56 protein-coding genes, 2 pseudogenes and 1 riboswitch (1 of these 59 running past the window's edge) are annotated in these 53,222 nt (G+C 70.0%); of the genes and pseudogenes, 17 read left to right on the top strand and 41 right to left on the bottom strand.

Annotation, left to right across the window (positions count from 1 at the left end; translation table 11 throughout):
* The 5 genes and pseudogenes from E3D03_RS07190 to E3D03_RS07210 form a co-directional block, all read right to left on the bottom strand.
* Nucleotides 1-385 (bottom strand): annotated as a pseudogene (locus E3D03_RS07190) (electron transfer flavoprotein subunit alpha/FixB family protein); the annotation flags it as partial.
* Nucleotides 385-1,143: an electron transfer flavoprotein subunit beta/FixA family protein gene (locus E3D03_RS07195; protein ID WP_263566398.1), complete on the bottom strand. Its 759-nt coding sequence runs from the start codon at nt 1,141-1,143 to the stop codon at nt 385-387. The gene E3D03_RS07195 and the pseudogene E3D03_RS07190, both read right to left, overlap by 1 nt.
* Nucleotides 1,144-1,263: 120 nt before the next feature.
* A complete protein-coding gene (locus tag E3D03_RS07200) occupies nt 1,264-1,836 on the bottom strand; it encodes a cob(I)yrinic acid a,c-diamide adenosyltransferase (protein WP_062561409.1) in 573 nt (190 codons plus the stop codon).
* A gap of 13 nt (nt 1,837-1,849) precedes the next feature.
* The gene (locus E3D03_RS07205) at nt 1,850-2,050 is read right to left on the bottom strand and encodes a twin transmembrane helix small protein (protein ID WP_263566399.1); all 201 of its coding nucleotides are present in this window, start codon (nt 2,048-2,050) and stop codon (nt 1,850-1,852) included.
* A 25-nt stretch (nt 2,051-2,075) separates the two neighbouring features.
* Nucleotides 2,076-2,891 carry an SDR family NAD(P)-dependent oxidoreductase gene (locus E3D03_RS07210; protein ID WP_263566400.1) on the bottom strand — a complete coding sequence of 272 codons (816 nt, stop codon included), beginning with the start codon at nt 2,889-2,891 and terminating at the stop codon, nt 2,076-2,078.
* Nucleotides 2,892-2,993: 102 nt separating this feature from the next.
* Here E3D03_RS07210 and parC point away from each other — a divergent pair, with 102 nt between their 5' ends.
* Complete coding sequence (gene parC, locus E3D03_RS07215; protein ID WP_263566401.1) at nt 2,994-5,222, top strand: DNA topoisomerase IV subunit A; 2,229 nt, start codon at nt 2,994-2,996, stop codon at nt 5,220-5,222.
* A 24-nt stretch (nt 5,223-5,246) separates the two neighbouring features.
* Here the strand turns inward: parC and E3D03_RS07220 are convergent, their stop codons facing one another.
* The 8 genes from E3D03_RS07220 to cbiE all read right to left on the bottom strand — a co-directional run bounded on the left by E3D03_RS07220 (nt 5,247) and on the right by cbiE (nt 11,167).
* Nucleotides 5,247-5,396, bottom strand: a complete 150-nt coding sequence (locus E3D03_RS07220; RefSeq protein ID WP_156429097.1) for a hypothetical protein — start codon at nt 5,394-5,396, stop codon at nt 5,247-5,249.
* A gap of 63 nt (nt 5,397-5,459) precedes the next feature.
* Entirely contained in the window at nt 5,460-6,047 is a 588-nt protein-coding gene (locus E3D03_RS07225; RefSeq protein ID WP_062561406.1) for a cytochrome b/b6 domain-containing protein, read from the bottom strand.
* A complete protein-coding gene (locus E3D03_RS07230) occupies nt 6,047-6,502 on the bottom strand; it encodes a c-type cytochrome (protein WP_263566402.1) in 456 nt (151 codons plus the stop codon). The genes E3D03_RS07225 and E3D03_RS07230 overlap by 1 nt, the downstream gene beginning before the upstream one ends.
* Nucleotides 6,503-6,851: 349 nt before the next feature.
* A complete protein-coding gene (gene cobF / locus E3D03_RS07235) occupies nt 6,852-7,604 on the bottom strand; it encodes a precorrin-6A synthase (deacetylating) (RefSeq protein WP_263566403.1) in 753 nt (250 codons plus the stop codon).
* The gene (locus tag E3D03_RS07240) at nt 7,601-8,890 is read right to left on the bottom strand and encodes a cobyrinate a,c-diamide synthase (protein ID WP_263566404.1); all 1,290 of its coding nucleotides are present in this window, start codon (nt 8,888-8,890) and stop codon (nt 7,601-7,603) included. Before E3D03_RS07240 ends, cobF begins: the two co-directional genes overlap by 4 nt.
* Complete coding sequence (cobM, locus tag E3D03_RS07245) at nt 8,887-9,660, bottom strand: precorrin-4 C(11)-methyltransferase (protein WP_263566405.1); 774 nt, start codon at nt 9,658-9,660, stop codon at nt 8,887-8,889. Before cobM ends, E3D03_RS07240 begins: the two co-directional genes overlap by 4 nt.
* Nucleotides 9,657-10,007, bottom strand: a complete 351-nt coding sequence (locus E3D03_RS07250; RefSeq protein WP_263566406.1) for a cobalamin biosynthesis protein — start codon at nt 10,005-10,007, stop codon at nt 9,657-9,659. Before E3D03_RS07250 ends, cobM begins: the two co-directional genes overlap by 4 nt.
* The gene (gene cbiE / locus E3D03_RS07255; protein ID WP_263566407.1) at nt 10,004-11,167 is read right to left on the bottom strand and encodes a precorrin-6y C5,15-methyltransferase (decarboxylating) subunit CbiE; all 1,164 of its coding nucleotides are present in this window, start codon (nt 11,165-11,167) and stop codon (nt 10,004-10,006) included. Before cbiE ends, E3D03_RS07250 begins: the two co-directional genes overlap by 4 nt.
* Here cbiE and E3D03_RS07260 point away from each other — a divergent pair.
* Complete coding sequence (locus tag E3D03_RS07260; protein ID WP_263566408.1) at nt 11,166-11,903, top strand: cobalt-precorrin-6A reductase; 738 nt, start codon at nt 11,166-11,168, stop codon at nt 11,901-11,903. The two genes, cbiE and E3D03_RS07260, sit on opposite strands and share 2 nt — an antisense overlap.
* On the opposite strand, the gene cobJ is transcribed toward E3D03_RS07260, so the two are convergent.
* The 7 genes and pseudogenes from cobJ to E3D03_RS07295 form a co-directional block, all read right to left on the bottom strand.
* Entirely contained in the window at nt 11,879-12,607 is a 729-nt protein-coding gene (cobJ, locus tag E3D03_RS07265) for a precorrin-3B C(17)-methyltransferase (RefSeq protein WP_263566409.1), read from the bottom strand. The genes E3D03_RS07260 and cobJ overlap by 25 nt on opposite strands.
* A complete protein-coding gene (locus tag E3D03_RS07270; protein ID WP_411969802.1) occupies nt 12,604-13,353 on the bottom strand; it encodes a precorrin-2 C(20)-methyltransferase in 750 nt (249 codons plus the stop codon). The genes cobJ and E3D03_RS07270 overlap by 4 nt, the downstream gene beginning before the upstream one ends.
* A 2-nt stretch (nt 13,354-13,355) precedes the next feature.
* Nucleotides 13,356-13,982 (bottom strand): precorrin-8X methylmutase, encoded by a 627-nt coding sequence (locus tag E3D03_RS07275; protein ID WP_263566494.1) that lies wholly within the window; start codon nt 13,980-13,982, stop codon nt 13,356-13,358.
* A 918-nt stretch (nt 13,983-14,900) separates the two neighbouring features.
* A pseudogene (locus E3D03_RS21315) lies at nt 14,901-15,128 on the bottom strand (precorrin-3B synthase); the annotation flags it as partial.
* Nucleotides 15,125-18,265 (bottom strand): cobaltochelatase subunit CobN, encoded by a 3,141-nt coding sequence (cobN, locus tag E3D03_RS07285; protein WP_263566411.1) that lies wholly within the window; start codon nt 18,263-18,265, stop codon nt 15,125-15,127. The gene cobN and the pseudogene E3D03_RS21315, both read right to left, overlap by 4 nt.
* Nucleotides 18,266-19,300 carry a cobalamin biosynthesis protein CobW gene (gene cobW, locus E3D03_RS07290; protein ID WP_263566412.1) on the bottom strand — a complete coding sequence of 345 codons (1,035 nt, stop codon included), beginning with the start codon at nt 19,298-19,300 and terminating at the stop codon, nt 18,266-18,268.
* Entirely contained in the window at nt 19,297-19,671 is a 375-nt protein-coding gene (locus tag E3D03_RS07295) for a DUF1636 domain-containing protein (protein WP_263566413.1), read from the bottom strand. Before E3D03_RS07295 ends, cobW begins: the two co-directional genes overlap by 4 nt.
* A gap of 77 nt (nt 19,672-19,748) precedes the next feature.
* A riboswitch (cobalamin riboswitch) is annotated at nt 19,749-19,952 on the bottom strand.
* A gap of 37 nt (nt 19,953-19,989) precedes the next feature.
* Here E3D03_RS07295 and cobO point away from each other — a divergent pair.
* Nucleotides 19,990-20,601 (top strand): cob(I)yrinic acid a,c-diamide adenosyltransferase, encoded by a 612-nt coding sequence (gene cobO, locus E3D03_RS07300; RefSeq protein WP_263566414.1) that lies wholly within the window; start codon nt 19,990-19,992, stop codon nt 20,599-20,601.
* Between the two features lie 60 nt (nt 20,602-20,661).
* The gene (locus E3D03_RS07305; RefSeq protein ID WP_263566415.1) at nt 20,662-22,173 is read left to right on the top strand and encodes a YdgA family protein; all 1,512 of its coding nucleotides are present in this window, start codon (nt 20,662-20,664) and stop codon (nt 22,171-22,173) included.
* Nucleotides 22,174-22,218: 45 nt separating this feature from the next.
* Here the strand turns inward: E3D03_RS07305 and bluB are convergent, their stop codons facing one another.
* The 3 genes from bluB to leuD are packed head-to-tail and all read right to left on the bottom strand — an operon-like array spanning nt 22,219 to nt 24,475.
* Nucleotides 22,219-22,845 carry a 5,6-dimethylbenzimidazole synthase gene (bluB, locus tag E3D03_RS07310; protein WP_263566416.1) on the bottom strand — a complete coding sequence of 209 codons (627 nt, stop codon included), beginning with the start codon at nt 22,843-22,845 and terminating at the stop codon, nt 22,219-22,221.
* A complete protein-coding gene (locus E3D03_RS07315) occupies nt 22,842-23,852 on the bottom strand; it encodes an endonuclease/exonuclease/phosphatase family protein (RefSeq protein WP_263566417.1) in 1,011 nt (336 codons plus the stop codon). The genes bluB and E3D03_RS07315 overlap by 4 nt, the downstream gene beginning before the upstream one ends.
* 17 nt (nt 23,853-23,869) lie before the next feature.
* Nucleotides 23,870-24,475 (bottom strand): 3-isopropylmalate dehydratase small subunit, encoded by a 606-nt coding sequence (gene leuD / locus E3D03_RS07320; RefSeq protein WP_062561389.1) that lies wholly within the window; start codon nt 24,473-24,475, stop codon nt 23,870-23,872.
* 92 nt (nt 24,476-24,567) lie between these two features.
* Between leuD and E3D03_RS07325 the strand changes: the two genes are divergently transcribed.
* Nucleotides 24,568-25,149 (top strand): hypothetical protein, encoded by a 582-nt coding sequence (locus E3D03_RS07325; RefSeq protein WP_263566418.1) that lies wholly within the window; start codon nt 24,568-24,570, stop codon nt 25,147-25,149.
* 17 nt (nt 25,150-25,166) lie between these two features.
* On the opposite strand, the gene leuC is transcribed toward E3D03_RS07325, so the two are convergent.
* A complete protein-coding gene (leuC, locus tag E3D03_RS07330; protein ID WP_263566419.1) occupies nt 25,167-26,603 on the bottom strand; it encodes a 3-isopropylmalate dehydratase large subunit in 1,437 nt (478 codons plus the stop codon).
* 290 nt (nt 26,604-26,893) lie between these two features.
* Between leuC and E3D03_RS07335 the strand changes: the two genes are divergently transcribed.
* The 4 genes from E3D03_RS07335 to E3D03_RS07350 all read left to right on the top strand — a co-directional run bounded on the left by E3D03_RS07335 (nt 26,894) and on the right by E3D03_RS07350 (nt 29,733).
* Entirely contained in the window at nt 26,894-27,127 is a 234-nt protein-coding gene (locus E3D03_RS07335) for a hypothetical protein (protein ID WP_263566420.1), read from the top strand.
* 102 nt (nt 27,128-27,229) lie between these two features.
* The gene (gene rsfS, locus E3D03_RS07340; protein WP_017998745.1) at nt 27,230-27,661 is read left to right on the top strand and encodes a ribosome silencing factor; all 432 of its coding nucleotides are present in this window, start codon (nt 27,230-27,232) and stop codon (nt 27,659-27,661) included.
* A gap of 3 nt (nt 27,662-27,664) precedes the next feature.
* On the top strand, nt 27,665-28,132 hold the full coding sequence (gene rlmH / locus E3D03_RS07345; RefSeq protein WP_263566421.1) for a 23S rRNA (pseudouridine(1915)-N(3))-methyltransferase RlmH: 468 nt from the start codon (nt 27,665-27,667) through the stop codon (nt 28,130-28,132).
* A gap of 1,079 nt (nt 28,133-29,211) precedes the next feature.
* Complete coding sequence (locus E3D03_RS07350; protein WP_263566422.1) at nt 29,212-29,733, top strand: hypothetical protein; 522 nt, start codon at nt 29,212-29,214, stop codon at nt 29,731-29,733.
* A gap of 6 nt (nt 29,734-29,739) precedes the next feature.
* Here the strand turns inward: E3D03_RS07350 and E3D03_RS07355 are convergent, their stop codons facing one another.
* Nucleotides 29,740-30,567, bottom strand: a complete 828-nt coding sequence (locus E3D03_RS07355; RefSeq protein WP_411969803.1) for a TIGR00730 family Rossman fold protein — start codon at nt 30,565-30,567, stop codon at nt 29,740-29,742.
* A gap of 95 nt (nt 30,568-30,662) precedes the next feature.
* On the opposite strand from E3D03_RS07355, the gene dapD reads away from it, so the two are divergent.
* Both dapD and E3D03_RS07365 read left to right on the top strand, forming a co-directional pair.
* Nucleotides 30,663-31,487 (top strand): 2,3,4,5-tetrahydropyridine-2,6-dicarboxylate N-succinyltransferase, encoded by an 825-nt coding sequence (gene dapD / locus E3D03_RS07360; RefSeq protein WP_263566423.1) that lies wholly within the window; start codon nt 30,663-30,665, stop codon nt 31,485-31,487.
* 106 nt (nt 31,488-31,593) lie between these two features.
* Complete coding sequence (locus E3D03_RS07365; RefSeq protein ID WP_062561382.1) at nt 31,594-31,845, top strand: GlsB/YeaQ/YmgE family stress response membrane protein; 252 nt, start codon at nt 31,594-31,596, stop codon at nt 31,843-31,845.
* Between the two features lie 36 nt (nt 31,846-31,881).
* Here E3D03_RS07365 and E3D03_RS07370 read toward each other — a convergent pair whose 3' ends face one another.
* Nucleotides 31,882-32,352, bottom strand: a complete 471-nt coding sequence (locus E3D03_RS07370; protein WP_263566424.1) for a YbaK/EbsC family protein — start codon at nt 32,350-32,352, stop codon at nt 31,882-31,884.
* A gap of 55 nt (nt 32,353-32,407) precedes the next feature.
* Here E3D03_RS07370 and E3D03_RS07375 point away from each other — a divergent pair, with 55 nt between their 5' ends.
* Together E3D03_RS07375 and E3D03_RS07380 are read left to right on the top strand one after the other, a co-directional pair.
* Nucleotides 32,408-32,722, top strand: a complete 315-nt coding sequence (locus E3D03_RS07375; protein ID WP_172823737.1) for a hypothetical protein — start codon at nt 32,408-32,410, stop codon at nt 32,720-32,722.
* Between the two features lie 66 nt (nt 32,723-32,788).
* Nucleotides 32,789-34,039, top strand: a complete 1,251-nt coding sequence (locus tag E3D03_RS07380; protein ID WP_263566425.1) for a lytic murein transglycosylase — start codon at nt 32,789-32,791, stop codon at nt 34,037-34,039.
* Between the two features lie 82 nt (nt 34,040-34,121).
* Here E3D03_RS07380 and E3D03_RS07385 read toward each other — a convergent pair whose 3' ends face one another.
* The 9 genes from E3D03_RS07385 to E3D03_RS07425 all read right to left on the bottom strand — a co-directional run bounded on the left by E3D03_RS07385 (nt 34,122) and on the right by E3D03_RS07425 (nt 42,306).
* The gene (locus tag E3D03_RS07385; protein ID WP_263566426.1) at nt 34,122-34,610 is read right to left on the bottom strand and encodes an RNA pyrophosphohydrolase; all 489 of its coding nucleotides are present in this window, start codon (nt 34,608-34,610) and stop codon (nt 34,122-34,124) included.
* Entirely contained in the window at nt 34,607-36,025 is a 1,419-nt protein-coding gene (locus tag E3D03_RS07390; protein ID WP_263566427.1) for a S41 family peptidase, read from the bottom strand. The genes E3D03_RS07385 and E3D03_RS07390 overlap by 4 nt, the downstream gene beginning before the upstream one ends.
* Complete coding sequence (locus E3D03_RS07395; RefSeq protein WP_263566428.1) at nt 36,022-37,260, bottom strand: murein hydrolase activator EnvC family protein; 1,239 nt, start codon at nt 37,258-37,260, stop codon at nt 36,022-36,024. Before E3D03_RS07395 ends, E3D03_RS07390 begins: the two co-directional genes overlap by 4 nt.
* Nucleotides 37,257-38,780 carry a 2,3-bisphosphoglycerate-independent phosphoglycerate mutase gene (gene gpmI, locus E3D03_RS07400; RefSeq protein ID WP_062561376.1) on the bottom strand — a complete coding sequence of 508 codons (1,524 nt, stop codon included), beginning with the start codon at nt 38,778-38,780 and terminating at the stop codon, nt 37,257-37,259. Before gpmI ends, E3D03_RS07395 begins: the two co-directional genes overlap by 4 nt.
* Nucleotides 38,781-38,886: 106 nt before the next feature.
* The gene (locus tag E3D03_RS07405; protein WP_062561375.1) at nt 38,887-39,426 is read right to left on the bottom strand and encodes a helix-turn-helix transcriptional regulator; all 540 of its coding nucleotides are present in this window, start codon (nt 39,424-39,426) and stop codon (nt 38,887-38,889) included.
* A 5-nt stretch (nt 39,427-39,431) separates the two neighbouring features.
* Nucleotides 39,432-40,070 carry a cytochrome b/b6 domain-containing protein gene (locus E3D03_RS07410; protein ID WP_263566496.1) on the bottom strand — a complete coding sequence of 213 codons (639 nt, stop codon included), beginning with the start codon at nt 40,068-40,070 and terminating at the stop codon, nt 39,432-39,434.
* 2 nt (nt 40,071-40,072) lie between these two features.
* Nucleotides 40,073-40,336, bottom strand: coding sequence for a PepSY domain-containing protein (locus E3D03_RS07415; RefSeq protein WP_062561373.1), 264 nt, complete (start codon nt 40,334-40,336; stop codon nt 40,073-40,075).
* A 141-nt stretch (nt 40,337-40,477) separates the two neighbouring features.
* Entirely contained in the window at nt 40,478-41,671 is a 1,194-nt protein-coding gene (gene rlmN / locus E3D03_RS07420) for a 23S rRNA (adenine(2503)-C(2))-methyltransferase RlmN (protein WP_263566429.1), read from the bottom strand.
* A gap of 107 nt (nt 41,672-41,778) precedes the next feature.
* Nucleotides 41,779-42,306 carry an invasion associated locus B family protein gene (locus tag E3D03_RS07425; RefSeq protein ID WP_263566430.1) on the bottom strand — a complete coding sequence of 176 codons (528 nt, stop codon included), beginning with the start codon at nt 42,304-42,306 and terminating at the stop codon, nt 41,779-41,781.
* A gap of 153 nt (nt 42,307-42,459) precedes the next feature.
* On the opposite strand from E3D03_RS07425, the gene E3D03_RS07430 reads away from it, so the two are divergent.
* On the top strand, nt 42,460-43,446 hold the full coding sequence (locus tag E3D03_RS07430) for an asparaginase (RefSeq protein ID WP_263566431.1): 987 nt from the start codon (nt 42,460-42,462) through the stop codon (nt 43,444-43,446).
* A 149-nt stretch (nt 43,447-43,595) separates the two neighbouring features.
* Entirely contained in the window at nt 43,596-44,405 is an 810-nt protein-coding gene (locus tag E3D03_RS07435) for a calcium-binding protein (RefSeq protein WP_263566432.1), read from the top strand.
* A 41-nt stretch (nt 44,406-44,446) separates the two neighbouring features.
* On the opposite strand, the gene E3D03_RS07440 is transcribed toward E3D03_RS07435, so the two are convergent.
* The 4 genes from E3D03_RS07440 to fsa form a co-directional block, all read right to left on the bottom strand.
* Nucleotides 44,447-45,202 carry a TSUP family transporter gene (locus E3D03_RS07440; protein WP_062561368.1) on the bottom strand — a complete coding sequence of 252 codons (756 nt, stop codon included), beginning with the start codon at nt 45,200-45,202 and terminating at the stop codon, nt 44,447-44,449.
* Nucleotides 45,203-45,360: 158 nt separating this feature from the next.
* Nucleotides 45,361-46,299 carry a tyrosine recombinase XerC gene (locus tag E3D03_RS07445; RefSeq protein WP_263566433.1) on the bottom strand — a complete coding sequence of 313 codons (939 nt, stop codon included), beginning with the start codon at nt 46,297-46,299 and terminating at the stop codon, nt 45,361-45,363.
* On the bottom strand, nt 46,296-47,000 hold the full coding sequence (locus E3D03_RS07450) for a DUF484 family protein (protein ID WP_263566434.1): 705 nt from the start codon (nt 46,998-47,000) through the stop codon (nt 46,296-46,298). Before E3D03_RS07450 ends, E3D03_RS07445 begins: the two co-directional genes overlap by 4 nt.
* Nucleotides 47,000-47,653 (bottom strand): fructose-6-phosphate aldolase, encoded by a 654-nt coding sequence (gene fsa / locus E3D03_RS07455; RefSeq protein WP_263566435.1) that lies wholly within the window; start codon nt 47,651-47,653, stop codon nt 47,000-47,002. Before fsa ends, E3D03_RS07450 begins: the two co-directional genes overlap by 1 nt.
* Before the next feature lie 247 nt (nt 47,654-47,900).
* Here fsa and E3D03_RS07460 point away from each other — a divergent pair, with 247 nt between their 5' ends.
* Nucleotides 47,901-50,099: a primosomal protein N' gene (locus E3D03_RS07460; protein ID WP_263566436.1), complete on the top strand. Its 2,199-nt coding sequence runs from the start codon at nt 47,901-47,903 to the stop codon at nt 50,097-50,099.
* Here E3D03_RS07460 and E3D03_RS07465 read toward each other — a convergent pair.
* Both E3D03_RS07465 and E3D03_RS07470 read right to left on the bottom strand, forming a co-directional pair.
* Nucleotides 50,096-51,118: an AbrB family transcriptional regulator gene (locus E3D03_RS07465; RefSeq protein ID WP_263566437.1), complete on the bottom strand. Its 1,023-nt coding sequence runs from the start codon at nt 51,116-51,118 to the stop codon at nt 50,096-50,098. The genes E3D03_RS07460 and E3D03_RS07465 overlap by 4 nt on opposite strands.
* An 11-nt stretch (nt 51,119-51,129) precedes the next feature.
* Complete coding sequence (locus tag E3D03_RS07470) at nt 51,130-51,870, bottom strand: N-formylglutamate amidohydrolase (protein WP_263566438.1); 741 nt, start codon at nt 51,868-51,870, stop codon at nt 51,130-51,132.
* A 117-nt stretch (nt 51,871-51,987) separates the two neighbouring features.
* Here E3D03_RS07470 and pyk point away from each other — a divergent pair, with 117 nt between their 5' ends.
* Nucleotides 51,988-53,222 carry the 5' portion of a pyruvate kinase gene (gene pyk / locus E3D03_RS07475; protein WP_263566439.1) on the top strand. It continues 211 nt past the right edge of the window, so only the first 1,235 of its 1,446 coding nucleotides appear in the window; its start codon is at nt 51,988-51,990; the stop codon falls past the right edge of the window.

Raw genomic sequence — 53,222 nt, forward strand, 5'->3', positions numbered from 1 at the left:
CATAGATCGGGCGCTCGAAGGTCTCGGCGTCGATGACCGCCGAGACATCCGACAGCACCATCACGTCCAAGAGCGCCGCGACGCGCGGCAGGATGTTCTTGGCATCGGTCGTCGCCGGGGCGGCAATGTGGCTGTAGTCGCCGGCGAGGCCGACGATCAGCGCCGCGGTCGGCTCGGCCAGGCGGTGGCCGTAGAGCGCATTCTCCGCCACCAGCACCTTCGACACGCCGGCGATCGTCGCGGCCTCGGCCGCGGCGGCTTGCGCCTGCGCGCCCGCCACCAGCACGGTCACATCGCCCAGAGCCTTGACCGCATGCACCGCCTTGGCGGTCGCGTCGCGGTTCAGCGCGCCATCGGTGACTTCACCCAACAGAAGAACGGCCATCAGATCACCCCCGCTTCTTTCAGTTTCGACACCAGCTCGTCGACCGAGCCGACCCGGATGCCGGCCTTGCGGCCCTCGGGCTCGCGCACCGAGACCACTTCCAGGCGCGGCGCGACGTCGACGCCGTAGTCGCCCGGGGTCTTTTCATCGAGCGGCTTCTTCTTGGCCTTCATGATGTTCGGCAGGCTGGCATAGCGCGGCTCATTGAGCCGCAGGTCGGCGGTGACCACCGCCGGCAGCGCCACCTCGATGGTCTGCAACCCGCCGTCGACCTCGCGCGTGACCTTGGCCTTGCCGCCCTCGAGCTCCAGCTTCGAGGCAAAGGCCGCCTGGCCCCAGCCCAGGATCGCCGCCAGCATCTGCCCGGTGGCGTTCATGTCGTTGTCGATCGCCTGCTTGCCGGCGATGATCAGCTCGGTGCCCTCGGCTTTCGCGACCGCGGCAAGGATCTTCGCCACCGCCAGGGGCTCGATGTCGGTCTGCACGTCCTCGGCGGCGACGACCAGGATCGCCCGGTCGGCGCCCATGGCGAGCGCGGTGCGCAGCGTCTCCTGGGCCTGCTTGACGCCGATGGAAACGGCGATGACCTCGGAGGCCTGGCCCTTCTCCTTCAGCCGGATCGCCTCCTCGACCGCGATCTCGTCGAACGGGTTCATCGACATCTTCACATTCGCAAGATCGACACCCGTGCCGTCAGCCTTCACTCGGGCCTTCACGTTGTAGTCGATCACGCGCTTCACTGGCACGAGAACCTTCATCAGCCTCTTCCCCTTGGTTGCGTCACCTGTTCGGGGGTTTTGTTAGCGGGCCGAGAACAGCATTGACAGGGGAAAAACGACCAGGACGTGTCGTTACATTTTCATTCCCCGACGTTGCCGCTAACGGCTGGCTCCTGGAACCCACAGGATATCCTGCGCGCCGTTTTCATTGGCGACGCGCCCCGCCACGAACAGCCAGTCCGACAGGCGGTTGAGATATTTCACGGCGGCCGGATTGGCGCCCTCGGCGGCCGAAAGCGTCACGGCGGCGCGTTCCGCACGGCGCGCCACGGTGCGCGACAGGTGCAGATGTGCCGAAAGCGCGCTGCCGCCGGGCAGGATGAAGCTGCGCAGCGGCGACAGATCGGCGTTCATCGCGTCGATTTCCGCTTCCAGCCGCGTGACCTGGGCGTCGATGATGCGCAGCACCGGATAGGGCGCCTCGGCGTCTTCCTCCATGCGCGGGCGCGACAGGTCGGCGCCAAGGTCGAACAGGTCGTTCTGGATCACCGCGATGCGTTCGGCCAGCGCGCCCGTCGCGTGCAGCCGCGCCAGGCCCAGCGTGGCGTTCAGCTCGTCCACGGTGCCATAGGCCTCGACCCGCAGCGAATCCTTGGGCACGCGCTCGCCGTTCGAGAGCGCGGTCTCGCCCTTGTCGCCGGTGCGGGTATAGATCTTGTTCAGGACGACCATCACTTGCTCCCCATCACTTGCTGCGGGCCCAGAGGTACAGCAGGAAGACGGCGATGGCGACGGCCTGGGCGATGATGCGCCAGCGCATCATGCGGTTGCCGTGCTTGCGGTTGAACTCGCCGCCCTTGGCGAAGCCGCCGATGCCGGTGGCGAGGATCACCACCACCGCGAGGCAGCAGATCATCAGCAGGTAGAACAGCGGATCGTTTCGCATCGCGGGCCCCTTTTCGGCGCTGACACTAGCTGCGCCGCGCGAACCAGTCCAGTGCGCGCGTCGAAAGCAGCCGCCGGCCGATGCCCGAGACATGCGTGGGCGTGGTGACGTAATAGCGCGGGCGCGGGTTCGCCGATTCCAGCGCCAGCGCGATCCTTTCGCTGACGGCGCGGGGCGGCAGCTCGAAACGATCCTTCTTCGCCGCCGGTTCATAGAGCCGTTTCAGCAGGCTGGCTTCGTATTGGGCGCGGCGCGGGCTGTCGCGCCAGTCGATCCACCGCTCGAAGTGCGGGATCGAGTTCAGGCGGATCTTCGTGCCGATGGGGCCGGGCTCGATCAGCACGATCTTGACCGGCGTGTCGGCCATCTCGACGCGCAGCACGTCGGTCAGCCCTTCCAGCGCGAATTTCGTCGCCACATAGGCGCCGCGCCAGGGGATGCCGACCAGCCCCAGCACGGAGGAGATATTCACCACCCGCCCGCCCTGCGTGCGGAAATGCGGGAGCAGCCGCGTGGTCAGGTCGTGGGTGCCGAACAGATTCGCCTCGAAGATCGCGCGCAGGGCGCCGCGCGGCAGGTCCTCGGCGGCGCCGGGAATGGCGAAGGCGGCATTGTTGACCAGCGCCGTCACGCCCTGCGCCGCTGCCGCCTCGGCGCAGCGGGCCACGCTGTCCTCATCGGCCAGTTCCAGGTGCAGGGGCTGGAAGCCCTCGGCACGGCGGGCCTCGAGATCCGCCTCGCGGCGGCAGGTCGGGATCACCCGCCAGCCACGGTCGCGCAGGTGATGCGCCGCGTCGAGGCCGATGCCCGAGGAGCAGCCGGTGATCAGGACGGTCTTCATCGCGCCTCCGGTTTTTGCGGCTGTTCTGGGGCATGGCGGGGCTTCGCGCAAGCCGCGCATTTCCGGCTGGACCGGCGCGGGCGGCGGGCCTATTTGTCGGCCATGTCAGACGATCCGAACACCTCCGATCCGGTTCAGCCCGATCAGACCAGCTCCGAGCCGCTGTCGCGCGCCATCGGCGAGCGCTACCTGACCTATGCGCTGTCGACGATCATGAACCGGGCGCTGCCCGATGCCCGCGACGGGCTGAAGCCGGTGCATCGCCGCATCCTGTTCGCCATGCGCGAGCTGCGGCTGTCGCCCAGCGGCGCGTTCCGCAAATCGGCCAAGATCAGCGGCGACGTGATGGGCAACTATCACCCCCACGGCGACGCGGCGATCTATGACGCCATGGCGCGGCTCGCCCAGCCCTTCGCCATGCGCTATCCACTGGTGGACGGGCAGGGCAACTTCGGCAATATCGACGGCGACAACCCCGCCGCCAGCCGCTATACCGAGGCCCGCCTGACCGCCGCCGCCGAGGCGCTGATGGAGGGCCTGGCCGAGAATGCGGTCGATTTCCGCCCGAACTACGACGGCACGCTGGAAGAGCCCATCGTGCTGCCGGCGGCCTTTCCGAACCTCTTGTGCAACGGCGCCAGCGGCATCGCGGTGGGCATGGCGACCAACGTGCCGCCGCACAACCTGCACGAGGTCATCGACGCCTGCCTGCATCTGATCAAGGCGCCGGATGCGCGCGACGAGACGCTGGTTTCCATCATTCCCGGCCCGGATTTCCCGACCGGCGGCGTGCTGGTCGAATCGCGCGAGGTGATCGCCGAGGCCTACCGCACCGGCCGCGGCAGCCTGCGCCTGCGCGCGCGCTGGTCGGTCGAGGACCTGGGCCGCGGCAACTGGCAGGTGGTCGTGACCGAGATCCCCTATCAGGTGCAGAAATCCAAGCTGATCGAGCGGCTCGCCGAGGTGATCCAGCTGAAGAAGGTGCCGATCCTGGCCGATGTCCGCGACGAATCGGCCGAGGACATCCGCATCGTGCTGGAGCCGCGCACCCGCGCCGTGGACCCCGAGCAGCTGATGGCGGCGTTGTTCCGGGTCAGCGACCTGGAAGTGCGCTTCGGCCTGAACATGAACGTGCTGATCGACGGCCGCGTGCCCAAGGTCTGCTCGCTGAAAGAGGTGCTGCGCGCCTTCCTCGACCACCGGCGCGAGGTGCTCTTGCGCCGCTCGAACCACCGGCTCGACAAGATCGCGGCGCGGCTCGAGGTGCTGGAGGGCTATATGATCGCCTTCCTGAACCTCGACCGGGTGATCGAGATCATCCGCCACGAGGACGAGCCCAAGGCGGTGATGATGGCCGAGTTCCGGCTGTCCGAGGTGCAGGTCGAGGCGATCCTGAACATGCGCCTGCGCGCGCTGCGCCGGCTCGAGGAAATGGAGCTGCGCACCGAGCACGAGACCCTGACCGCCGAGCGGGCCGAGCTGATGGCGATGCTGGCGGATGAATCGGCGCAATGGGGCCGCATCGCTGGCGAATTGCGCGAGACGCGGACGAAATTCGGCAAATCCGCCCCCGGCGGCCAGCGCCGCACCGAGATCGGCGAGGCCGGCGAGGTGGCCGAGATCGACATGGATTCGATGATCGAGCGCGAGCCGGTCACGGTGATCCTGTCCAAGATGGGCTGGATCCGCGCCATGAAGGGCCACCAGCCGCTGGATGCCGAGGTCAAGTTCAAGGACGGCGACGGCCCCTTCATGGCCTTCCACGCCGAGACCACCGACAAGCTGATGGTCTTCGGCGCCAACGGCCGCTTCTATACCCTGCCGGCGAACAACCTGCCCGGCGGCCGCGGCATGGGCGAGCCCCTGCGGCTGATGATCGACCTGCCGAACGACGCCGGCGTGATCGCCATGTTCCCCTGGCGCGAGGGGCGCTGGCTGGTCGCCTCGAAGGCCGGGGACGGCTTCATCGTGCCGGCCGCCGACATTCTGGCGCAGACCCGCGCCGGCAAGCAGGTGCTGAATGGCGAGGCCGCGCTGTGCCGTCCCGTCACCGGCGACCATGTCGCGGTGGTGGGCGACAACCGCAAGCTGCTGGTCTTCCCCTTGGACGAGCTGCCCGAGATGGGCCGCGGCAAGGGCGTGCGGTTGCAGAAATACAAGGACGGCGGCCTGTCGGATGCGATCTGCATCACCCTGGCCGAAGGGCTGCGCTGGCAGGAAAGCGGTGGCCGCACGAGGACCGAGCCCGACCTGACCGAATGGCTGGGCAAGCGGGCCGGCACGGGCTACATGGCGCCGCGCGGCTTCCCGCGCGACAACAGGTTCAACTGAGCCAGGGCGGGGGAAATTCCCCGCCTAGCTGTTGGTGGTCTGCGGCAGCACCGGCCGTTCGGTCTGGGTCTGGGCCGACTGGTCCTGTTTCACCTTGTGGCCCGGGCAATCGGCCAGGGCCGGCAGCGCCGTCACCACCAGCACCAAGGCAACGGCGGCGGTCTTGCGGATCATCTCGCGTTCTCCTTTTCTCGCTTGCACGGCATCAGGCTGACACGCAGGGGCGATTCGAACAAATCACGATTCGCGGTCGCGCACCTGCTTCACCCCGGTCAGCATCGGCCGGACCAGATCCTCGCGCTTCCAGAAGCGATAGAACAGGATCACCCCGATGTGCAGCACCACCAGCAGCAGGATCAGGTTGGCGCCCAAACCGTGCCAGCCCACCGCCTTGGCGCGCGTGGCGCTGCTGACAGAGGAGGCCAGCGGCCCGACGTTGATATAGTCGTCCGGGTCCGAGATCAGGCCGCTGCTGACCTGCGCCGCCAGCACCGCCAGCATGGCGATCACCGACAGCGCGCCCAGCGGGTTGTGGCCGGGCCAGTGGCTGGGCTCGCGCAGGAACATGCCGCGCATATAGCCGGCGATGGCGCCAGGTCCGCGGATGAAATGCGAGAACCGCGCCGGCGCCGGGCCGACAAAGCCCCAGAGCAGCCGGAACAGCAAAAGCCCCGCCACGACATAGCCGCACCAGAAATGCAGCGTCATCTTGGCGGGGCCGAACTGGCCCAGGCACCAGCCGGCGGTGACGAAAAACGCCAAGAGCCAGTGGAACCCGCGCAACAGCGGGTCCCACAGCCGGACCTCTCGCACCGGCCCCGGCATCAGCTCTTTTCGCGGAAATTGTCGTGGCAGGCCTTGCAGGCGCCGCCCAGCTTCTGCACCACCGGCCCGACATTCGCCGCGCCGCCCTTCACCGCCTCCGAGGCGCCGGTCGCGGCCTCTTGCAGCCCGGCGAACTTGGCGCGGAACTCGTCCATGTCGGTCCAGATCGCGGGCTTGGCGGCGCTGTCCTCGGCCTGGCCATGGGCGCTGCCCTCGATGAACAGGCTGGGCAGGTCGTAATGGGTCAGCGCCTCGATATTGGCGGCGGCGCGGCTGGCCGCGGCCTCGTCATAGGCAACGTCGCCCTTGGCCATGCCCGAAAGCATGCCCATGTTGATCGCCAGCATCTGATAGAAGCCGTGGCGGGCCTCGATGGCTTGGTGGATCGGGTCGTCGTCCTGGGCGATGGCGGCCAGCGGCATCGTGGCCAGCGCGGCGGCGAGGATCAGGCGCATATCAATTCCTTTCATGTGGCTTTCGGCTGCATTTTCAAAGGCGCGCGTCGGCCAAGCGTCGCACAACCGGCCGGTTCTGCCAACGCGGCTGCAATGCCGATTCCGTGAAGAACCGCGCCCTTCCTCCGGCTTTTTGGGCCGTGGGTGCCGGGTTTTGCGCAAAATCCGGGCAGCGGCGCGCGGCAGTCGGGTCTGCGGACGGTTTTGCTTGCCTGATGCTGCATTGCGGCGCAACCTGAGGAGGACGGGGCCGCATCCCCCGTCTACCCCGGGCCGCACGGGGTCTTCATGGCAGACCGCCGTTCATGCCCGCGTCTCCTCCCTCCACGCGGGCATGGGCGGCGGCTTTTCAACCTGCCGGCCGGCTGCGTTGCAGCAGATAGATGTCCATGATCCAGCCATGTGCGGCGCGGGCCCTGGCGCGGGCGGCCAGGATGCGCGGGCCGGCCTCGGCCAGGGGGCCGGCGATCAGCAGCTCCTCGGGCATGCCCAGGAAGGCGCCCCACCAGATCTGCACCCCCTCGGGGTCGAGGCTCTGGAACGCGCAATCCCCGTCCAGCATGACCACGGCGCGGTCGGTGCCGGGGGGCCAGCCGTGGTCGCGGATCTGCCGGCCGGTGGTGATGGTGACCGGCTCGGCGACCGCGTTCAGCGGGATGGCATGCGCGGCGCAAAGCGCCTGGATCGCGGTGATGCCGGGAATGACGCGCAGGGTCAGCGGCAGGCGGCGCGCCACGCGCCCGGCGATGCGCAGCGTGCTGTCGTAAAGCGAGGGATCGCCCCAGACCAGCAGCGCCGGGCGGATGGCGCCATGGCTGCGGATGACCTTTTCCCACTGCTCGGCGATGGCGTCGTGCCAGGCCTCGACGCCCTGGCGATAGCCGTGTTTCGCCTCGCGGGCGGGCATCTCGAACAGCGCCATGGGCGGCGGGCTGGCCAGCACGCGCCGGACCAGCGCCTGGCGCAGCTGCGCCAGGTCGGCCTTGTCCCCGCCCTTCGCGGGGATCAGGATAAGGTCGGCCGCCGCCATGGCCGCGATGCCGTCGCGGGTCAGGTGGCCGGGGCTGCCGGTGCCGATGCCGATCAGCGTCAGTTCGATCATGGCGCCTCTCCGATCAGGTGGAAGAAGCTGCCCGAGGCATGGCCGCGCTGCGATCCGGTCTCGGGCACCGCATCGCCATTGGCGTCGGTGACGCGGGCCAGGGGCGCGTCGGGCTGGGCGAGGATGGTGGCATAGTGGAACTCGTGCCCCGCCAGCGGCTGCGGGTAGAGCCCGCCCATCGGCATGGCCCGGCGATAGCCCAGGTGCATGCGGCGCTGCGCGTAGCTGGTCTCCAGCCCCAAGAGCCCGGCCATCTGGTGCCGCGTGCCCTGCGCATCGACCAGCCCGGCGCCCATCGCCATATAGCCGCCACATTCGCCATGCACCGGCCGGGTCTCGGCGAAGCGCCGCAGCCCGTCGCGGAACCGCGCGGCCGAGGCCAGCCGGCCGGCGTGCAGTTCGGGATAGCCGCCGGGCAGCCAGCAGGCCCCGGCGCTGTCGTCGGGCACCTGATCCGCCAGGGGCGAGAAGGGCAGGATCACCGCCCCCGCCGCGCGCCAGCCGGCGATCAGATGCGGATAGACAAAGGAAAACGCATCGTCCTGCGCCAGGGCGATGCGCTCGGCCGGCGGCGGCAGCGGACGGAACGGCTCGGGCGCGATGCCGCCCCGCGCCGCCGCGATGATCGCGTCCAGGTCCAGGTGCCGGGCGGCGGCCGCGCCCGCCTGGGCCAGCAGCGCGTCCAGCGCGGCATGTTCGCGCGCCTGCACCAGGCCCAGGTGGCGCTCGGGCAGCTCGATCCCGGCCTCTCGCGGCAGCACGCCCAGCACCGGGATCGCAAGCCGGTCGAAGGCGAGCCGCATCAGCGCCTCGTGCCGGGGCGAGGCTGTGCGGTTCAGCACCACGCCGGCCAGCGCCACGTCGCGCCGCATCTCGCGAAACCCCAGCGCCACGGCGGCGGCGGATTGCGCCTGGCCCTTGGCATCGATCACCAGCAGCACCGGCCAGCCGGTCAGCGCGGCCATGTCGGCGCTGGCGCCATTGCCGCAGCCGCCCGGCCGGGCCACCCCGTCGAAAAGCCCCATCGAGCCCTCGGCCACCGCGATATCGGCAGGCCCGGCGCTGCCGACCAGATGCGCGATCTGCGCCCGGCCCATGGCCCAGCTGTCCAGGTTGAACGACTCGCGCCCCGCCGCCGCGCGGTGAAAGGCCGGGTCGATGTAATCCGGCCCGCTCTTGAACGGCTGGACCGCGAGGCCCCGTGCCCGCAGGGCCGCGATCAGCCCCAGCGTGACCGTGGTTTTCCCCGAGCCCGAAGCGGGCGCGCTGACCAGAATCCCCCTCATTCCGGGAACCGCGGCGCGGTGCCGACCGGGCGGAAGCGGCGGTCGTAATCGCCGGCATAAAGCCGGCTTTCGTCGAAGCACTCGGCCGCCAGGGCCGCGCCGACCAGGATCAGCGCCGTGCGCTCGCCTTCGCCGATGCCGGGGTCCAGCGTCGAAAGCGTGGCGCGGATGATGCGCTGGTCGGGCCAACTGGCGCGGAACACCACCGCGACCGGGCAATCGGCGCCGTAATGCGGGGTCAGTTCCGACAGCACGCGGTCCAGCACATGCACCGACAGGTGGATCGCCAGCGTGGCGCCGGTGGCGGCGAAATTCGCCAGCGTCTCACCCTCGGGCATCGCGGAGGCGCGCCCCGAGGTCCGGGTCAGCACCACCGATTGCGCGACGCCCGGCAGGGTCAGCTCCGCCCCCAGCGCGGCGGCTGCGGCGGCGAAGCTGGGCACGCCCGGCGTCACGTCATAGGGGATGCCGGCCGCGCGCAGCCGCCGCAACTGTTCGCCCATCGCCGACCAGACCGACAGGTCGCCCGAATGCAGCCGCGCCACGTCATGGCCTGCGGCATGCGCGGCGGCGATCTCGGCGACGATCGCGTCCAGGTCCATGCTGGCGGTGTTGACGATCCGCGCGCCGGGCGGGCAATGGCTCAGCAGCGCCCGCGGCACGAGGCTGCCGGCGTAAAGGCAGACCGGGCAGGCGGCGATCAGGTCGCGCCCCCGCAGGGTGATGAGGTCGGCGGCACCGGGGCCGGCGCCGATGAAATGGACGGTCATGCGGGGTCTCCTTCGGCAATGGCGCAGGTCGCCATGCCGTCTTGCGAAAGGACGCGGGGGGTCACGATGCGGGCGCCGGGGGCCAGCGCCGCCAGCGCCGCCGCCTCGGCCAGCGAGCCGGTGGCAAAAAGCGCGCGGACGCGCGGCGATTGGGTGGGGGTGGCGCGGCCCGCGACATCGACCGCCAGCAGCGGCAGGGCCAGTTGCGCGGCCAGGGTGCGGATCGCCGGCGCCTCGGCCTTGGCCGTTGCGGTGGCCAGCGCATCGGCGGCGCCCGCCCGGGCCAGCGCGTCGGCCAGCGAGGCGGTGCCGGCCGCCTTGCGGAAACCCAGGCCCGCGACCCTCATGGCCGGCTCCAGATGGTGACGCTGCGGGCCGGGGTCCAACCGCGCATCCGGCCGAGCGGCGCCGCCTCCTCGACCGACAGGCGGGTCAGGTGGCCGCCGAGCCGGGCGTGCAGCTGCGCGACCAGCGCCTCGGTCTCCAGCGTGACGGCATTGACGACCAGCCGGGCCGGGGGCAGGGCGGCGATCACCTCGGCGCTGGCCCCGCCGCCGACGAAGATCGCATCGGGCGCGGGCAGGCCGGCCAGCGCCGCGGGCGCCGCGCCCGCGACGCTGCGCATGCGGCCGGCCAGCCCGAAGGCCTCGATATTGGCGGCGATGTTCGCCAGCCGGCCGGGCCGCGGCTCGACCGTCACCGCGCGCCCGCCGTTCAGGCACCATTCCACGCTGACCGAGCCCGAGCCGCCGCCGATGTCCCACAAGAGTTCCCCGACCCGAGGCGCCAGATGCGCCAGCGTCACCGCCCGCACCGCTTGCCGGGTGATCTGGCCGTCATGGGCAAAGGCGTCGTCGGGCAGGCCGAAGCCGCGCGGCAAGCCGCTGCCCGGCGGCAGGTCCGCCCCGTCCAGCGCCACCGCGACCGGGGCGGTGCAGTCCAGCGCAAAGCCGTCCGCCCGCGCCTGCCGGATGCGCTCGCGCGGGCCGCCCAGGGCTTCCAGCACCACCATGCGCGTTGCACCCAGCCCCTGCGCTGCCAGCCATTCGGCCAGGCCGCGCGGGGCGTCGCCGTCGCGCAGCAGGCAGATCGCTCGCGCCCCCCGCGTCAGCAGCGGGCGCAGCCGCGCGAAGGGCGCGGCGTGCAGGCCCAGGCAAGCCACCTCCTCCAGCCGCCAGCCCAGCCGGGCGGCGGCCAGCGAGAACGTGCCCGGGGCGGGATAGGCGCGCCATTCGCCGGGCGCCAGCGCCTCGGCCAGCGTGGCCCCGGCGCCATGCCAGAACGGATCGCCCGAGACCAGCGCCGCCACCCGCCGCCCGCGCTGCGCCAGAAGCGGTGCCACCGAAAACGGCACCGGCCAGGCCTGCCCGGGGACACCCGCCAGCGCCAGGTGCCGGGGCGCGCCGAAGACGATTTCCGCGCCGGCCAGCGCCTCGCGGCTTGCGTCGGTCAGACCTGCCGGTCCATCTTCGCCCAGACCGATGATCGACAGCCAGGGCTCAGCCATGACGCGCATCCTTCTTCTGGGCGGCACGACCGAGGCCGGCGCCATGGCCCGCGCCCTGTCCGAGGCCGGAACGGAGGCGGTGTTCTCCTATGCCGGCCGCACCGAGAACCCCGCCCCGCAGCCGCTGCCGACCCGCATCGGCGGCTTCGGCGGGGTCGAGGGGCTGCTGCTGTTCCTGCGCGAGAACGGCATCAGCCATGTCATCGACGCGACGCATCCCTTTGCCGAGGGCATGAGCCGCAATGCCATCGCTGCCTGCGCGCGGGCCGGGGTGGCGCTGATCGCGCTGGAGCGTCCGGCCTGGACCCCGCAGCCCGGTGACCGCTGGACCCGCGTGGCGGATTACGCGGCGGCGGCGCGGGCGCTGCCCGGCGACGGCTCGACCGTGTTCCTGGCCATCGGCCGGCAGAACCTGGCGCCCTTCGTCGGGCTGAACCACCGCTGGCTCTTGCGCTTTGCCGAGGTCGCGGCCCATCCCCTGCGCGACGCGACGCTGATCGCCTCGCGCGGGCCCTATACGGTGGCCGGGGACGTGGCGCTGATGCAGCGCCATGCCGTCGCCCATGTCGTCGCCAAGAATGCCGGCGGCCGCGCGGCCGAGGCCAAGCTCGCCGCCGCGCGCCAGCTGGGCCTGCCGGTGGTGATGATCGACCGGCCCGCGCTGCCCCATCGCCGCAGCGTGGCGACGGTGGCCGAGGTGATGGCCTGGCTTCATGGCGCCGACCGGGGCGTATAGACCCAAGGGCCGACCCGCCGCGTGGCGCTGTTGCCCAGGATGACCATGGTGCGCATGTCGGCCATTTCGGCGCGGGCCTCGGCCAGCGTGGTGGTGCGGATCGCCTCGTCCGGGGTCGAGACGGCGCGGGCGAAGCTGATCAGGCGCCCGGGCCCGCATTCCTCGCGCAGGATCTCCAGCACGCGGGCAAAGCCCTCGGGGCGGGCGCGCGAGCGCGGGTTGTAGAAGGCCATGGCGAAATCCGCCTGCGCCGCGAGCCGCAGGCGTTTCTCGATCAGGGCCCAGGGCTTCAGGTTGTCCGACAGGTTGATGGCGCAGAAATCATGCCCCAGCGGCGCGCCCAGCCGGGCGGCGGCCGCCAGCATGGCGGTGATGCCGGGCAGGATGCGGATCTCGGGCGCATCCGCGCGCCCCTCCAGCGCCTCGAAGAGCGCCGAGGCCATGGCGAAGACGCCCGGATCGCCCGAGGAAACCACCGCCACCCGTCGCCCCGCTGCGGCCAGGTCCAGCGCATGGCGGGCGCGGTCCAGCTCGACGCGGTTGTCCGAGGGGTGCAGCACCAGCCCGGCACGCGGCGCGATGCGGGCGACATAGGGGATATAGCCGACCACGTCGGTCGCCTCGGCCAGCGCGGCTGCGACCTCGGGGGTGAGCAGATCCCCGGCGCCGGGGCCCAGGCCCGCGACCGCGACCCAGCCGCTCATTCGGCGGCATCCGCCAGTGGACGGCGGCCGTTGCCATGCACCAGCACGGTCGCGAAATAGGGGCAGGCGTCCAGGTCGGCCTGCGCCAGAGGGGTCACGCGCTGGTTCGGCATGGTGCCGCGCTCGACCAGCCAGGCGTCGGCCATGCGGCCCGAGGCCGCCAGCGCGCGGGCGATCTTGGGCAGGTTGCGGCCGGTCTTCATCACCACCAGCGCCTGCGCCTGCTGCATGTGGCGGGCCAGCTCCGCCTCGGGCAGCGTGCCCATCAGCACCGTCATGGCGTCGTCGCCCCAGGTCATCGGCTGGCCGATGGCGTTCCAGCAGCCGGTCATGCCGGGAATGCCGGGGATCACCTCGACCTCGGCCAGGCCCTGCAAGCGGGCATGCAGATGCATGAACGAGCCATAGAACAGCGGGTCGCCCTCGCACAGCACCACCACGTCGCCGGTCGCGGCCAGCGCCGCCAGCCGCGCGGTCCAGTCGTCGTAGAAGGCCGACAGCAGGCGGTTGTATTCCGGGCTGTCGAAAGGGATCTCGACCGTCACCGGATATTCCATCGCGTGCTCGATGACGCCCGGGGCCAGCATCTCGGCCACGATGCGGCGGGCCTGGCCCGGCCGGCCCTTCTTGCGGAAATAGGCGATCTGGCGCGCCTGCCGGATCGCCCGGTCGGCACGGACCGAGATCAGGTCGGGGTCGCCCGGACCAAGGCCGGCGCAGATGATCTTTCCGGGTTTCGGGCCCATGGTCATTCCTTCCGGCTGGCCAGCGCGTTGACGGCGGCGACGGTGATGGCCGAGCCACCCAGGCGGCCGCGCACGACAAGCGCCGGCGCCGGCAGGTCGGCCATCAGCGCCTCCTTGGATTCGGCGGCGCCGACGAAGCCCACCGGACAGCCGATGATCGCCGCCGGCCGCGGGCAGGCGGGGTCCTTCAGCATGTTCAGCAGGTGGAACAGCGCCGTCGGCGCATTGCCGATGGCGACCACGGCGCCGGCAAGGTCGTCGCGCCACAGCTCCAGCGCCGCCGCGCTGCGGGTATTGCCCATGTGCGCGGCCAGTTCGGGCACGCGCGGGTCGTGCAGGGTGCAGATCACGCGATTCGCGGTGGGCAGGCGCGGGCGGGTGATGCCCTCGCTGACCATGCGCGCGTCGCAAAGGATCGGCGCGCCAGCCGCCAGCGCCGCCCGCGCCGCCTCGGCCATGCCGGCCGAGAATTGCACGTCGCGTTCCAGCCCGACCAGCCCGGCGGCATGGATCATGCGCACCACGACCGGCTCTTCCTCGGGGGAAAAGCGCGCCAGCTTTGCCTCGGCGCGGATGGTGGCGAAGGACTGGCGATAGATCGCGGCGCCGTCGGTTTCGTAGTGATGCATGGTCGGGCCCTGGTTTTTCGTGGGGATGGCACGCGGCGCGAAATCGGGCAAGCGCAGGATCTCTGCCGCGCTCAGCTGCCGCGCCGCCGGCGGATCGGACGGCGTGCCGTCGCGGATCAGGTCGAAGCGGTCCGGTCCGACCGCGACCAGCGTGACCGAGGCCGGGCCTTGCCGCGCGCAGCCCTTGGCGCAGCCGCTGGCGTGCAGCGTGCCGCCGAGCTTGGGCGCCAGCCGGCGGGCCAGGGCGCGCACATCGGCCAGGGCCTGCGGGCAGCCGGGCGCGCCGGTGCAGGCGTGGCTGCGCAGCAGCGGGTCGTCCGGGGCCTCGATGGCCCCGGCGAGCCGGACCGGCGCGTCGGATTCCACCAGCAGCATCCGCCAGGGCGTCAGCCGCACCGGCGCGCCGATCCGGGCCAGCTGCGCCGCCGTGACCTGCCCGAAGGCGAAGCCGATCAGCCAGCCGCCAAGGCTCGCGCCGGGCTGCGGCGGCGCGGCAGGCCGCGGTCGCGGGCCCGGAACGGCGCCCGGCGGCGGCGGCACGCGGGCCGCCAACGCCGCCATGCGGCCGCGCCCGTCGCGCATGCCGCCCTGCACCACGAACCAGCGCGCCAGCGCCAGCGCGGTCTCGGCCCCGCCCGGCAGCGACCAGTCGGCGCCTTCGGGCCAGCAGCGCCAGCCGCCGGGGCCGGGGATCAGCCGGACATCGGTCGGCGCCATCGCCAGCACCGGCGCGGCCTCGTCCACGGCAAAGCCGAACTTGCCCGGCAGCGCCGGGGCGTCGGGCGCGGTCAGCAGGGCGGCCAGCCGCGCGGCCTCGGCCCAGGCCGCGCCGCCCAGCGGGGCCAGCGGCGACAGCATGACATTGCGCCGCGCCTCGGCCTCGGGCGTGGCGTCCAGCAGGTCCAGCGCCGCCAGCGCCGCGACGGCCTTGGCATGGCCGGCCGCGTCCAGCCCGCGCAATTGCAGGTTGGCGCGGCTGGTCAGGTCGATCAGCCCGTTGCCGTGGCTCCAGGACAGGTCGGCGATGGCCTGCACTTGATCCGCCGCCAGCCGGCCATTGCGCGCCCGGATGCGCAGGACCAGCCCGTCGCCCGATTGCATCGGCCGCAGCGCGCCGGGACACCAGCCCTTGACCTGAAAGCTCATGCCACCCCCAGGACCGAATTGCGCCGGCTGACCCAGAGGCCCGCCTCCAAGAGCCGCGCGAACAGCGCCCGCATTGCGTCCAGCGCGGCCGGGTTTTCCCGCGCCATGAACGCCACCACCTCGGGCCGGCCCAGCGTCGCGGCATGATAGAGGTCGAACAGATGTCCCGGCACCACCCCCGCCAGATTGGCGAAGGCCGCCATATGGTCCAGCGTCGCCGCGATCTCGGCCGCGCCGCGAAAGCCGTGCCGCATCATGCCGTCGGCCCAGGCGGGGTTGGCGGCGCGGGCGCGGGTGACGCGGGCGATCTCTTCGGTCAGGGTGCGGGCGCGCGGTGCGTCGGGCCGCGTCGCGTCCAGATGGTAAAGCGCCGGGACCGCGGCCCCGATCCGCGCCATGGCGGCGGCGAAACCGGCCTCATGCGCGGCATAATCGGCGGCCAGCAGCAGGTCGGATTCCGGCAGGTCCTGGGCATGGACGAAGGCGTCGGCCCCGGCCAGCCTGTCGCGGAGCGCCTGCGACCGGTGCGAGATGCGCCCGTCGGCGCCGATGGCATGCGAGGATGCGGCGAGCCAGGCCTCGCCCGCCGCTGCCCGCGCCTCGGCGGTGAAGGTCTCGGCCAGATCGCCGATGCCCATCCCATAGAGCCCGGGCTTCGGGCCAAAGACCCGGGGGGCGCGCGCCAGGTAAGGGTTGTCCGCGGGCGCCTCGTCGCGGGTGGCCAGCGCGGCGGCGCCAGTCTCGAACAGCTGCGCGAGACCCGGGAAGATGTCGCGAAACAGGCCCGAGACCCGCAGCGTCAGGTCGATGCGCGGCCGGCCCAGTTCCGCCAGCGGGACCACTTCGACGCCGGCGACCCGGCCCGAGCCCGCATCCCAGCGCGGCGCAAGCCCCGCCAGATGCAGCGCCATGGCGAATTCCTCGCCCGCCGTGCGCATGGTGGCGCTGCCCCACAGGTCGACGACCAGCCCGCGCGGCCAGTCGCCGTGGTCTTGCAGGTGGCGGCGCAGCAGCTCCTCGGCCAGCTTCACCCCCTGGGCATGGGCGTTTCGGCTGGGCACGGCGCGCGGGTCCACGGAAAACAGGTTGCGCCCGGTCGGCAGCACATCCGGCCGGCCCCGCGCGGGCGAACCCGACGGGCCCGGCGCGACCGGCCGCCCGGCCAGCGCGCGGGCCAGCCCCTGCGCCTCGCCCGGCGCGGCGCCATAGACGTGCAGCCCGTCGCCGAAGCGGCTGTCCTTGAGATCGCAGAGGAAGCGGTCGATCAACGGGATCGCCTCGGCGGCGGCGGCGGCGGGCGGCAGGCCCAGGTCGGCCTCGACGCCCGCCGCGCGCGCCTCGTCGCGGATGGCGCCGATCAGCCGGTCGCGGCGGCGCGGGTCCAGCCCGTCGGCGGTCGAATATTCGTCCAGCAGCCGTTCCAGATGCGCCAGGTTCTCCGGCATCTCGGCCGCGACCAGCGGCGGCGGCAGGTGGCCCAGCGTCACCGCGGAAAGCCGGCGCTTGGCCTGCGCCGCCTCGCCCGGATCGTTGACGATGAAGGGATAGACGACCGGCAGGTCGCCCAGCAGCGCCTGCGGCCAGCAGGCCGGCGACAGCGCCACCGACTTGCCCGGCAGCCATTCCAGCGTGCCATGCGCGCCCATATGGACCAGGGCCTCGGCCTGGGTCCGCAGCCACAGGTAAAAGGCCACGTATTCGTGGCGCGGGGTGCGGCCGAGGTCGTGGTAGTCGTCGGCGCGGGTTTGTACCGCGCCGCGTTCGGGCTGCAGCGCGATCAGGTCGGCGCCGTGGCGGATGGCGGCGAAACCCAGCCTCTCGGGCGGTGGGCCCCAGGCCGCATGCAGATCGTCGCGCAGGCTCTGCGGCAGGGTCGCCAGCGCGGCGCGGTAGTCGGCAGCGGGCCAGTCGATGCGCTCGGTCAGCAGCCTGTGCGCCAGCCCGGCGTGGTCCAGGCCCAGCATGGCGCCCGCCGATGCCAGCGCGTCCAGCCCGACCGCATGGGCCAGCTGATGCGCCTTGCCGGGATAGGTCGAGAGCACCACCGCCCGCCGCGCCGCGGGCAGCGCCAGCCGCGCCCGGATCCGCGCCGCCGCCTGCGCGACCAGCACCGGGTCGGGGGCGTGGACCAGGCGGGCGAATTGCAGGTCGGGATCGCGCGGCTGGGCCGCCTTGAAGCTGATCGCGCCCAGGAAGATGCGGCCGTCGACCTCGGGCAGCACGACATGCATGGCAAGATCGGCGGCGGAAAGGCCGCGATCCTCGGCGGCCCACAAGTCCCGCGTAGCGGTCGAGAGCGCGACCTGGAACACGGGGCAATCCGCCGCGTCGAAGGGCGTGGCGCCGGCATCGTCGCGCGCGGAAAAGGCGGTCAGGTTCACCACCGCCCGCGTATCGGCCAAGTGCGGCGCGAGCCAGGCCGCGAAGCCCGGCGCCTTCAGCGAGGGCGCGAAGACCCCGCTGGCCGGCAGGCCCGCCGCGCGCAGCGCCCGGATCATCGCATCGACCGGGCCGAGGTCGGCGCTGGTCAGGTAGCTGCGATAGAAGCTGACCAGCACCCCGGGCTCGGGCCGGTCGGTCACGCCCCGGTCGGGGTCGTAGAAGCCGAAGTCGGGCACCTGCGGCTGGCCGGCGACCGGCGCGGCGTCCAGCCCCGCCGCCCGCGCCAGTTCCGCCAGCGCCATCTGCGCCGCCACCGCGCCGCCCTGGTCGCAAAGCGCCGACAGGCTGCGCAGCGTCTCGCCCGGCAGGGTCGAGAACCGCTCCAGCACCGGATCGGGGCGGCCGTCGGCGGGCAGCAGCGCCAGCGCGATGCCCTGCCGGCGGGCCAGGTCTTGCAGCGTGGCGATGCCATAGGGCCAATAGGCCTCGCCGCCGATCAGCCGCACCAGCACGGCGCGGGCATGGGACAGCACCGCATCGGCATATTGATCGACCGAAACCGGGTGGCGCAGCGCCGAGATGTTCAGCAGCCGCAGCGCGGGCAGGCCGCCCTGGGCGCGATGCCAGCCGGCCGCGAAGGCGCCGAGGTCGCTGTCGGAATAGGACAGCACCACCAGATCGGCCGGGGTCTGGCCGGGATCGGTGGGGGTCTCGGTTTCCTCGAGCCCCCGGCTTTCGCGGAAAACGACGTGCATCTAACCCACCAGAACCGCCCAGATCGCGGCTTCGTCGATGTCGTCATGCTCGGCGATGACGACAAGGCGCGACAGGCGCGGCCGATCGCCCCAGGGCCGGTCGAACTGATGGCGCACGCGCTCGCCCACCGCCTGCACCAGCAGGCGCATCGGCTTGCCGGCGACGGCGACATGGCCCTTGACCCGCAGCGCCTTCTGCTCGCGCGCCAGCCGCTGGATGCGGGCGGCCAGATCGGCGGGGTCTGCGATTTCCGGCAGGTCGATCACCACCGAATCGAAATCGTCGTGTTCGTGGTCATCGGCGCCGTCGTGATGGCTGGGGCGGGCGGCGAGGTCGTCCTCGGCCGCCGCCGCCAGGCCCAGGATCAGCCGCGGGTCGATGATGCCGTCGGTCAAGGGCAGGATCGGCAGGCGGCGCGGGGTTTCGGCCTCGATCACCGCGCGGGCGGCGGCCAGCCCGTCCGCGCCTGCCAGGTCGGCCTTGCTGAGCAGCACGATATCGGCGCAGGCGATCTGGTCCTCGAACACCTCGGACAAGGGCGTCTCGTGGTCCAGGCCGGGATCGGTGGCACGCTGGGCCGCGACCGCGGCCTCGTCCGGGGCGAAGCGGCCGGCGGCCACGGCCTCGGCATCGGCCAGCGCGACCACCCCGTCCACGGTGATGCGCGAGCGGATCGCCGGCCAGTCGAAGGCCTTGAGCAGCGGCTTCGGCAGCGCCAGGCCCGAGGTCTCGATCAGGATGTGGTCGGGCCGCGCGGGCATCGCCATCAGCTTTTCCAGCGTCGGGATGAAGTCGTCGGCCACCGTGCAGCAGATGCAGCCGTTCGAAAGCTCGAGGATGTTCTCCTCGGGGCAATTCGCATCGGCGCAGGATTTCAGGATCTCGCCATCGACGCCCATGGTGCCGAATTCATTGACCAGCACCGCCAGCCGCTTGCCCTGCGGGTTCGCCATCAGGTGGCGGATCAGCGTGGTCTTGCCGGCGCCCAGGAAGCCGGTGATGACGGTGACGGGGGTCTTGGTCAGGTCGGTCATGATTCATCCAGTCGGGAGGCCAAGGGGGGAGGAATGCGCGCGATGCTGCGCTTGCGGAAAATCGGGCTGCGCTCGCGCCATGGCACGATGCCGTCGGGCGTGGCGGCATAGGCGCTGGCGCCTTGCAGGATCTCGGCGGCGTCCTGGGCCTCCATGCGGCCATAGACATAGGTCCAGCGGTCGGGGCCGGAGAGCGCGATGGCGGCACCGTTCGAACAGGCGGACAGGCATTCGACCGGGCGGATCACCACGCCCGCCGGATCGGGGTGGCGCAGCAGCGCCGCCATCAGGCGCTGTCCCGGCACGGGCTGGCCGTCGACGACGGGCTCGCCGGCGCGGCAGGTGATGCAGACATGCAGCGTCACGGTCATGCCTCAAGTCCCCTGGTCATGGCGGCATGAGGCAGGGCGCAGGCGCCCGAACCCCAGCAGGAACACCCCGTCCGCCGGTCAATCCTTCGTTGCGCGGCAGGTCTCCCGGCTTGCGGATTCGGGCTGATCGCCCACGGGCGCCCGCCTTCCCGGCCTTGCGGGCCAGTGGCATCGGGCGACCTTTCCGGTCACGGTCGCGGGGGCGGCTGCTTTCGGGCTTTCACCCGTCGCATTCCCTTTTCACCTGTCATAGGACAGGAACCGGCGCGCCTCATGCTCTGCGCTGCCGGCCCCCGCTTGTCAAGCAAAGGAGTCCCGATGGAAACCGACGACAACGCCCGCCACGCCCAGAAGATGGCCAAGGTCAAGGCCGCCCGCGACCGGATGATGGCCGGAAAGCAGGGCGAAAAGGGCCTGATCATCGTCCATACCGGCAAGGGCAAGGGCAAGTCCTCGTCCGGCTTCGGCATGATCCTGCGCTGCATCGCCCATGGCATGCCCTGCGCCGTGGTGCAGTTCATCAAGGGCGCCTGGGACACCGGCGAGCGCCGGCTCTTGACCACGCATTTCGGCGATTTGTGCCAGTTCCACGCCATGGGCGAGGGCTTCACCTGGGAGACGCAGGACAAGGCCCGCGACATCGCCGCCGCCCGCGCCGGCTGGGACAAGGCCAAGGAACTGATCCGCGACCCCGAAATCCGCATGGTGCTGCTGGACGAGATCAACATCGCGCTGCGCTATGACTACCTGGACCTGGACGAGGTGCTGGGCTTTCTGCAGGACGAAAAGCCGCCGATGACCCATGTCGTGCTGACCGGGCGCAATGCGAAGCCGGAACTGATCGCCGCCGCCGATCTCGTGACCGAGATGGAGATGGTGAAGCATCCGTTCCGCGACGGCATCAAGGCCCAGCCGGGGGTGGAGTTCTAGGCCGGAATCGGCTCATCTGACGACGTTGAACGGCTTTGCCTGCGTGCGAGAGGAATATTCATGATCCATTTCAGACAAGGACTTGTGGCGCTGCTGGCGCTGGGGCCGGTCTCGGCCGCCTGGGCGGTGCCGGCGACCGACGAGGGCGCGGCGCGGCTGACCGGCGTCCTGCAGACCTACCTGGGCGCGACCGAGGGCGTGGTCAGCGTCACCCCGCAGGGCGACAGCTACCAGCTGAAGATCGACCCGGCGCCGCTTCTGGCGCAGGTGCCGGATGCCAAAGCGCAGATCACCGTCTCGCCCCTGACCTATGCCTTGACCGACAATGGCGACGGCAGCTGGGGCGTCAGCGAGGACCAGGTGCTCAGCTGGTCGGTGGTGGTGCCGAAGATGTTCGAGCAGAAGGGCACCGCCAAGGTGCAATCCACCGGCACCTGGGACGCGGCGCTGAAGGGCTTCCGCGAGCAGAAGGCGGTGATGACCGATTACGTCATCGATTCCGTGCAATATGCCCCGCCCGAAGCGGTGGGGCCGGACGGCATGCCCGTCGCGCCCGCGCCGGATGCCGCGCCGCAGGTCGTCTCGCGCGACCACCAGACCACGGCGCGGATGGAGGTCGAAATGACCGGCACCGCCGGCAAGGCGGGCGGCGTGGACCAGGCGATGACGTTCACCGCCACCGACCTGAAGCAAAGCCAGGAACTGATGTCCGGCCCCGGCGGCGCGCCGATGCTGATCGAGGTGTCGGCCCCCGGCTATGACGGCAAGGGGCTGATGGCCGGCGCGCGCTCGGATGGCATGCTGTCGCTTCTGGCCTGGTTCGTTGCCCATCCGTCCGAGGCGCAGATCAAGCAGTCGCAGGACGGGCTGCGCGACCGGCTGGCCGCCGCCATGCCGCTGTGGGACGACCTGAGCCTGGAGATGGCGATCCGCGACATGAAGATCGGCTCGCCCATCGGCGAATTCGGCCTGGCCTCGGCCACGCTGGGCCTGGGGCTCAGCGGTGCTGTGCCGGACGGGCGGCTGGCCGAGAAGCTGGTGCTTTCCGGCCTGACCGTGCCCGAGGGCGTGCTGCCGCCTTGGGTCGCGCCGATCCTGCCGCAAGAGGTGTCGCTGGACTTCGCCGCCTCGGACTTCGACCTGGCGGCGCCGGCAAAGCTGCTGATCGAAAGTTTCGATCTGAATGCCGAGGAGCCGCTGGCCAGGCTGTCGCCCGAGCAGATGCAGCAGGCCTTGCTGCCCGGCGGCAAGGCGATGCTGAAACTGGCGCCCTCGCAGATCAAGGGCGACGGCTACCAGATCGACTATCGCGCCGATGTGGCGGTCGGTCCGGGCGCGGCGCCGGTGGGCGCGGCGCTGGTCTCGGCCAGCGGGCTCGACACGCTGGAATCGGCGCTGGCCGCCGCGCCGCAGGACGAGGCCGCGCAGCCGCTGATGATGCTGCGCATGGCCCGCGCCATGTCGAAGCCGGGCGAGGGCGGCGATGCGGTCTGGGACATCCAGATGCCGGAAGGCGGCCAGATCAGCGTGAATGGGCAGCCGATGGGCCCGCCGCCCGCGCCGCAGCAGTAAGCCGCCGTCCCCAGAAAACGGGCCCCGCCGCGACCACGGCGGGGCCTAGCGTTTCTGCCAGCCCGGCGCGGTATTGGCCTGCCAGCCGGTGCGATGCAGCAGCGGCGTGTCGTCGGTGAACTCGGGCCAGCCGAGGCACAGAAGCGCGGTGAACTCCCAACCCTCGGGCACCTGCAGCAGCAGGCCGACATGCGCCGGGTCCAGGATCGAGACCATGCCCAGCCCCAGCCCGCGCACCCGCGCCGCCAGCCACAGCGTATGGATCGCCATGGCGGTGGACTGGTGCAGCGTTGCGGGCATGGTGGCGCGGCCCAACCCGTGGCCCTCGGCAGGGCTCGTGTCGGTAAAGACCGCCAGCCAGACCGGCGCCCGGTCCAGCCCGGCCAGCTTCAGCGCGTCATAGGCGCGGCGCTGCTCGCCCTGATAGCCCGCGGCGGCCTCGGCATTGCAGCGCAGGAAATCGGCGCGGATCTCGGCCCGCAGGTCCGGGCTTTCGACGCGGATCACCCGCCAGGGCCGGGAATTGCCGACCGAGGGCGCGAGCTCCATCGCGGCGTGGAGTTCGTCCAGCAAGGGTTCGGGCACCGGGTCGGTGCGGAAATGCCGCATGTCGCGGCGCCAGCGCAGGATGCGGTCGAGCGTGTCGCGGTCGGCATCGTCGAATTGGGTCATGGCCAGTCCAGCTCCACCCAGACCAGGCGATGTGCGGAAGCGGTCAGCGCCGCCTTGGCGAGCGGCCCCTCGGCCGGCCAGAACACGCCCGAATCGGTGATCTTCAGCCCCTTCGCGGGCAGCACGTAATCCACCCGCAGGTTGCCCGGCGGCTTGTCGTCGGGCCAGTCGCCGGTATCGAGGCCCGGGTCGCCCTTGTGGCTGTCGTTGACGCCGCCCCTGGCCGCCGCGCCGCCGGCGCTGCGGGGCAGGGGGTCGGTGACATGGGCCATGACCTGCGCCAGCGCCTGCGGCCGGCCCTCGCTGTCCTGGGGATCCAGGTTCAGGTTCCCGGCCAGCACGAAGGGCGCATCGGGCAGGTGGCCCAGCCAGAAGGCCAGCTCGTCATGATTGCGGCGGCCGTTCAGATCCTCGGGCCCGTCGAAGACCGGCGGCGTGGCCGACATGGCCAGCAGGTGCAGCGGCCGGCCCGCCACCGTCACCACCGCGTCCCAATGCCCGGTCGAGGACAGCCGGCGCAGCGCCCGAACATCCTCGGGCAGCTTGGGCATCAGATTGCCGGGCAGGTCGCGCCACAGCACATCCGTGTAATCCGTCACCGGACCGATGGGGTGGCGCGATAGGATCGCCATGCCGCCCTGGCCGGTGAATTCGCCGAAGCCCTGGGCATCGTCCGCCGTGCCCAGCCGCCCGTCCGCGTCCAGGTCCAGCCCGGTCGCCATGCCGCTGTTCGGCCGGGCGGCGAAGCGATGCGGATAATCCAGCCCGGCCTGTGCCAGCCGGGCGGCAAAGGCGTCCAGCGCCCGGTCCTCATAGTCCCAGTCGAAATCGGTCAGCAGCAGCACGTCGGGCCGGGTCTCGGCCAGCACGGCGACGACGGCGGCGACCTGCGCATCCTCGCGGCCGAGATCGCGCAGCAAAAGCCCCGGCCCGTCGCGCGACAGGTCGGGGCTGTAGGTGGCGATGCGCAACGGCGCGGCCGCCGCCGGCAGGGCAGCGACCGCCAAGGCAAGGGCGAGCGCCCTTAGACCCAAGGCCGGCTCTGGGCCATCTGCGTCTCATAGGCGTCGATCGACGGGGCCTTTTCCATGGTCAGGCCGATGTCGTCCAACCCGTTCAGCAGGCAGTGACGGCGGAAGGGGTCCAGCTCGAAGGGGAAGCTCTGCCCGTCCGAGGTGGTCACGGTCAGGTTCTCGAGGTCCACGGTCATGCGGGCATTGGCGCCCTTGCGGGCGTCCTCCATCAGCACCTCCACCACCTCGGGCGGCATGACGATGGGCAGGATGCCGTTCTTGAAGCAGTTGTTGTAGAAGATGTCGGCGAAGCTGGTCGAGATCACGCAGCGGATGCCGAAATCCAAGAGCGCCCAGGGCGCGTGTTCGCGCGACGAGCCGCAGCCGAAGTTGTCGCCGGCGACGATGATCTGGCTGTCGCGCCAGGCCGGCTGGTTCAGCACGAAATCCGGCACCTCGGTCCCGTCGGGGTTGAAGCGCATCTCGTCGAACAGGTTCTTGCCCAGACCCGAGCGGTGGATCGTCTTCAGGAACTGTTTCGGGATGATCATGTCGGTGTCGATATTGACCAGCGGCATGGGGGCCGCGATGCCGGTCAGGGTGGTGAACTTGTCCATTTCTTGATCCTCGCAGAATTGACTTGGGGGCGCAGCCCCCGTTAACCGAGACCCGTCCGGCGCGCGGCGCCATGTGCATACGGGTTTCGCTGATGTTTTTCGGTTTTTCCAGCCTTTCCGCCCTGCGTGCCTGCATTGCGCGCGACTGGACGCCGCAGATCGGCGACCCCGAGATCACCGGCTGGCTGACGGTGCTGTCCTATCTGGCCTGCCTGGCGCTGGCGATTGCCGTGCTGCGCCGCCGCCCCGCCCGCGCGGCGCGCGGGCTGTGGCTGGCCATCGCGGTGCTGATGGCGGCCTTGGCCCTCAACAAGCAGCTCGACCTGCAGACCGCGCTGACCGCCACCGGGCGCTGCATGGCCCATGCCCAGGGCTGGTACGACAACCGCTGGCTGGTGCAGCTGGCCTTCATCGCCGGGCTGGTGCTGGGCGTGGCGGGCGCGCTGCTCTGGGCGACGAAATCCCTGCGCGGGCACATGCGCGGCAATGGCCTGGCCCTGGTCGGGCTGGCCGTGCTGTGCGGTTTCGTGCTGGTGCGCGCGGTGGGTTTCCATCATGTCGACAGGCTCCTCAGCCTGGATTTCGCGAACCTCAAGTTCAACTTCTGGTTCGAGAACGCCGGGCTGGTGCTGATCGCGATCAACGCCCTGATGCTGCTGAGGCGGGGCCGCTAAGACCCCGCCCGCAGGCATCAGACGGTTTCCGCCAGCAGTTCGCGCACGTCGGTCAGGTGACCCGCGATCCCCGCCGCCGCCGCCATCACCGGCGACATCAGATGGGTGCGGCCGCCGCGGCCCATGCGGCCCTCGAAATTGCGGTTCGAGGTCGCGGCGCAGCGCTCGCCCGGCGCCAGCTGGTCGGGGTTCATGCCCAGGCACATCGAGCAGCCCGCCAGCCGCCATTCGAAGCCGGCGTCGGTAAAGATCTTGTCCAGACCCTCTTCCTCGGCCTGCAGGCGCACCAGGCCCGAGCCGGGCACGACCATGCCGCGCACGCCCGGCGCCAGGTGCTTGCCTTTCAGGATGCCTGCGGCGGCGCGCAGGTCCTCGATCCGGCCGTTGGTGCAGGAGCCGATGAAGACCGCGTCGATCCTGACCTCGTTCAGCGGCGTGCCGGGCTTCAGGCCCATGTAGTCGAGGGAGCGGCGCGCGGCCTCGACCTTGCCGCCCTCGAAATCCTCGGGGGCCGGGACCTTGTCGGTGATCGCCACCACGTCCTCGGGCGAGGTCCCCCAGGTCACCACCGGGGCGATGTCCTCGCCGCGGATGGTGATGACCTTGTCCCAATGCGCGCCCTCGTCGGTGAACAGCGTCTTCCACCAGCTGACGGCGGCCTCCCAGGCGGCGCCCTTCGGGGCGTGCGGGCGGCCCATGCAATAGGCGAAGGTCTTTTCGTCCGGCGCGATCAGGCCGGCGCGGGCGCCGCCCTCGATCGCCATGTTGCAGACGGTCATGCGGCCTTCCATCGACAGGTCGCGGATCGCCTCGCCGCAATATTCGATGACATAGCCGGTGCCGCCGGCGGTGCCGGTCTTGCCGATCACCGCCAGGGTGATGTCCTTGGCGGTGACGCCGGGACGCAGCTTGCCGGTGATCTCCACCTTCATGTTTTTGGATTTCTTCTGGATCAGCGTTTGCGTCGCCAGGACGTGCTCGACTTCCGAGGTGCCGATGCCATGCGCCAGCGCGCCGAAGGCGCCATGCGTCGCGGTATGGCTGTCGCCGCAAACGACCGTCATGCCGGGCAGGGTCCAGCCCTGTTCCGGGCCGACGATATGCACGATGCCTTGGCGGATGTCGCTCATCGGGTAATAGTTCAGCCCGAATTCGCGGGCGTTCTTGTCCAGCTCGGCGACCTGGATGCGGCCCTCGGGGTTCTCGATCCCGTTCACGCGGTCGGCGGTGGTGGGCACGTTGTGGTCCGGCACGGCGATGGTGCGCTCGGGCGAATGGACCTTGCGGCCGGCCATGCGCAGCCCCTCGAAGGCCTGGGGCGAGGTCACTTCATGCACCAAGTGGCGGTCGATATAGAGGATGCAGGTGCCGTCCTCTTGCCGGTCCACCACATGGGCGTCGAAGATCTTGTCATACAGGGTGCGGGGCGCGCCCGCATTGGTCTTGCCAGTCATGGCTGTCTCTTTCCGAAAGAGTAGCTAGGGAAAATCGCTGGTGGTCCGCTGGACCTGGCGCGCGCGCAGGCGCCGCCACCCGTCAAAGTCGCGCGGTGACGGACAGGCTTTCGCCGTAGAACCGGCCGGGCAGGCGGGCGCGGTCATGGATATCGAAATAGACGAATCCTTGCATGTCGGCAGTCATACGCCGGTTTTGGCCCGCGTTCAACATCGTCACACGCGGCTGTTAATTCCATGTTGAGCATTGGCCTCTATCTTGCCCCCGGAACTGAGGGAAAGGATCGGGCATGCTGATTCGCATCGTCCTGCGGGTGATCCCGCTGATCTGCGTGGCAATTTTCACCCTGGCGGTCTATCTGGCCGACACGCCGATGGAGCGCGCGCGGCACTTGGTGCGGCTGGACCACCCCCGGCTGGCCTGGAGCTCGGGCCTGGTGCGCTGCCCCGATCCCTGGGGAAATCTGCCGGTTTCCGCCTGTCTTTATGCGAACCCGCCCAGAATTCCTGCGCCCCCGCATTGAGCGGGCGCGATTCCGTGCTACATTGAAAGGGCCCGGCGCCGGGGGTGAACGGCGCGTTGACCGGAGGATGAACCCCTGTCCAATACCGTCCCGTCGGCCCCTGTGCCGGCAGCGACCACCGCGGAGCCCGGGCTGACCAGCGATCAGCTGCTGGACCGCATTCTTGCCTCTCTCGACGACGACAAGGCCGAGGATGTCGTGACCATCGACCTGCGCGGCCGTTCGGCCATGGCCGATCACATGGTGATCGCCTCGGGTCGCAATGCGCGCCAGGTGGCCGCCATCGCCGAAAAGCTGGTGGAGCGCCTGAAAGAACAGACTGGCCGCTCGGCCCGCGTCGAAGGCAAGGAAACCGGCGACTGGGTGCTGATCGACACCGACGACGTGATCGTCCATGTCTTCCGCCCCGAGGTCCGCGAATTCTATCAGCTGGAAAAGATGTGGATGCCCGCCGACGCGCTGCGCTCGGCCACGCTGGACCGGCTGCGCGCCGACCACGCCGCCGAGGAAGCGGCCCGCAAGCCCCAGAACTGAGCCATGCGCATGGTCATTGCCGCGGTCGGGCGGCTGCGGCAGGGACCGGAGGCGAGCCTGATCGCCGATTACCTTGACCGCCACGCCAAGGCGGGCCGCGCGCTTGGCCTGCCGCCGGTGAACCTGGTCGAGGTCGAGGACAAGCGCGGCGGCGGCATGGCGGCCGAGGCGCCGCTGCTGGCCAGGGCCATCCCCGACGGTGCCGCGCTGGTGGTGCTGGACGAACGCGGGCAGATGCTCAGCTCGCCCGAATTCGCCGCCCGCATCGCCGGCTTCCGCGACGCGGCGCGCGACCTGGCCTTCGTGATCGGCGGCACGGACGGGATCGACCCCGGCTTGCGGTCGCGGGCCGACCTGGCGGTCAGCTTCGGCCGCATGGTCTGGCCGCATATGCTGGTGCGGGTCATGCTGGCCGAGCAGATCTATCGCGCCACCACCATCCTGGCCGGCAGCCCCTATCACCGCGAATAGCGGGAGCCGAAGGCTGCGGCTGGTCCCGAGCTTCGCGCAACGACGAGGTCCTGCAAGGCGCCGAGGCTTGGCGGCGACTTCCGGTGCCGGCTGGCTTTTGCGGGGGCTTGAGGCTTGGCGCAAATGGTCTGCAAGCAAGCGGAAGGCGAGGGGTTTCATGGGCTTGCCGCGCGGCCCAGGGCGGCGCATTGACGCCTGCATGCCCGACAACCCGGCCGCCAGATCGCCGAGTCCTGCTGCCGGCAACCAGGAAGTTTCGTTGCGCCGAGGGGCGCGCGGCTCATGCGGTCCCGCAGGATAGGAATTCCGCCTGCCGATCTGACGCGCGGTGAAGATGTGAAAAGGAAAGCTTTTTGTGTTTTAGTGTATTCTTGATAGCACCTTGTTTTTTCCATGGGGGAGTCAATGGCAAAATCGGTTGATGAGTTCAAGAAAGAATGGGAAGATAAAAATTCGCACTAACCCTTCTGAATATGGAGCCAAGGAAGCCGATAATGTGACGGTTTCCTTCGCTTCAGATTCTGCCATCCAAAAACATCTGGATGGAAGCGCGGCAGGTATAATTGAATGCTGCCTTGTCGTGGTGGAAGTGCCTCTTTTGGGTAAGAAATGCGCAGTTCCACCTGGTGCAGACCCTGATAACAAATGCTTATAAACAACATCATGCACTGGATACTATCTTTGCTAGCACTCTAGCTTGCTACTGAACTAGCCCACTAGCAGAATAGACAGACCAATCCCCGGCTGCGCTACGCGGCAGAATGGGTTTTATGGCACGGCAAACCCCGGTGCGACGGATCGCGCCGGGGATGTGTCCCAGACCAGCGAGTCGAGAGCCGTCATTCGCTCGATCTCAGTCGTCCAAGTCGTGAGCGACAGGGTGCCGGCCGGTGATGGCTCGGCCGCTTGCCGGAATGCAATCTCCGGCGACACGCAAGAAGATCCGGCTTGCCGTCCTGACAACCCGGCAACCCTCTATAACCATTAAGGTTTTACGCATTTATCCCGGGAGGCGCGGCTGAAAACCGCGGCTTTCGGGTTATGATGCGGCATTCCGTCAATGAGTCGCCAGGTATGCCATGATCCCTCTCGCCAACCCGATCCAAAGCCGCGCCGGACCCGCCGCCGCGCCGCAGCTCCGTCCCGGCGACGCCGCCGGCCCGACCATCGCCGCGGCCGAGGCCGAGATCCCGCCGGTCGAGGAATCCGCCGCTGCCAGCGCCGACGTGCAGCTGGGCCACGAGGGCATCGGCCATGCCCGCGAGGCGACACAGGGCGAGACCCGGCGCGTCGCACCGACCAAATCCGCCGTCGAGGATTCCGACGGGCCGCAGGACCGCGCCGTGTTCCGCGCCAAGGTCATCAAGTTCCTCAACGCGATGTATGGCGACGACGAGGCGTTCCAGCGCGCCCTGAAGCTGGGCACCATCGTCGTGCGCGCGGTCGAGGACCAGCCCGAGCCCGAGATGCGGCCCGAGCTGACCTATGCGATCTATCGCGAAGGCGCGGCGCTGGCCGCGGCAGAGGAGGTGCAGCGCCGCGCCGGCGGGCCGCCTGTCAGCGTCGGGCCGAATGATTTCGTCGCCTGGTGGCCGAAGTGACCTGCCTCAGGGGCAGGGCACGACCCAGTTGTCGATGATCGCGACGGCTTCCTCGGCGGTTTCGACGAAGCTGATCAGCTCCAGATCCTCGGGGCTGATGGTGCCGGCCTCGGCCAGCGCCTGCCAGTTGATGACCTTGTGCCAGAACTCGCGGCCGAACAGGATGAAGGGCACCCGCGCCATGCGGCCGGTCTGGATCAGGGTCAGCGCCTCGAACATCTCGTCGAGCGTGCCGAAGCCGCCGGGGAACACCGTCACCGCCTTGGCGCGCATCAGGAAATGCATCTTCCTGATCGCGAAATAGTGGAAGTTGAAGCACAGGTCGGGCGTCACATATTGGTTCGGCGCCTGTTCATGCGGCAGCACGATGGACAGGCCGATCGAGATTCCGCCGGCCTGGAATGCCCCCATGTTGCCGGCCTGCATCACGCCCGGGCCGCCGCCGGTGCAGATGACGTTCTCGGCGCCATAGCTTTCCAGACTGCGCTCGGTCATCTGGCGGGCAAAGCTGCGCGCCTCGTCGTAATAGCGCGACAGCGCCGCCAGTTCCGGGGTGCGGGCGCTGTCCCTTTCCGCCGGCGCCGGGATGCGCGCGCCACCGAACATCACCACGGTCGAGCGGATGCCGCGCGCGTCCATGATCATCTGCGGCTTCAGCAGCTCCAGCTGCAGCCGCACCGGGCGCAGCTCCTCGCGCAGCATGAATTCGGTATCGGTGAAGGCCAGCCGATAGGCCGGGGCGCGGGTCTGCGGCGTGTCGGGGGTGATGCGCGCCGCTGCCACGTCCTGCTGGCTGTCGCGGAAGGGGTGGCTGCGCTCTTCTTCGTCCATCATCCAAACCTCTGGCACGGGTCGCCGTACATTGCACGGCCGCAGCCCTCGGCTTATAGCCCTTGGGCACGAGTTTCCATCCCGAGAGAGGCCAGACCATGTCGAATGACGCCCTTGAAGCCGCCATCGAATCCGCCTGGGAGATCCGCGACCAGATCACCCCGGCCACCAGGGGCGAGGCCCGCGACGCCATCGAGGCGACGCTCGAGGCGCTGGACAAGGGCGCGCTGCGCGTCGCCGAAAAGCGTGGCGCCGACTGGCATGTGAACCAATGGGCGAAAAAGGCGGTGCTCCTGGGCTTTCGGCTGAAGGACATGGAGATGCAGCCGGGCGGCCCGCAGAACGGCACCTGGTGGGACAAGGTGGACAGCAAGTTCGCTGGCTGGGGCGAGAACCGCTGGCGCGAGGCCGGGTTTCGCGCCGTGCCGAACTGCATCGTGCGCCGCTCGGCCTATATCGCCAAGGGCGTGGTGCTGATGCCCAGCTTCGTGAACCTGGGCGCCTATGTCGATGAGGGCACCATGGTCGACACCTGGGCCACCGTCGGCAGCTGCGCGCAGATCGGCAAGAACGTCCACCTGTCGGGCGGCGTCGGCATCGGCGGCGTGCTGGAGCCGATGCAGGCCGGCCCGACCATCATCGAGGACAACTGCTTTATCGGCGCCCGTTCCGAGGTGGTCGAGGGCTGCATCGTGCGCGAGGGCTCGGTCCTGGGCATGGGCGTCTTCATCGGCAAGTCGACCAAGATCGTCGACCGCGAGACCGGCGAGGTGATGTATGGCGAGGTTCCGGCCGGTTCGGTCGTGGTCGCGGGCTCGCTGCCGTCGAAGAACGGCGTGAACCTTTACTGCGCGGTGATCGTGAAGCGCGTCGATGCGCAGACCCGCTCCAAGACCTCGATCAACGAGTTGCTGCGCGACTGAGCTGTTGCGCGCCTGCATCGGATTCACCCTGGCGTGAATCCGATGTGAAACCGATCCGCCCCGCCCGCGTTCAATTCCGCAGCCTCAGCAGCAAGCGGAGTTTCACATGCAGGGTTTGGGTTGGATTGCCGCGATCATCGTCGGCGGTCTCGCGGGCTGGATCGCCAGCAATATCATGAAGGCCGACACCGGGGTCTTTCTCAATGTCATCCTGGGTATCGTCGGGGCCGTGGTCGGCAACGCGCTCCTGGGTCTCGTGGGCCTGAACGCGCAGGCCGGCAGTTGGCTGGCGCAGGGCGTGGCCGGGCTGATCGGCGCGGTGGTGCTGATCTGGCTCTACCGAGCGGTGGCCGGCTAGCGAAAACGGGGCGGGTCGATCCCGCCCCTTTTCATATCAGGCGGTGAAATCGGCCGTCGTGGCCCCGGTCAGCCGCAGCAGGTCTGCGGGGGCGATGGCAAAGACATGGCGCGGCGTGCCCGCCGCCGCCCAGACCTGTTCGAAATCCAGCAGGCGCGGGTCCAGCCAGGCCTCGATCCGGTTCAGGTGACCGACCGGGGCGACGCCGCCGATGGCAAAGCCGGTCTCGGCGCGGATCAGCTCGGCATCGGCCTTGCCCAGGTTTTGCCCGGCCAGCGCCGTGGCCTTGGCCGGATCGACGCGATTGCCGCCGGCGGTCAGGAACAGGACGACATGGCCCGAGGCCTCGCCGCGAAAGATGATCGACTTGGCGATCTGGTCGACCGCGCAGCCGACCGCGGCCGCCGCGCCCTCGGCGGTGCTGGCGCTGTCGTCGGTCTCGCGGATCTCGACCGCCAGGCCGGCGGCCTCCAGGGCTGATTGCACGCGGCGCAGGCTCTTGCTCATTGTCCCCTCCTTGGTTTCGGGCGATATGACGGCAAAACCGCAGGAAGGGAAAGCCATGACCCAGCAGGTCTATACGCTTCTGGTCGAGGTCGGCCGCGCCAGGGACGACGGCCTGCCGGAAGGCGCGACGGGCGCCGCGCTGGTCTGCTACGCCTCGGGCAAGGACGAGGACGAGGCGGTGCGCGAAACCGTCGCCATCCTGAAGCAGGCGGGCCTGGCCCCGATCGAGGTCACCGGCCACGGCAGCATCGACGAGCGCCTGGCCGAGGGCCATGAGATCCCCGAGGAAGAGCGCGCCCTGATGGACCGCGCCCTGGCCGAGAACGCGGTGATCGTGGCGCAGATGGAGCCGCTTTACGGCGAGGATTGACTATCCATCGCCCGCCGCCGCCGCTAGACTGGCCCGCAACCAGAACAAGCAGAGCGGACAGGCAGCATGACCAGACGGATTTCCCGCATCGCCCTTGGCGCGATCCTGATTGCCGGCCTGGCCGGCTGCGGGGTGTCGATGAACCGCACGCCCGGCGCCCCCGGCGGCAATTTCGGCGGCCTGCCCACGGCGAACGGCCAGGGCAGCGAGGCGGGCTTCCAGAGCTGGGTGGCCAGCTTCCGCCCCCGCGCGCTCGCGGCGGGTATCTCGGGCGCGACCTTCGACCGCGCCATGGCGGATGCGCATTTCATGCCCAGCCTGATCGCGCTCGACCGCAAGCAGAGCGAATTCGCCAAACCGGTCTGGGACTATCTCGACGGCGCCATCGGCACGCGCGGCGCCACCGGCCGCAGCAAGGCGGCGCAATATTCCTCGACGCTGGCCGCCATCGAATCGCGCTATGGCGTCCCGCGCGAGGTGGTGCTGGCGGTCTGGGGCATGGAATCGAACTTCGGCGCCAATCGCGGCAATACCCGCATCGTGCCGGCGCTGGCGACGCTGGCCTATGACGGCCGGCGCGGCGAATTCTTCGCCGGCGAGCTGGTCTCGGCGCTGCGCATCATCCAGTCGGGCGACGTGGACAGCGCGCATATGGTCGGCAGCTGGGCCGGCGCCATGGGGCATACGCAGTTCATGCCCTCGTCCTTCCTGGCGCATGCGGTGGATTTCAACGGCGACGGCCGCCGCGACATCTGGTCGGACGATCCGACCGACGCGCTGGCCTCGACCGCGCATTACCTGCGTCAGAACGGCTGGCGCCCCGGCCAGCCCTGGGGGACCGAGGTCATCCTGCCGCCCGACTTCGACTTCAACAACGCCGGCAAGGCGGTGCAGCGCTCGGGCAGCCAATGGGCGGCCATGGGCGTGCGCACCCGCAACGGCAGCGCGGTGCCCTCGGGCTCGATCCTGGTCCCGGCCGGATCGCGCGGCCCGGCCTTCCTGATCACGGAAAACTTCCGCGCCATCCTGAAATACAACGCCTCGGACAGCTACGCCCTGGCCGTCAGCTACCTGGGCGAATCCATCGCCGGCCGCCCCGGCATCCAAGGGTCATGGCCGCGCGGCGACCGCACGCTCTCGACCAGCGAAAAGGCCGAGATCCAGCGCCTGCTGATGGCCAAGGGCTTCGACACCGGCGGGGTGGACGGCAAGCTCGGCAGTCAGTCGGCCGAGGCGATCAAGGCCTTCCAGCGCGCCCGCGGCGTCACGCCCGACGGCTATGCCGACACAAGCCTGCTGGCCCTGCTGCGCAGCTGAACGGCAAAGGGCGGCCCATCCCGGCCGCCCTTCGACTTCTTTGCTCTGCAAATACCCAACACCTGCCGCGCCACCGGCGCGATCAGGCCAGGATCTCGCGGAACTCGCCCAATACGCGCGCATAGACATCGCGCTTGAAGGGCACGATGGATTCCAGCACATCGGCCGCGCGCATCCATTGCCAGCGGTCGAACTCGGGATGTTCGGTGGCGATCCGCACCGCCTCGTCCGGGCCAAGGAAACGCATGGCGAACCATTTCTGCTTCTGGCCGCCGTATTTGCCCTTCCAGACCTTGCCCAGCAGCTCGGGCGGCAGGTCGTAGGTCACCCAGTCGGCGGTCTCGGCCAGCACGTCCACCAGGTCGGTGGTGACGCCGGTCTCCTCGACCAGCTCGCGCAGCGCGGCGTCGCGCGGCGTCTCGCCCGCGTCGATGCCGCCCTGCGGCATCTGCCAGGCCGGGGTCGGGTTGTCGATGCGCTGCCCGGCAAAGACCAGGCCGGCCGGGTTGATCAGCACCACCCCGGCGCAGGGCCGATAGGGCAGGCCCGAAGGCCCCAACAGCTCGGTCATTGCGTCTGCGCGCCCTGCGCCGCGTTCTCGCCGGTATTGGCGGGCTTGGCCGCCTCGGGCACGGCCTTGGCGTTGTAGTCCATCGCCGCCAGCCCCTTCAGGATGTCCACGGCATAGGCCAACTGGTAATCCTCCTCGCGCAGCTTGGCGGTGGCCTCGACCTCCTTGGCCTCCTCCTGCATCTGCTTCTTCTCCTCGTCCGACACGGCGTCGTTGTTCAGCGCGCCGCGCAGGTCGGCCTCGGAGCTGAGGAATTTCGAATCGGTCTTGGGCTTGTTCTCGTCCTCGCCCTCCGCGGCCTGGGGCGGGGTCGGCTGCTCGACGATGATGTCGGGCTGGATCCCCAGCGCCTGGATCGACCGGCCGGACGGCGTGTAATAGCGCGCCGTGGTCAGGCGGATGGCGCTGTCGGCGGTGACCGGCATCACGGTCTGGACCGAGCCCTTGCCGAAGGACTTGGTGCCCACGACGATGGCGCGGCGGTGATCCTGAAGCGCGCCGGTGACGATCTCCGAGGCCGAGGCCGAGCCGCCGTTGATCAGCGCCACCATCGGCTTGCCCTCGGCCAGGTCGCCCGGCTTGGCGTTCCAGCGTTCCGATTCCTCGGGCTTGCGGCCGCGGGTCGAGACGATCTCGCCCTTGTCGAGGAAGGCGTCCGAGACGTCGATGGCCTGGTTCAACAGCCCGCCCGGGTTGTTGCGCAGGTCCAGCACGAAGCCCGTGACCTTGTCGATGCCGCCGGCGTCCTTGATCGCCTTGGCCATCTCGGTGCGCAGCGTGTCCATGGTCTCGTCGTTGAAGGTGGTGACGCGCAGCACCACGGCGTGACCCTCGATCCGGGTCTTGACCACGGTCAGCTTGATGGTGTCGCGCGTCATGGTCAGGTCGAAGGGTTCCTTCTCGCCCTCGCGCAGGATGGTGATCTTGATTTCCGAGCCGATGGGGCCGCGCATCTTCTCGACCGCCTCGTCGAGGTTCAGCCCCATCAGCGATTCGCCGTTCACATGGGTGATGAAATCGCCGGCCTTCACGCCCGCCTCGGCCGCGGGCGTGTCGTCGATGGGCGAGATGACCTTCACGAGCCCGTCCTCCTGCCCGACCTCGATGCCGAGGCCGCCGAAGCTGCCGCGGGTCTGGGTCTGCATGTCCTCGTAATCCTTGGCGGCCAGGAAGGAGGAATGCGGGTCGAGCGAGGTCAGCATGCCGTTGATCGCTGCCTCGATCAGCTTCTTGTCGTCCACCGACTCGACATAATCGGCGCGCACCCGTTCGAAGACATTGCCGAACAGGTCGAGCTGCTCATAGACCGAGGCGTTCTTGCCGGTTTCCTGCGCGACCAGGGGGCCGGCGAATTGCGTAGCGACCACGGCGCCCGCAAGCGTGCCGATCGCCCCTGCCAGAAGATAGTGTTTCATTCCGTCCCGTCCTGCCCGGTTGCGTTTTGGCCCGTTCCACCCTGCGTGGCATCGCCGATAATCGGATTCATCACGAACCACTCGGCCGGGTCCAGCATTTCCTTGCCCCGGCGCAGTTCAACATACAGTGTTTCGCTTTGCCCGGCGCCGCCGCCAGTGGCGGCATTGGCGACGAACTCGGCCCCGAATTCCTGCGCCGGCGGTTCCGCGCCGCCCATCAGCCCGACGGGCTCGCCCGCCGCCAGCACGTCGCCGGTCTCGCCAAAGACCTGCGCGAGGCCGGCAAATATCATCAGATAGCCGCGCGCGGGTTCAAGGATCATCACATTGCCGTAATCCAGCAAGGGACCGCGATAGCGGATCGTCGCCGGCCAGGGCGTCGTGACCAGCGCGGCGGGCGCGGTGGCGATGACCAGTCCCGGGCGTTCCACCCCGGCCGCGTCGGGTTCGTTGTAGCGGCGGATCACCTTGCCGATGGCGGGCAGCGCCAGGCTGCCCTGGGCGCCCTCGAAATCGGCCATGGGCGCGCCCACGTCCTGCTCCATCCCGGTGATGCCCGAGGCGAAGGCGTCCAGCGTATCGGCCGATTGCACCAGCGCGGTCAGTTCCTTGGGGTCCTCGCCGAAGCGCACCGGCAGGCTGGAACGGTCGGTGACGGCCGAGGCCAGCAGCCGCCGCGCCTCCTGCACCTGGCCCAGGCCCTGCGCCAGCACATTGGCGGCGCTCAGCTGGATGGCGCGGACGGTGCGGATCTCCTCGAGCTTCTGCTGCATCTCCTTGGCTTCGGCCTCGAGCCCCGGCGCGACCGAGGCGAGGATCATCCCGGCCCGGGCCGAAGCCTCGGGCCCCGAGGGATGCAAGAGCAGCATGGTCTCGGGCGAGCGCTGCATCGAGGTCATCACCCCCAGCACCCGGCCCAGCCGGTCGCGGCGGGCGTCGAATTCGGTGCGGATTTCCTGCTCGCGCACGCCGGCGCGGCGCAGCCCGTCGCGCAGCGCCGACAGGCCCTGCTCATAGGCGCGGATCATCCGGGTCAGCGAGGCGACCTGGTCGTCCTCGGTCAGCGCCTGGTCCAGCTGGCCCACGGCGGCGCGCAGCATCTCGGCGGCCTCGGCCGCCTCGGCCGCGGCCTGGCCCAGCTGCCCGTCGCCCTGGGTCGGGGTCGCGGTCTGCGCCGGCGCCATCGAGACCAGCCCCAGCGCCAGCGCCACCGGCAGAAGCAGCGTCAGTCTCATGCGCGCGCGATCAGCGAGCGGCCGGTCATTTCCTCCGGCAGGTCGAGGCCCATCAGCTCCAGCACCGTCGGCGCGACATCGGCCAGCCGGCCGTCGCGCAGGCTGGCGCCGGCCGGGCCGCCATAGACGATGACCGGCACCGGGTTCACGGTATGGGCGGTATGCGGGCCGCCGGTCTCGGGGTCGATCATGGTTTCGCAATTGCCGTGGTCGGCGATGACCACCGCCGCGCCGCCGGCGCGGTCCAGCGCGTCCAGCATCATGCCCAGGCCCTGGTCCACCGCCTCGCAGGCGCGGATCGCGGCGGGCAGGCTGCCGGTATGGCCGACCATGTCGGGATTGGCGAAATTCACCACGATCAGGTCGTAGCCGGCGCCGATGGCCTCGACCAGTTTGGCGCTGACCTCGGGTGCGGCCATTTCGGGCGCCAGGTCATAGGTCGCGACCTTGGGGCTTTGCGGCATGAAACGGTCCTCGCCCGGCTCCGGCGTCTCCTTGCCGCCGTTCAGGAAGAAGGTGACATGCGGGTATTTCTCGGTCTCGGCCAGGCGGAACTGGCGCAGGCCCTTCCGCGCCACCCAGGCGCCCAGCGTGTTCACCACCTGCCGCTTGGGATAGGCGGCGTCCATGAACTGGTCGTGGCGCTCCGAATAATCGACCATGCCCAGCAGCGCCGCCCATTCCGGTCGCCGCCCGGTGTCGAAGGCGGAAAAGCCGGGCTCGCCCACCGCCGCCAGGATCTCGCGCGCCCGGTCGGCGCGGAAGTTCAGGCAGAAGAACCCGTCCCCGTCCTTGGCCCCGGGATAGTTGCGGATCACCCGGGGCTGGATGAATTCGTCGGTCTCGTCCTGGCGATAGGCATCGGCGACCGCGGTGGCGGCATCCGGCGCGGGTAGGCCCTTGCCCTGCACCATCAGGGCATAGGCGCGGGCGACGCGCTCCCAGCGGTTGTCGCGGTCCATGGCGAAATAGCGCCCGACCACGGTGCCGATGCGCGCGCCCTCGGGCAGGCTGCCCTGCAGTTCGGTCAGGAAACCCAGGGCGGATTTCGGCGGCACGTCGCGGCCGTCGGTGACGGCGTGGACCACGACCGGCACGCCCTTTTCGGTCAGGGCGCGGGCGGCGGCGACGACATGGTGGATATGGCCGTGCACGCCCCCGTCCGAGATGATGCCCATCAGATGCGCCGTGCCGCCCGAGGCCTTGAGCTTGCGGATGAATTCGCCAAGCCCGGTGTTGCGGTAGAAGCTGCCGTCCTCGATGGCGAGGTCGATCTGGCCCAGGTCCATGGCGACGACGCGGCCGGCGCCGATATTGGTGTGGCCGACCTCGGAATTGCCCATCTGGCCCTTGGGCAGGCCGACATCGGGGCCGAAGGTGGTCAGCGTGGCATGCGGGCAGTCGCGCATCAGCCGGTCGAAGTTCGGCGTGCTGGCCTGGTCCGGCGCGCTTTGCTGCGGTCGGGCGGAAATGCCCCAGCCATCAAGGATGCAAAGGACGACGGGTTTGGGATGGGTCATGGGGCGCCTCACTCGCGGGTCGGGACGCTTCTACGACCTAGGGGCGCGAGGGGCAAGAATCACGGCGAAAGATCAACCGGGCGTGATGGCGGGAAGCGGGCGGGGGCTAGGGCTCCTGCGGGACGGCGCGCGCGCCGTCTTCCTTCGCCGCCGGTCTGTCGCTGAACAGGTCCTCGACGAACCAGGCTGCGAACTGGGCCCGTCCCGAGACGCCCGCCTTGGCATAGATGCGCGTCAACTGCGCCCGGATCGTGCCCTGCGCCGCGCTGCGAATGGTGGCGATCTCGGCCACGTCCAGGCCCTTCAGCGCCAGCCTTCCCACGTCACGCTCGGCTGAGGTAAGGCCCCAGATCTCGAACTGGCCCTCGACGATCCGGGCCATGTCGCCACGCGCGGCGTCCAGCATCCGCTCTTGGTCGCGCAGCCGCTCCAGCGTCAGCCGCAATTGCCAGCCGCCGATGACGATGCCCAGGATCAAGGCCAGCGCGACCAGGGCCTCGATGATGGCGTGGGCGGTGCCGGGAAAGCTCAGCAAATCGGTCAGGGCATCCCCGACGAAGAACACGGCCGCCACCGTCTGAAGCAGCAAGAGCAGCGCCAGGGCGGCGGATTGATTCCGCCACGAGGTCTTTTTGCGCCCGTCCATCGTCTCTACCGGTCTTTGCCGCGGATCATCGGCCGCACCAGGTTGCGCCCCAGGGCCCGACTTTCGGCCGCCACGCCCAGCACATGCAGCACCGCCAGGAACAGCAGCAGGTTGGCGGCAATCTCATGCACCTCTTCGACAAGCTTGGTGTCTTGGGGGCGATCATCGCCTGCGGCATCGTCCTTGACAAGGACGGACCAGTCGCCCGCCGCGACCGCCGCCCGTTCCTCGGCGATGTTGATCGGGGTCTTGCCCCCTGTCATCACCAGACCGGTGGCGATGACGACGATCAGGCCCAGCCAGAGCGCATAGACCATCATCGCCCCCGCCGGATTATGCGAGGGGTATTCGCGCGCCCTGCCGCGCAGCACCTGTCCCAGATGCCGAAGCGCGCTCAGCGGAGCGGGCGGAAAGGCGGCAAACCGCGCCTCGCGGGGGCCGACGAGGCCCCAGACCAGGCGGGCGGCCAGCAGTGCCATCGCCGCCCATCCGATCCAGATGTGAATGGTGCCACCGGGCTTGACGATCAATCCGTTGACGAAGACGGCGGCGGCGATGCCCCAATGGGAAATGCGGATCAGCGGATCCCAGGGATTGGGGGGCGCGACGGCGCCCCCGGTGTCGGGTTTGGCCAGGCGCGACATGCTCAACCATCAGCCTTGATCTCGGTGACGGCGCCGCTCTTGGGGTCGATGTAGACCTCCCATCTCTTGCCGTCGGCATCGGTGCATTTGGCCTCGATCTTGCCGCCTTCCGGCTCGAATTCCTTGACCTTGCACCCGGCCTTTTCAAGGGCGGCGGTCGCATCGGCCGGGTTGGTGCCGACCATATCCCCGACGGCCGGCATCGCGAATGCCGAAAGCGGCGTGGCGGCCAGGGCCAGGGCCAGCGTGAATCGCTTCAGTTCCATGGGCTGTCTTCCTTTGCAAGCGCCGGGCGGATTGCCGCGGCGACAGGCTGAGGAAACGGCGCCAGAGCCCTGGCGTCGATTGGCGAAACGCTGACGATGGAGCACGTAAGCGGATGCTGACGCGGCCTTTCGCAAGTCCGCTCAGGCGGCGCTGCCGGTCTCGGCCGCGATCTCGGCCCGCGACTTGCGGCCGCGCTCGGTCGCGGATTTCAGCTGGCCGCAGGCGGCCATGATGTCCTCGCCCCGGGGCGTGCGGATCGGCGAGGCATAGCCGGCCTTGTGGACGATGTCGGCGAAGGCCTCGATCCGCTCCCAGCTCGAGCGGCGATAGGCCACGCCCGGCCATTCGTTGAACGGGATCAGGTTGATCTTGGCCGGGATGCCGCGGATCAGCTTGACCAGGCGGCGGGCGTCCTCGTCGCTGTCGTTCACGCCGTCCAGCATGACATATTCGAAGGTGATGCGTTCGCTGTTCGACAGGCGCGGGTATTCGCGCAGCGCGTTCAGCAGCGTCTCGATGTTCCACTTGCGGTTCACCGGCACCAGCTTGTCGCGCACCGCGTCGGTGGTGGCGTGGAAGCTGACGGCCAGCAGGCAGCCGATCTCCTCGGCGGTCTTGGCGATCTCGGGCACGATGCCACTGGTGGACAGCGTGATGCGGCGGCGCGACAGGCTGATGCCCTCGCCATCCATCACCACCTTCATGGCGTCGCGGACATTGTCGAAGTTATACAGCGGCTCGCCCATGCCCATCAGGACGACGTTGCTGACCAGCCGGGTCTCGTCCTTGGGCGCGCCGGGCTGCGGCCATTCGCCCAGGTCGTCGCGGGCGACCATGACCTGGCCGACGATCTCGCCCGCCGTCAGGTTGCGCACCAGCTTCTGCGTGCCGGTGTGGCAGAAGGAACAGGTCAGCGTGCAGCCGACCTGGCTGGAAATGCACAGCGTGCCGCGCGATTCCTCGGGGATATAGACCGTCTCGACCTCATGCCCGCCGGCGATGCGCAGCAGGTATTTGCGCGTGCCGTCGGCGCTGATCTGGCGGGTCACGATCTCGGGCACCGTGATCTCGAACCGCTCGGCCAGAAAGGCGCGGTAATCCTTGGCAAGGTTGGTCATCTGCGCGAAATCGCGCACGCCCCAGTGATAGACCCATTGCCAGATCTGGCCGACGCGCATCCTGGCCTGCTTTTCGGGCGTCCCGGCCTGGACCAACGCGTCGCGCAGCTGGTCGCGGGTCAGGCCGACGATATTCGTCAGCGCCGATTCCGGCAGCTTGCGCGGGATGGTCAGAAGATCCTGCGTGATCGGGGCGGCGGGGATGGGGGCGTTCATGGCTTGGGCGGATCCGGGCGTTGGGCAAGGCCCCTATATAGGCGAAAGCGGCCCAAAAGAAAACAGGGGCCGAAGCCCCCGTTCCCGTGTCGTGGCGTGGCCGTGGCTTATTTGCAGGCGGCCTGGGCCTTGTTGGTCGCGGCGGTGATGCCGGACAGGCTGAACGTGTCCTTGGTCACCGTGCCGCGGGCCGAGCGGCCCGAGATGACCGCCGACGAACCGCCGCGCAGCGCGCTGACCAGCTTGCTGTCCTCGGAGGGCGAGCCGGTCCAGGCGCTTTCGCCCTCGGTGAACAGCTTGAAGACATTGCCGCCGATATTCACCTCGACCGTCGAATCCGGTGCGAAGGGATAGCCGCCCGAGAACGAGACCTCGCCGCCCTGGCCGGGGCGATAGGCGACATAGAGGCGGATGTCGCCGCGCGTCACTTCCTTGGGCTTGCCCGAGGCGTCGACGTTCTGCGTCGATTTCGGGGCCGACACGGCCCAGCATTCCTTGGGGCTCGACGCCGAGAAGACGGTCCAGTCGCCCTCGGTCCCGATCACATTCGTCGAGTCCTGGGCCAGGACCGGCGAAGACGCGGCGATCGCGATTGCAGCGGCAGCCGCTGCGGCGCGCGGCGCGGATTTCAACATGCTCTGGTCTCCTGCCATGGTCCGGTTCGATCCGGCTTGTTGCCGATGACGGTGGTATTTTCAACCATCTGGCTGCAAGATAATGCGAAATTGAACGGGGGAAAAACCCCTTTTTTGCGGAACATCGCGCGATTGTCAGAGCAAGGGGGAGCCATGACGGCCGCAAGACTGATCGAATTGTGGCGCGGGGGCCTGCGCGAAAGCAGCCATCTGGGCCATGTGGTGATCTCGGACGCCGAGGGCGTGGTCGAGGCCTGGGGCAATCCGGGCACGGTGATCTTCCCGCGGTCCTCGTGCAAGATGATCCAGGCGCTGCCGCTGGTCGAAAGCGGCGCGGCCGATGCGGCGGGCCTGGGCAGCGAGCAACTGGCGCTGGCCTGCGCCAGCCACAACGGCGCGCGGGCGCATGTCGATCGGGTCTCGGCCTGGCTCTCGGGCCTGGGGCTCGAGGAGGAGGATCTGCGCTGCGGCGCCCATATGCCGCGCGACCCGGCCGAGCATCGGCGGCTGCTCTGTTCCGACACCGCGCCCTGCCAGATCCACAACAACTGCTCGGGCAAGCATGCCGGCTTCCTGACGCTGAAGCGGCACATGAAGGCCGGGCCGGAATATGTCGAGATCGACCACCCGGTGCAGCGCGCCGTGCGCCGTGCCTTCGAGGAGGTCACGGGCGAGACTGCCGCCGGCTGGGGCATCGACGGCTGCGCCGCGCCGAATTTCGCCTGCACGGTCGAGGGGCTGGCCCGCGCCATGGCGTCCTTTGCCCGGCCCGGCGCCGGGGCGCGCGGCGCGGCGCAGCGCCGGCTGGTCGAGGCGATGATCGCGCATCCCGGGCTGGTCGCCGGCGAAGGCCGTGCCTGCACCGAGCTGATGCGTGCCATGAAGGGCCGCGCCGCCGTCAAGACCGGGGCCGAGGCGGTCTTTGTCGGCATCGTGCCCGAGCGCGGCCTGGGCATCGCGCTGAAGGTCTCGGACGGCGGCACGCGCGGCGCCGAGGCGGCGATCACCGCGCTGATGGTGCATCTGGGGCTGCTGGAGGAGGGCCATCCGGTGGTCGGGAAATACCTGACCGACCCGATCCGCAACTGGCGCGGCATGGCCACGGGCGAGATGCGCCGCGCCTCGGGCTTCCCGAACTGATCGTTTCGGGAATCGCCGGGTTCCGAACCGCTTGATCCGGCGGTTTTGCGCCGGTCGGCCGGCGCGGCATGTCACCTTCCGCGGGAATATGGGAATGTGGTTTCGCCCGAAGAACTCGGGCGGTTTTTCATGTTACCGAGGTAAGACCCATGGCGACTTTGTCTTATGATTATTACTGGGCGGTCTATTCCGAGACCCTGGCCGACGTGGCTGCCGAGCTGGCGCGGCAGATGGGCCGGCTGCCCACGCTGAACGTGATCCGCGGCGTTTCCGGCCCCGAGATCCTGGACGGCACCGATTGCGACGACGGCATCCTGGGCGGCGGCGGCAACGACCAGCTGCGCGGCTTTGGCGGCGACGACTTCCTGCACGGCGGTTTCGGCAATGACAGCCTCTGGGGCGGCGACGGCCGCGATTCGATGCATGGCTGCAATGGCAACGACCGCATGTGGGGCCAGGCCGGCCACGACTTCATGCATGGCGGGCTGGGCAATGATGCGCTGTGGGGCGGCACCGGCAACGACAGCCTGCACGGCTGCTTCGGCAATGACACGCTGAAGGGCGAGGCCGGCAACGACTTCCTGCATGGCGGTTTCGGCAATGACCAGCTGATGGGCGGTTCGGGCAACGATACCGTCAACGGCTGTTTCGGCGACGATCTGGTCGATGGCGGGGCGGGGAACGACCTGCTCTCGGGCGGCTATGGCCGCGATACCTTCGTCTTCGACGGCGGCAGCGACCGCATCATCGACTTCGAGACCGGCGGCTGCGGCTGCGGTGCGGACCAGGCCGAGGTGATCCGCGTCGATCTGGCCGGCACCGACGATTACGCGGCGCTGATGGCTGCGGCCCGGCAGGACGGGACGGATGCGGTCTTCGACCTGGGCGGCGGCAACCGGCTGGTGCTGGAAGGGGTCGCGCTGGCCGAACTGGACGATTCGATGTTCGTCTTCGTCTGAGCCTTGCCCAAGGCTTTCGGGGCGGGCGCGGTCCCGCCCCGTTACATGAGCTGCCAGATCAGCCGCAGCGCCAGCGCGGTCGAGGTGACGACCAGCAGCGGCTTGATGACCCGGGCGCCGATGCGCATGGCCAGCCGCGCGCCGAGGCTGGCGCCGGCGATCTGCGCCACCGCCATGGCGGCGCCGACCAGCCACAGCGGCTTGCCGACCAGGGCGAAGGCCACCAGCCCGCCCAGGTTCGAGGCGAAGTTCAGCAGTTTCGTATGCGCCGTCGCCTTGAGGATGCCGTAGCCCGCCAGCATCACGAAGCCCAGCATGAAGAACGAGCCGGTGCCCGGCCCCAGCAGCCCGTCGTAGAAGGCGACCGCCGGCACCACCGTCGCGGCAAAGACCGCATGCGGCAGGCGCCGCGCCCGGTCGGTGTCGTCGAGCCCCGGCTTCAGCGCGAAGAAGACCGCGATGCCGATCAAGAGCAGCGGCAGGCCGTAGCGCAGCGCCTGCGTCGGCAGGAAGCTGACCAGCGCCGCGCCCCAGAGCCCGGCCATGAAGGCCACGGCGGCCTCGGGCAGTTGCGCGCGCGGATCGACCAGGCCGCGCCGGGCATAGGAGATCGCCGCCGTCGCGGCGCCGAACACGCCCTGCACCTTGTTGGTGGCCAGCGCCTGCGCGGGCGGCAGGCCCGCGAGCATCAGCGCCGGCACGGTGATCAGCCCGCCGCCGCCGGCGATGGCATCGACGAAGCCGGCCGCGAAGGCGGCGCCGATCAGCATCAGCAGAAGGTCGAGCGAGAGGTCCATGGCCCGGGCTTTGCGGCGCGGCGCCCGGATTGTAAAGGCCGCGCGTGCGGCGCGGTGGCCGGGAGTATTTGGGAAACGGTGAAAGCCGTTGGGGCCGGGGTGCGGCGGCCGGGCCCGTGGCACGGGCGGCGGGGGTATTTGAGGAGCAAAGAAGCCGATCAGCCGCGGGGATGGGCGGCGCGGTAGACCTCCAGCAGCCGGGCGTCGTCGATGCCGGTATAGACCTGGGTGGTCGAGAGGCTGGCGTGGCCCAGCAGTTCCTGGATGATGCGCAGATCGCCGCCCGCCGCCAGCAGATGCGTGGCGAAGCTGTGGCGCAGCGCATGCGGCGTCGCCGTCGGCGGCAGGCCCATGACCTGGCGCGCGTGCCGCATCGCCGTCGCGATCAGCGACGGGTTCAGCCGGCCGCCGCGCGCGCCGCGAAACAGCGGCGCTTGCGGCTCCAGCGGCCAGGGGCAGAGCTGGAGATAGGCCGCCGTCGCCTGCTGCGCGATGGGCAGCACCGGCACCTGGCGTTCCTTCTTGCCCTTGCCGCGGATGGTCAGCGCCTCGCGGAAGGGCCAGTCGCGGCCGTCGAGGCTGAGCGCCTCGGAGATGCGCAGCCCGCAGCCGTAGAGCAGGGTCAGGACGGCGGTGTCGCGGGCGGCGATCCAGGGCTCGGCGTGGGTGTCGCCGGCGATGTCCAGCACCGCCTCGGCCTGGTCCGGCGCCAGCGGGCGCGGCAGCGAGCGGGTGAATTTCGGGCTGCGCGCCGCCAGCGCCCTGGAGGCGTCGAAGCCGTGCCGGTCCGACATCCAGCGGATGAAGCTGCGCGCGGCCGAGAGCCTTCGCGCCAGCGAGCGGGCGCCGAGGCCGCGCCCGCGCTCGGCGGCGGCAAAGGCACGCATGTCGGTCTGGGTCAGGCTGCCCAGCGTCGCAGGCAGGGCCGGCGTGCCGTGATAGCCGCCGAGGAAGGCCAGGAAGGCCAGCAGATCGCCCTGATAGGCCCGGATCGTGTGTTCGGAGCGGTCGCGCGTCGCCTTTTCGCTGTCGAGCCAGCGCGCGAGATTGTCGGCCATGGCCGGGGCCAGCGCCAAGGGGCCGGCCGGCTGGCTCATGCCCGGAGCCAGGAGATCAGCACCAGCCGGAACACCTGGCCGAAGAAGCGCAACAGGTCCGTGCCCTGCGCCGGGTTGAAGCGCCCGACATCGCCGGAACCCATCAAGAGCAGCGCCGGGAAGCGGCCGGGGCCGAGGTCCAGCGGCAACAGCGCCTCGGAGCGGATCGGCGCGCGCGCTTCGCCGTGAAAGGGCAGGGTCTGGCTGGCGGCGCGGCGCAGCACGATGTCGTCGCCGCGCGGCATGCGCCGGCCGCCCGAGATCAGCTCGGCCACCGTGCCGGCGGGGGCGACGATCAGCGGGCCGCTGGCCTGCGGCTGGGGCAGGGCGCCGCCCGATTCCATCACCAGCCGCAGGGTTTCCACCCGCAGGATCGGCGCGACGGCGAGTTCGAGGTTTTCCAGGAAGCCCTCGAACTCCATCGGTTCCAGCAGCGACAGCACGGCGCGGTGGATGGTGTTCATCCCCGACTGGTTGTCATAGGCGGCCGAGATCACCGATTCATGCGCCGATTCCAGCCGGTCCAGCCGCGATTCCAGCGCCTGCATGGCGCGGCCGCGGATGTCGATGACATTCTCGCCCACCTCGGCCTCGCGCGCGCCGATCAGCGCGCGCATCAGGTCGCGGTCGGCGAGGATCAGCTCGGGCTGCGCCAGCAGCCGGGCGCGCATCTCGTCGGAAAGCGGCTGGCTGTCGGGCATCAGACGATCTTCTGCCCGGTCTTGGCCCAGTCGGCGTTGAACTGTTCCAGGCCCTTGTCGGTCAGCACGTGATTCGCCATCGCCTTGATGACCGCCGGCGGGGCGGTGATGACGTCGGCGCCGATGCGGGCCACATCGGTGATGTGGTTCACCGAGCGGATCGAGGCGGCCAGGATCTGGGTCTGGAAGTCGTAATTGTCGTAGATCTCACGGATCTGCGCGATCAGTTCGCCGCCGTCCAGGTTGATGTCGTCGAGCCGGCCCAGGAAGGGGCTGATGAAGGTCGCGCCGGCTTTCGCCGCCAGGATCGCCTGCGCCGCGCTGAAGCACAGCGTCACGTTGACCTTGTGGCCCTGCGAGGACAGCGCCTTGCAGGCCTTGAGCCCGTCCCAGGTCAGCGGCACCTTGACGGTGATGTTCGAGGCGATCTTCACCAGGCGCTCGCCCTCGCGGATCATGTCGGCGGCGTCGCTGGCCACCACCTCGGCGCTGACCGGGCCTTCGACCAGGTCGCAGATTTCCTTGGTGACTTCCAGGATGTCGCGGCCGGATTTCAGGATCAGCGAGGGGTTGGTGGTGACGCCATCCACCATGCCCAGGTCATTGAGTTCGCGGATCGCGGCGACGTCGGCGGTATCGACAAAGAATTTCATGCGCGGGGGCCCCCTCTTGCGGATTTGCCGAGGGTTTAGCGCATAACAATCGGCGCGTGAAGTCCGCGCGGCTTGCGGGCGGGCGCGGGCCTGTGCAAGATCCCGGCCTTGTCCGCAGGAGAGCGCCCTTGGAAGCCCTGAACCCCGACCTGTTCGATCTGCTGCCGCTGCTGGCCGCCGGCCCGGTGCTGGTCGGGCATTGGCCGCTGCTGCTGTTCGTCGGCTGGGCTGCGGTGCCCTGAACCCGATGCCGCCGCCCTTCTATCCCCATGGTGCGCGCATCGCCGTGCTGACGCAGGAAGTCGTCGGCGTGCTGGATTACCTCGCGCCCGAGGGCGGGGTGCGGCTGGGCCAGCTGGTGGTGGTGCCGCTGGGACCGCGCCGGGTGATGGGGGCGGTCTGGGGGCCGGGCATGGGCGATTTCGACATGGCCAAGCTGCGGCCCGTCGCCCGGCTGGTCGATGCGCCGCCGCTGTCGGGGGGCATGATCGAATTCCTGACCCGGATGGGCGAATACACGCTGACGCCCTTGCCCGCGATGCTGCGCATGGCGACGCGGGCGCCGGACCTGGACCAGCCGCCCTCGGCCCGGCGCATCATCCATCGCGCCGGCCCGCCGCCCGCGCGCATGACCGACGCCCGCGCCGCCGTGCTGCGGGTGATCGAGGATCACGGCGGCGCCGGCTTCGCGCCGGCCGAGCTGGCGCAGCTGGCCGGCGTCAGCCCGGGCGTGGTGCAGGGGCTGGTCAAATCCGGCACGCTGGCCGAGGTGCTGGCGCCGCGCGATGTGCCCTATCCGCGCCTTGACCCCGGCCTGCCCGGCAAGCCGCTGGCCCAGGACCAGGCCGAGGCCGCCGATGCCCTGCGGGCCGAGGTCGCCCGCCGCGCCTATGGCACCACGCTGCTGCGCGGCGTCACCGGCTCGGGCAAGACCGAGGTTTATCTGGAGGCCGTGGCCGAATGCCTGCGCCAAGGCCGGCAGGCGCTGGTGCTGCTGCCCGAGATCGCGCTCTCGGCCGAGTTCCTCGACCGGGTCGAGGCCCGTTTCGGCGCCCGGCCGGGCGAATGGCATTCCGGCATCACCCGCAGCGAGCGCCGCCGGCTGTGGACCATGGCGGCGACGCATAACGTCGGCCTGGTGGTCGGCGCCCGCTCGGCGCTGTTCCTGCCCTTTGCCGACCTGGGCCTGATCGTCGTCGATGAGGAGCACGATTCCAGCTACAAGCAGGAGGACGTGGTCTATTACAGCGCCCGCGACATGGCGGTGCTGCGCGCCAGCATCGAACAGGCGCAGGTGGTGCTGGCCTCGGCCACGCCCTCGGTCGAGACCTGGGTCAATGCCGCCGCCGGAAAATACCGCCGGCTGGACCTGCGGTCACGCTATGGCACCGCCGAACTGCCGGAAATGGGCACCATCGACCTGCGCCAGCAAGAGATGGAAAAGGGCCGCTGGATCAGCCCGCGTCTTGCCGCCGAGATCGCCGCCCGCAAGCAGCGCGGCGAGCAGTCGCTCCTGTTCCTGAACCGGCGCGGCTATGCCCCGATCACCGCCTGCCGCGCCTGCGGCCAGCAGATCGGCTGCGACCATTGCGACGCCCGCATGGTCGAGCACCGCTTCCAGAACCGCCTCGTCTGCCACCAATGCGGCGAGACCAAGCCGATCCCGACCGCCTGTCCCGCCTGCGGCGTCGAGGGCAAGATGACCGCCATCGGCCCCGGCGTCGAGCGGCTGGCCGAGGAGGTGGCCGAGCGGTTCCCCGAGGCCCGCGCCTCGGTGCTGTCCTCGGACCTGTTCCATTCCGCCCGGGCGCTGAAGGAAGCCATCGCCGAGATCGGGGCCGGCGAAACCGACATCATCATCGGCACCCAGCTGGTCGCCAAGGGTCACAACTTTCCGCGCCTGACGCTGGTGGGCGTGATCGACGCCGACCTCGGCCTGCAAGGCGCCGACCTGCGCGCGGCCGAGCGCAGTTTCCAGCTGATGCGCCAGGTCGCCGGCCGGGCCGGGCGCGAGGGCGGCGAGGCGCGGGGGCTGGCGCTCTTGCAGACCTATCAGCCCGAGCATCCGGTGATCCGGGCGATTCTCTCGGGCCGGGACGAGGATTTCTGGGACGCCGAGGCGGCGCAGCGCCAGGCGGCCGGCATGCCGCCCTTCGGCCGGCTGGCGGGGATCATCCTGTCGCATCCCGACATGCCGGTGGTCGAGGATTACGCCCATGCGCTTGCCCGCCGGGCCGAGCCGCTGCGCGCCGTGGGGGCCGAGCTTTTCGGCCCCGCGCCGGCGCCGATCACCCGCATCCGCGGCCGCTGCCGGGTCAGGATGCTGATCCGCGCCCCGCGCCAGGCGCCGGTGCAGGCGGCGATCGCTTCATGGCTGGCGCAGGCGCCGAAGCCGCCGACGAACCTGCGGCTGTCCGTGGACATCGACCCGCAGAGCTTTTTCTAGCGCCGGCGTTCCAGCAGCTTCGAGGCCAGCGGCGCCAGGGTGATGACGATCACCATGCGCAGCAGGTGATGGCTGACGACATAGGCCAGGTCCGCGCCGGCGATGATGGCAATGACCACCATCTCGGCCTGCCCGCCCGGCAGATAGGCCAGGAAGGCGTCGAGCGCCGGCGCCAGGCCCAATTGCAGGATCAGCTCGATGAAGATCAGGCTGATGAGCGCCAGGAACAGCGCATAGACCAGCCCGGCGCTGACGTCGATGCGCAGCTCGCGCCCGGTGATGCCGACGTATTTCACCCCGACCGCGACGCCGATGAAGAACTGCGCCGCCTGGATGATCTCGGCCGGCGGGCGGTGCTGGATCACGCCCGCGAGCGACAGCGCCGCCGTCAGGATCATCGGCCCCAGGATCGAGGCGCCGAACAGGCCCAGCCGCTCGGCCGCCTTCCAGCCGATCAGCCCGGCGGCGACCATGATGGCGATCTCGGCGGGATCGGTCGCGCGGATCGAGACGCCCGGCGGCTGCGACAGGTCCACGCCCCAGAAGCTCTGCATGATCAGCGGCGCCACGGTGACGATGACCAGCACCCGCGTGGCGTGGATCAGCGACAGGGCGCGCACGTCGCCGCCCGCCTCTTCGCCGAAGACCAGCATGTCCTGCAAGCCGCCCGGCATGGCGGCATACCAGGCGGTCGGGTGGTCGAAGCCGAAGCCGCGCCGGAACAGCGGATAGCCGACCAGCGCGATCACCAGGATGAAGGCGGGGACGAAGGCCAGCGAGGCGGCGATCTCGGGGATCTTGCCCAGCACCTCGGGCGTGATCGAGGCCCCGACCGCGACGCCCAGGAAGGTGCGCATGAAGGTGCCCAGCCCGCCCGCGCCCATCAGCGGCGCCCCCGCCAGCGCCGCGATCAGGCAGGCGAGCATCGGGCCCAAGAGCAGCGGCAGCGGCAGGTGCAGCGCCAGGAACAGCGCGCCGCCGCCCGCGGCCAGGGCAAAGGTCAGGGTCCGGCGGGCCATGGCGGAACGCATCACAGCCCGCACCTGTCCAGGAATCCCTCCAGCACGTCCCCCAGCCGCTCGGCCCAAAGCGCCTGCCCAGACTCGTCGGCGATCAGGTCGTTCCTGACCTCGATCAGCACGTTCGGCCGGCCCTGCGCCAGGGCGTGGCGGTCGATGGAATCGCCGTCCAGATGCCCGGAATAGGGCTCGTTGTCGCCGGTGATCCAGCCCAGGTCGCGGCATTCGCGCACCAGCGCCTTGCCCAGCCTTTCGTCGCGATGCGAATAGAGCACGCCCACCGCCCAGGGCCGGCGCGGCCGGCCGCGCAGCTGGCGGGTAAAGCTGTGGATGGCGCAGATCGCCCGGTCCGGCCGGACCGCGGCCAGGGCCTCATAGGCGGCGTGATAGGGGCGATAGAGCCGCTCCATCCGCAATGCGCGCTCGGCCGGCCCGGCGTGGCGGTTCGCCGGGATCACCGTGCCGTCATAGATCCGCATCAGCAGCGTCGGATCGTCCTCGCCCCGGTTCGGGTCGATCACCAGGCGCGAGAAATCCGTCAGGATCGCCGGCGCGTCCAGCCGTTCGGCCAGCTTCCGCGTCAGCCCGGCGGCGCCCACGTCATAGGCGATGTGGCGGGCCATGTCCTCGGGCGCGATGCCCAGGGACCCGCCGCCCACCCAGTCCGGCACGCGGTTGGTGGCGTGGTCGCAGGTGATCAGCCAGCGCGACCCGCGCGAAGGCCCGATGATGGAATGCGATTCGTGTGTCATGTCGGCTTTGCCTCGCATCGGGCACGCTTTAGTGCAAGCCTTGCGCAAGGCGCGGTTGCCGCGCGCGGGCGAATGGGTCTATAGAGCCGATAGCGCAAACACAGGCGGGAGAGACGGATGAGACGGCATCGCAAGGTCAAGATCGTGGCAACCCTGGGACCGGCATCCAGCGATTTCGCCACCATCCGGGCATTGTTCGAGGCCGGCGCCGACGTGTTCCGCCTGAACATGAGCCATGGCACGCATGAGGAACAGCGCGCCCGCTACGACATCATCCGCAAGGTCGAGGCCGAATCGGGCCGGCCCATCGCCGTGCTGGCCGACCTGCAGGGGCCGAAGCTGCGCGTGGGCGCCTTTGCCGCGGGGCCGCACGACCTGGCCGACGGCCAGGCCTTCCGCTTCGATCTCGACGCGACGCCGGGCGACGCGAGCCGCGTGCAGCTGCCGCATCCCGAGATCTTCGCCGCGCTGGAACCCGGCGCCGAACTGCTGGTCAACGACGGCAAGATCCGCCTGCGGGTCGAGAAATGCGGCGCCGATTTCGCCGATTGCGTGGTGACGGCGGGCGGGCCGATCTCGAACCGCAAGGGCGTGAACGTGCCGGACGTGGTGCTGCCGCTGGCGGCGCTGTCGGACAAGGACCGCGACGACCTGGAATTCGCCTGCGGCCTGGGGGTGGACTGGCTGGCCCTGTCCTTCGTCCAGCGCCCCGAGGACGTGATCGAGGCGCGCGAGCTGGCCCGCGGCCGCGCCGCCATCCTGTCCAAGATCGAGAAACCCGCCGCCGTGCGTGCCTTTCCCGAGATCCTGAAGGTCTCGGACGGGATCATGGTGGCGCGCGGCGACCTGGGCGTCGAGCTGCCGGTGCATTCGGTGCCGCCGATCCAGAAGCGGCTGGTGCGCGCCTGCCGCGCGGCCGCCAAGCCGGTGATCGTGGCGACGCAGATGCTGGAATCGATGATCGAAAGCCCGATGCCGACCCGCGCCGAGGTCAGCGACGTCGCGACCGCGATCTATGAGGGCACCGACGCCATCATGCTTTCGGCCGAAAGCGCCGCCGGCGCCTATCCGGTCGAGGCGGTGGCGACCATGGACAACGTCGCCCGCTCGGTCGAAAGCGATCCGACCTATCGCGAGATCATCGAAAGCTCGCGCCAGGCCAAGCGCCAGACCGTGGCCGACGGCATCGTCGCCGCCGCGCGCGAGATCGCCGAGACCACCGACATCTCCGCCATCTGCGCCTTTACCCAGTCCGGCACCACCGGCAGCCTGGTGGCGCGCGAGCGCCCGCGCGTGCCGATCGTCGCCATGTCCTCGGAAGAGCGGACGCTGCGCCGGCTGTGCCTGACCTG

The organism is Paracoccus sp. DMF (genome assembly GCF_004407025.1).
In the GTDB taxonomy this organism is placed as follows: Bacteria; Pseudomonadota; Alphaproteobacteria; order Rhodobacterales; family Rhodobacteraceae; genus Paracoccus; species Paracoccus aminovorans_B.

Coding starts and splice junctions, on each gene's coding strand:
- E3D03_RS07195 (WP_263566398.1), bottom strand. CDS start 1,143: ATGAAGGTTCTCGTGCCAGTGAAGCGCGTGATCGACTACAACGTGAAG.
- E3D03_RS07200 (WP_062561409.1), bottom strand. CDS start 1,836: ATGGTCGTCCTGAACAAGATCTATACCCGCACCGGCGACAAGGGCGAG.
- E3D03_RS07205 (WP_263566399.1), bottom strand. CDS start 2,050: ATGCGAAACGATCCGCTGTTCTACCTGCTGATGATCTGCTGCCTCGCG.
- E3D03_RS07210 (WP_263566400.1), bottom strand. CDS start 2,891: ATGAAGACCGTCCTGATCACCGGCTGCTCCTCGGGCATCGGCCTCGAC.
- parC (WP_263566401.1), top strand. CDS start 2,994: ATGTCAGACGATCCGAACACCTCCGATCCGGTTCAGCCCGATCAGACC.
- E3D03_RS07220 (WP_156429097.1), bottom strand. CDS start 5,396: ATGATCCGCAAGACCGCCGCCGTTGCCTTGGTGCTGGTGGTGACGGCG.
- E3D03_RS07225 (WP_062561406.1), bottom strand. CDS start 6,047: ATGCCGGGGCCGGTGCGAGAGGTCCGGCTGTGGGACCCGCTGTTGCGC.
- E3D03_RS07230 (WP_263566402.1), bottom strand. CDS start 6,502: ATGCGCCTGATCCTCGCCGCCGCGCTGGCCACGATGCCGCTGGCCGCC.
- cobF (WP_263566403.1), bottom strand. CDS start 7,604: ATGATCGAACTGACGCTGATCGGCATCGGCACCGGCAGCCCCGGCCAC.
- E3D03_RS07240 (WP_263566404.1), bottom strand. CDS start 8,890: ATGAGGGGGATTCTGGTCAGCGCGCCCGCTTCGGGCTCGGGGAAAACC.
- cobM (WP_263566405.1), bottom strand. CDS start 9,660: ATGACCGTCCATTTCATCGGCGCCGGCCCCGGTGCCGCCGACCTCATC.
- E3D03_RS07250 (WP_263566406.1), bottom strand. CDS start 10,007: ATGAGGGTCGCGGGCCTGGGTTTCCGCAAGGCGGCCGGCACCGCCTCG.
- E3D03_RS07260 (WP_263566408.1), top strand. CDS start 11,166: ATGACGCGCATCCTTCTTCTGGGCGGCACGACCGAGGCCGGCGCCATG.
- cbiE (WP_263566407.1), bottom strand. CDS start 11,167: ATGGCTGAGCCCTGGCTGTCGATCATCGGTCTGGGCGAAGATGGACCG.
- cobJ (WP_263566409.1), bottom strand. CDS start 12,607: ATGAGCGGCTGGGTCGCGGTCGCGGGCCTGGGCCCCGGCGCCGGGGAT.
- E3D03_RS07270 (WP_411969802.1), bottom strand. CDS start 13,353: ATGGGCCCGAAACCCGGAAAGATCATCTGCGCCGGCCTTGGTCCGGGC.
- E3D03_RS07275 (WP_263566494.1), bottom strand. CDS start 13,982: ATGCATCACTACGAAACCGACGGCGCCGCGATCTATCGCCAGTCCTTC.
- cobN (WP_263566411.1), bottom strand. CDS start 18,265: ATGCACGTCGTTTTCCGCGAAAGCCGGGGGCTCGAGGAAACCGAGACC.
- cobW (WP_263566412.1), bottom strand. CDS start 19,300: ATGACCGACCTGACCAAGACCCCCGTCACCGTCATCACCGGCTTCCTG.
- E3D03_RS07295 (WP_263566413.1), bottom strand. CDS start 19,671: ATGACCGTGACGCTGCATGTCTGCATCACCTGCCGCGCCGGCGAGCCC.
- cobO (WP_263566414.1), top strand. CDS start 19,990: ATGGAAACCGACGACAACGCCCGCCACGCCCAGAAGATGGCCAAGGTC.
- E3D03_RS07305 (WP_263566415.1), top strand. CDS start 20,662: ATGATCCATTTCAGACAAGGACTTGTGGCGCTGCTGGCGCTGGGGCCG.
- bluB (WP_263566416.1), bottom strand. CDS start 22,845: ATGACCCAATTCGACGATGCCGACCGCGACACGCTCGACCGCATCCTG.
- leuD (WP_062561389.1), bottom strand. CDS start 24,475: ATGGACAAGTTCACCACCCTGACCGGCATCGCGGCCCCCATGCCGCTG.
- E3D03_RS07325 (WP_263566418.1), top strand. CDS start 24,568: ATGTTTTTCGGTTTTTCCAGCCTTTCCGCCCTGCGTGCCTGCATTGCG.
- leuC (WP_263566419.1), bottom strand. CDS start 26,603: ATGACTGGCAAGACCAATGCGGGCGCGCCCCGCACCCTGTATGACAAG.
- E3D03_RS07335 (WP_263566420.1), top strand. CDS start 26,894: ATGCTGATTCGCATCGTCCTGCGGGTGATCCCGCTGATCTGCGTGGCA.
- rlmH (WP_263566421.1), top strand. CDS start 27,665: ATGCGCATGGTCATTGCCGCGGTCGGGCGGCTGCGGCAGGGACCGGAG.
- E3D03_RS07350 (WP_263566422.1), top strand. CDS start 29,212: ATGATCCCTCTCGCCAACCCGATCCAAAGCCGCGCCGGACCCGCCGCC.
- E3D03_RS07355 (WP_411969803.1), bottom strand. CDS start 30,567: ATGATGGACGAAGAAGAGCGCAGCCACCCCTTCCGCGACAGCCAGCAG.
- dapD (WP_263566423.1), top strand. CDS start 30,663: ATGTCGAATGACGCCCTTGAAGCCGCCATCGAATCCGCCTGGGAGATC.
- E3D03_RS07365 (WP_062561382.1), top strand. CDS start 31,594: ATGCAGGGTTTGGGTTGGATTGCCGCGATCATCGTCGGCGGTCTCGCG.
- E3D03_RS07370 (WP_263566424.1), bottom strand. CDS start 32,352: ATGAGCAAGAGCCTGCGCCGCGTGCAATCAGCCCTGGAGGCCGCCGGC.
- E3D03_RS07375 (WP_172823737.1), top strand. CDS start 32,408: ATGACCCAGCAGGTCTATACGCTTCTGGTCGAGGTCGGCCGCGCCAGG.
- E3D03_RS07380 (WP_263566425.1), top strand. CDS start 32,789: ATGACCAGACGGATTTCCCGCATCGCCCTTGGCGCGATCCTGATTGCC.
- E3D03_RS07385 (WP_263566426.1), bottom strand. CDS start 34,610: ATGACCGAGCTGTTGGGGCCTTCGGGCCTGCCCTATCGGCCCTGCGCC.
- E3D03_RS07390 (WP_263566427.1), bottom strand. CDS start 36,025: ATGAAACACTATCTTCTGGCAGGGGCGATCGGCACGCTTGCGGGCGCC.
- E3D03_RS07395 (WP_263566428.1), bottom strand. CDS start 37,260: ATGAGACTGACGCTGCTTCTGCCGGTGGCGCTGGCGCTGGGGCTGGTC.
- gpmI (WP_062561376.1), bottom strand. CDS start 38,780: ATGACCCATCCCAAACCCGTCGTCCTTTGCATCCTTGATGGCTGGGGC.
- E3D03_RS07405 (WP_062561375.1), bottom strand. CDS start 39,426: ATGGACGGGCGCAAAAAGACCTCGTGGCGGAATCAATCCGCCGCCCTG.
- E3D03_RS07410 (WP_263566496.1), bottom strand. CDS start 40,070: ATGTCGCGCCTGGCCAAACCCGACACCGGGGGCGCCGTCGCGCCCCCC.
- E3D03_RS07415 (WP_062561373.1), bottom strand. CDS start 40,336: ATGGAACTGAAGCGATTCACGCTGGCCCTGGCCCTGGCCGCCACGCCG.
- rlmN (WP_263566429.1), bottom strand. CDS start 41,671: ATGAACGCCCCCATCCCCGCCGCCCCGATCACGCAGGATCTTCTGACC.
- E3D03_RS07425 (WP_263566430.1), bottom strand. CDS start 42,306: ATGTTGAAATCCGCGCCGCGCGCCGCAGCGGCTGCCGCTGCAATCGCG.
- E3D03_RS07430 (WP_263566431.1), top strand. CDS start 42,460: ATGACGGCCGCAAGACTGATCGAATTGTGGCGCGGGGGCCTGCGCGAA.
- E3D03_RS07435 (WP_263566432.1), top strand. CDS start 43,596: ATGGCGACTTTGTCTTATGATTATTACTGGGCGGTCTATTCCGAGACC.
- E3D03_RS07440 (WP_062561368.1), bottom strand. CDS start 45,202: ATGGACCTCTCGCTCGACCTTCTGCTGATGCTGATCGGCGCCGCCTTC.
- E3D03_RS07445 (WP_263566433.1), bottom strand. CDS start 46,299: ATGAGCCAGCCGGCCGGCCCCTTGGCGCTGGCCCCGGCCATGGCCGAC.
- E3D03_RS07450 (WP_263566434.1), bottom strand. CDS start 47,000: ATGCCCGACAGCCAGCCGCTTTCCGACGAGATGCGCGCCCGGCTGCTG.
- fsa (WP_263566435.1), bottom strand. CDS start 47,653: ATGAAATTCTTTGTCGATACCGCCGACGTCGCCGCGATCCGCGAACTC.
- E3D03_RS07460 (WP_263566436.1), top strand. CDS start 47,901: ATGCCGCCGCCCTTCTATCCCCATGGTGCGCGCATCGCCGTGCTGACG.
- E3D03_RS07465 (WP_263566437.1), bottom strand. CDS start 51,118: ATGGCCCGCCGGACCCTGACCTTTGCCCTGGCCGCGGGCGGCGGCGCG.
- E3D03_RS07470 (WP_263566438.1), bottom strand. CDS start 51,870: ATGACACACGAATCGCATTCCATCATCGGGCCTTCGCGCGGGTCGCGC.